The organism is Chitinophaga filiformis, from assembly GCF_021646545.1.
In the GTDB taxonomy this organism is placed as follows: Bacteria; Bacteroidota; Bacteroidia; order Chitinophagales; family Chitinophagaceae; genus Chitinophaga; species Chitinophaga filiformis_A.
The window spans coordinates 1-57,671 of record NZ_JAKIRP010000008.1 but is presented as its reverse complement, the minus strand read 5'-3'; the positions used below and the strand labels follow the sequence as shown (position 1 = coordinate 57,671).

45 protein-coding genes (1 of these 45 running past the window's edge) are annotated in these 57,671 nt (G+C 45.9%); 16 read left to right on the top strand and 29 right to left on the bottom strand.

Annotation, left to right across the window (positions count from 1 at the left end):
- Both L3C95_RS19515 and L3C95_RS19510 read right to left on the bottom strand, forming a co-directional pair.
- On the bottom strand, window positions 1–2,105 hold the 5' portion of the coding sequence (locus tag L3C95_RS19515) for a SusC/RagA family TonB-linked outer membrane protein (RefSeq protein ID WP_236390228.1). Its footprint begins 889 nt before the window's first position; the window shows 2,105 of its 2,994 coding nt (coding positions 1–2,105); the start codon lies at window positions 2,103–2,105; the stop codon falls past the left edge of the window.
- Window positions 2,106–2,510: 405 nt separating this feature from the next.
- On the bottom strand, window positions 2,511–2,876 hold the full coding sequence (locus tag L3C95_RS19510) for a hypothetical protein (protein WP_236390226.1): 366 nt from the start codon (window positions 2,874–2,876) through the stop codon (window positions 2,511–2,513).
- Window positions 2,877–3,418: 542 nt separating this feature from the next.
- Here L3C95_RS19510 and L3C95_RS19505 point away from each other — a divergent pair.
- The gene (locus L3C95_RS19505) at window positions 3,419–4,501 is read left to right on the top strand and encodes a TlpA disulfide reductase family protein (RefSeq protein WP_236390218.1); all 1,083 of its coding nucleotides are present in this window, start codon (window positions 3,419–3,421) and stop codon (window positions 4,499–4,501) included.
- Between the two features lie 89 nt (window positions 4,502–4,590).
- Here the strand turns inward: L3C95_RS19505 and L3C95_RS19500 are convergent, their stop codons facing one another.
- The 6 genes from L3C95_RS19500 to L3C95_RS19475 are packed head-to-tail and all read right to left on the bottom strand — an operon-like array spanning window position 4,591 to window position 14,226.
- A complete protein-coding gene (locus L3C95_RS19500; protein WP_236390213.1) occupies window positions 4,591–6,528 on the bottom strand; it encodes a heparinase II/III family protein in 1,938 nt (645 codons plus the stop codon).
- Between the two features lie 15 nt (window positions 6,529–6,543).
- A complete protein-coding gene (locus L3C95_RS19495; RefSeq protein ID WP_236390212.1) occupies window positions 6,544–7,758 on the bottom strand; it encodes an alginate lyase family protein in 1,215 nt (404 codons plus the stop codon).
- A gap of 13 nt (window positions 7,759–7,771) precedes the next feature.
- On the bottom strand, window positions 7,772–8,761 hold the full coding sequence (locus tag L3C95_RS19490) for a DUF4466 family protein (RefSeq protein ID WP_236390211.1): 990 nt from the start codon (window positions 8,759–8,761) through the stop codon (window positions 7,772–7,774).
- A gap of 24 nt (window positions 8,762–8,785) precedes the next feature.
- Window positions 8,786–9,193 (bottom strand): hypothetical protein, encoded by a 408-nt coding sequence (locus L3C95_RS19485; protein WP_236390209.1) that lies wholly within the window; start codon window positions 9,191–9,193, stop codon window positions 8,786–8,788.
- A gap of 27 nt (window positions 9,194–9,220) precedes the next feature.
- The gene (locus L3C95_RS19480) at window positions 9,221–11,062 is read right to left on the bottom strand and encodes a RagB/SusD family nutrient uptake outer membrane protein (protein ID WP_236390207.1); all 1,842 of its coding nucleotides are present in this window, start codon (window positions 11,060–11,062) and stop codon (window positions 9,221–9,223) included.
- 11 nt (window positions 11,063–11,073) lie between these two features.
- Window positions 11,074–14,226, bottom strand: coding sequence for a SusC/RagA family TonB-linked outer membrane protein (locus L3C95_RS19475; protein WP_236390206.1), 3,153 nt, complete (start codon window positions 14,224–14,226; stop codon window positions 11,074–11,076).
- 1,041 nt (window positions 14,227–15,267) lie between these two features.
- Here L3C95_RS19475 and L3C95_RS19470 point away from each other — a divergent pair.
- Window positions 15,268–16,752 carry a carboxylesterase/lipase family protein gene (locus L3C95_RS19470; RefSeq protein ID WP_236390205.1) on the top strand — a complete coding sequence of 495 codons (1,485 nt, stop codon included), beginning with the start codon at window positions 15,268–15,270 and terminating at the stop codon, window positions 16,750–16,752.
- Window positions 16,753–17,011: 259 nt separating this feature from the next.
- On the opposite strand, the gene L3C95_RS19465 is transcribed toward L3C95_RS19470, so the two are convergent.
- Window positions 17,012–17,914, bottom strand: a complete 903-nt coding sequence (locus tag L3C95_RS19465) for an SDR family oxidoreductase (protein ID WP_236390204.1) — start codon at window positions 17,912–17,914, stop codon at window positions 17,012–17,014.
- A gap of 338 nt (window positions 17,915–18,252) precedes the next feature.
- On the opposite strand from L3C95_RS19465, the gene L3C95_RS19460 reads away from it, so the two are divergent.
- Window positions 18,253–19,038: an alpha/beta fold hydrolase gene (locus L3C95_RS19460; RefSeq protein ID WP_236390203.1), complete on the top strand. Its 786-nt coding sequence runs from the start codon at window positions 18,253–18,255 to the stop codon at window positions 19,036–19,038.
- Window positions 19,039–19,430: 392 nt separating this feature from the next.
- Here the strand turns inward: L3C95_RS19460 and L3C95_RS19455 are convergent, their stop codons facing one another.
- Window positions 19,431–20,558 carry a FecR family protein gene (locus L3C95_RS19455; protein WP_236390201.1) on the bottom strand — a complete coding sequence of 376 codons (1,128 nt, stop codon included), beginning with the start codon at window positions 20,556–20,558 and terminating at the stop codon, window positions 19,431–19,433.
- Window positions 20,559–20,568: 10 nt separating this feature from the next.
- Complete coding sequence (locus L3C95_RS19450) at window positions 20,569–21,180, bottom strand: RNA polymerase sigma factor (RefSeq protein ID WP_236390199.1); 612 nt, start codon at window positions 21,178–21,180, stop codon at window positions 20,569–20,571.
- Window positions 21,181–21,555: 375 nt separating this feature from the next.
- Here L3C95_RS19450 and L3C95_RS19445 point away from each other — a divergent pair, with 375 nt between their 5' ends.
- Both L3C95_RS19445 and L3C95_RS19440 read left to right on the top strand, forming a co-directional pair.
- Window positions 21,556–24,900, top strand: coding sequence for a SusC/RagA family TonB-linked outer membrane protein (locus tag L3C95_RS19445; RefSeq protein ID WP_236390197.1), 3,345 nt, complete (start codon window positions 21,556–21,558; stop codon window positions 24,898–24,900).
- 49 nt (window positions 24,901–24,949) lie between these two features.
- Window positions 24,950–26,326: a RagB/SusD family nutrient uptake outer membrane protein gene (locus L3C95_RS19440; protein ID WP_236390194.1), complete on the top strand. Its 1,377-nt coding sequence runs from the start codon at window positions 24,950–24,952 to the stop codon at window positions 26,324–26,326.
- A gap of 89 nt (window positions 26,327–26,415) precedes the next feature.
- On the opposite strand, the gene L3C95_RS19435 is transcribed toward L3C95_RS19440, so the two are convergent.
- The 4 genes from L3C95_RS19435 to L3C95_RS19420 all read right to left on the bottom strand — a co-directional run bounded on the left by L3C95_RS19435 (window position 26,416) and on the right by L3C95_RS19420 (window position 29,969).
- Entirely contained in the window at window positions 26,416–26,667 is a 252-nt protein-coding gene (locus tag L3C95_RS19435) for a hypothetical protein (RefSeq protein WP_236390193.1), read from the bottom strand.
- Between the two features lie 905 nt (window positions 26,668–27,572).
- Entirely contained in the window at window positions 27,573–28,010 is a 438-nt protein-coding gene (locus L3C95_RS19430; protein WP_236390192.1) for a MauE/DoxX family redox-associated membrane protein, read from the bottom strand.
- Window positions 28,011–28,301: 291 nt separating this feature from the next.
- A complete protein-coding gene (locus L3C95_RS19425) occupies window positions 28,302–28,625 on the bottom strand; it encodes a S24 family peptidase (RefSeq protein ID WP_236390191.1) in 324 nt (107 codons plus the stop codon).
- 435 nt (window positions 28,626–29,060) lie between these two features.
- Window positions 29,061–29,969, bottom strand: coding sequence for an AraC family transcriptional regulator (locus L3C95_RS19420; RefSeq protein WP_236390189.1), 909 nt, complete (start codon window positions 29,967–29,969; stop codon window positions 29,061–29,063).
- Window positions 29,970–30,258: 289 nt separating this feature from the next.
- On the opposite strand from L3C95_RS19420, the gene L3C95_RS19415 reads away from it, so the two are divergent.
- Genes L3C95_RS19415 through L3C95_RS19395 form a run of 5 tightly spaced genes read left to right on the top strand, consistent with a single transcriptional unit; the run spans window position 30,259 to window position 40,348 of the window.
- The gene (locus L3C95_RS19415) at window positions 30,259–33,501 is read left to right on the top strand and encodes a SusC/RagA family TonB-linked outer membrane protein (protein WP_236390187.1); all 3,243 of its coding nucleotides are present in this window, start codon (window positions 30,259–30,261) and stop codon (window positions 33,499–33,501) included.
- Window positions 33,502–33,525: 24 nt separating this feature from the next.
- On the top strand, window positions 33,526–35,448 hold the full coding sequence (locus L3C95_RS19410) for a RagB/SusD family nutrient uptake outer membrane protein (RefSeq protein WP_236390185.1): 1,923 nt from the start codon (window positions 33,526–33,528) through the stop codon (window positions 35,446–35,448).
- A 33-nt stretch (window positions 35,449–35,481) separates the two neighbouring features.
- Complete coding sequence (locus L3C95_RS19405; RefSeq protein WP_236390184.1) at window positions 35,482–36,744, top strand: DUF4959 domain-containing protein; 1,263 nt, start codon at window positions 35,482–35,484, stop codon at window positions 36,742–36,744.
- 21 nt (window positions 36,745–36,765) lie between these two features.
- Complete coding sequence (locus tag L3C95_RS19400; RefSeq protein ID WP_236390178.1) at window positions 36,766–37,986, top strand: DUF4998 domain-containing protein; 1,221 nt, start codon at window positions 36,766–36,768, stop codon at window positions 37,984–37,986.
- A 25-nt stretch (window positions 37,987–38,011) separates the two neighbouring features.
- Window positions 38,012–40,348 (top strand): glycosyl hydrolase family 95 catalytic domain-containing protein, encoded by a 2,337-nt coding sequence (locus tag L3C95_RS19395; RefSeq protein ID WP_236390177.1) that lies wholly within the window; start codon window positions 38,012–38,014, stop codon window positions 40,346–40,348.
- Window positions 40,349–40,622: 274 nt separating this feature from the next.
- Here the strand turns inward: L3C95_RS19395 and L3C95_RS19390 are convergent, their stop codons facing one another.
- Entirely contained in the window at window positions 40,623–40,904 is a 282-nt protein-coding gene (locus L3C95_RS19390) for a DUF427 domain-containing protein (RefSeq protein ID WP_236390175.1), read from the bottom strand.
- 305 nt (window positions 40,905–41,209) lie between these two features.
- Between L3C95_RS19390 and L3C95_RS19385 the strand changes: the two genes are divergently transcribed.
- Window positions 41,210–41,800 (top strand): Crp/Fnr family transcriptional regulator, encoded by a 591-nt coding sequence (locus L3C95_RS19385; RefSeq protein WP_236390174.1) that lies wholly within the window; start codon window positions 41,210–41,212, stop codon window positions 41,798–41,800.
- Window positions 41,801–41,886: 86 nt separating this feature from the next.
- Here the strand turns inward: L3C95_RS19385 and L3C95_RS19380 are convergent, their stop codons facing one another.
- From L3C95_RS19380 to L3C95_RS19370, 3 genes are all read right to left on the bottom strand, one after another.
- Window positions 41,887–42,759, bottom strand: coding sequence for a helix-turn-helix domain-containing protein (locus L3C95_RS19380; RefSeq protein ID WP_236390172.1), 873 nt, complete (start codon window positions 42,757–42,759; stop codon window positions 41,887–41,889).
- A gap of 156 nt (window positions 42,760–42,915) precedes the next feature.
- Window positions 42,916–43,224 carry a zinc-binding dehydrogenase gene (locus tag L3C95_RS19375; RefSeq protein ID WP_317207699.1) on the bottom strand — a complete coding sequence of 103 codons (309 nt, stop codon included), beginning with the start codon at window positions 43,222–43,224 and terminating at the stop codon, window positions 42,916–42,918.
- A gap of 30 nt (window positions 43,225–43,254) precedes the next feature.
- Entirely contained in the window at window positions 43,255–43,833 is a 579-nt protein-coding gene (locus tag L3C95_RS19370) for an NADP-dependent oxidoreductase (RefSeq protein ID WP_236390168.1), read from the bottom strand.
- A 153-nt stretch (window positions 43,834–43,986) separates the two neighbouring features.
- Here L3C95_RS19370 and L3C95_RS19365 point away from each other — a divergent pair, with 153 nt between their 5' ends.
- Window positions 43,987–45,510: a PLP-dependent aminotransferase family protein gene (locus tag L3C95_RS19365; protein WP_236390165.1), complete on the top strand. Its 1,524-nt coding sequence runs from the start codon at window positions 43,987–43,989 to the stop codon at window positions 45,508–45,510.
- 130 nt (window positions 45,511–45,640) lie between these two features.
- On the opposite strand, the gene L3C95_RS19360 is transcribed toward L3C95_RS19365, so the two are convergent.
- Both L3C95_RS19360 and L3C95_RS19355 read right to left on the bottom strand, forming a co-directional pair.
- Window positions 45,641–46,054 carry a YybH family protein gene (locus tag L3C95_RS19360; RefSeq protein ID WP_236390163.1) on the bottom strand — a complete coding sequence of 138 codons (414 nt, stop codon included), beginning with the start codon at window positions 46,052–46,054 and terminating at the stop codon, window positions 45,641–45,643.
- A gap of 26 nt (window positions 46,055–46,080) precedes the next feature.
- Window positions 46,081–46,536, bottom strand: coding sequence for a DoxX family membrane protein (locus L3C95_RS19355; RefSeq protein WP_236390162.1), 456 nt, complete (start codon window positions 46,534–46,536; stop codon window positions 46,081–46,083).
- 288 nt (window positions 46,537–46,824) lie between these two features.
- Here L3C95_RS19355 and L3C95_RS19350 point away from each other — a divergent pair, with 288 nt between their 5' ends.
- The 3 genes from L3C95_RS19350 (at window position 46,825) to L3C95_RS19340 (ending at window position 48,400) form a co-directional block, all read left to right on the top strand.
- Window positions 46,825–47,118 (top strand): GNAT family N-acetyltransferase, encoded by a 294-nt coding sequence (locus tag L3C95_RS19350; protein WP_236390158.1) that lies wholly within the window; start codon window positions 46,825–46,827, stop codon window positions 47,116–47,118.
- 96 nt (window positions 47,119–47,214) lie between these two features.
- The gene (locus tag L3C95_RS19345; RefSeq protein ID WP_236390156.1) at window positions 47,215–47,745 is read left to right on the top strand and encodes a carboxymuconolactone decarboxylase family protein; all 531 of its coding nucleotides are present in this window, start codon (window positions 47,215–47,217) and stop codon (window positions 47,743–47,745) included.
- 142 nt (window positions 47,746–47,887) lie between these two features.
- Window positions 47,888–48,400: an OsmC family protein gene (locus L3C95_RS19340; RefSeq protein ID WP_236390155.1), complete on the top strand. Its 513-nt coding sequence runs from the start codon at window positions 47,888–47,890 to the stop codon at window positions 48,398–48,400.
- Window positions 48,401–48,652: 252 nt separating this feature from the next.
- On the opposite strand, the gene L3C95_RS19335 is transcribed toward L3C95_RS19340, so the two are convergent.
- The 5 genes from L3C95_RS19335 to L3C95_RS19315 form a co-directional block, all read right to left on the bottom strand.
- Window positions 48,653–49,588, bottom strand: coding sequence for an NADP-dependent oxidoreductase (locus L3C95_RS19335; protein ID WP_236390149.1), 936 nt, complete (start codon window positions 49,586–49,588; stop codon window positions 48,653–48,655).
- 72 nt (window positions 49,589–49,660) lie between these two features.
- Window positions 49,661–50,464 (bottom strand): enoyl-CoA hydratase/isomerase family protein, encoded by an 804-nt coding sequence (locus tag L3C95_RS19330; protein WP_236390147.1) that lies wholly within the window; start codon window positions 50,462–50,464, stop codon window positions 49,661–49,663.
- Between the two features lie 64 nt (window positions 50,465–50,528).
- Window positions 50,529–51,359 carry an alpha/beta fold hydrolase gene (locus tag L3C95_RS19325; RefSeq protein WP_236390145.1) on the bottom strand — a complete coding sequence of 277 codons (831 nt, stop codon included), beginning with the start codon at window positions 51,357–51,359 and terminating at the stop codon, window positions 50,529–50,531.
- A gap of 50 nt (window positions 51,360–51,409) precedes the next feature.
- Window positions 51,410–52,246, bottom strand: a complete 837-nt coding sequence (locus L3C95_RS19320; protein ID WP_236390144.1) for a hypothetical protein — start codon at window positions 52,244–52,246, stop codon at window positions 51,410–51,412.
- Window positions 52,239–53,135 carry a helix-turn-helix domain-containing protein gene (locus tag L3C95_RS19315; RefSeq protein ID WP_236390143.1) on the bottom strand — a complete coding sequence of 299 codons (897 nt, stop codon included), beginning with the start codon at window positions 53,133–53,135 and terminating at the stop codon, window positions 52,239–52,241. The genes L3C95_RS19320 and L3C95_RS19315 overlap by 8 nt, the downstream gene beginning before the upstream one ends.
- A gap of 497 nt (window positions 53,136–53,632) precedes the next feature.
- Here L3C95_RS19315 and L3C95_RS19310 point away from each other — a divergent pair, with 497 nt between their 5' ends.
- Window positions 53,633–54,886 carry an alpha/beta hydrolase-fold protein gene (locus tag L3C95_RS19310; protein WP_236390142.1) on the top strand — a complete coding sequence of 418 codons (1,254 nt, stop codon included), beginning with the start codon at window positions 53,633–53,635 and terminating at the stop codon, window positions 54,884–54,886.
- Between the two features lie 147 nt (window positions 54,887–55,033).
- Here L3C95_RS19310 and L3C95_RS19305 read toward each other — a convergent pair whose 3' ends face one another.
- The 3 genes from L3C95_RS19305 to L3C95_RS19295 form a co-directional block, all read right to left on the bottom strand.
- Window positions 55,034–55,696, bottom strand: a complete 663-nt coding sequence (locus tag L3C95_RS19305; protein ID WP_236390141.1) for a hypothetical protein — start codon at window positions 55,694–55,696, stop codon at window positions 55,034–55,036.
- 201 nt (window positions 55,697–55,897) lie between these two features.
- Window positions 55,898–56,692 (bottom strand): SDR family NAD(P)-dependent oxidoreductase, encoded by a 795-nt coding sequence (locus tag L3C95_RS19300; protein ID WP_236390140.1) that lies wholly within the window; start codon window positions 56,690–56,692, stop codon window positions 55,898–55,900.
- An 86-nt stretch (window positions 56,693–56,778) separates the two neighbouring features.
- Entirely contained in the window at window positions 56,779–57,360 is a 582-nt protein-coding gene (locus L3C95_RS19295) for a TetR/AcrR family transcriptional regulator (protein ID WP_236390131.1), read from the bottom strand.
- Window positions 57,361–57,671 lie beyond the last annotated feature (311 nt).

Here is a 57,671-nt window from a genome sequence, read left to right as displayed (position 1 = left end):
TGTCTTTCCGGTTTGATGTCGGGATTACCCAGCAGGTTGTCTACCAGGATACCGGGATATCCGCCGATATTACTTCCCAGCATACCGGTGAATTTACTGCTGTATGGGGGTACGTTACCAGACTGTCCATAGGCTGCACGTATCTTCAGGTTCTGAACATTTTTCGTGTTCCAGAATTTCATTTTCGCAATGTTCCAGGAAACGGCACCTTTAGGGAATACATAATATTTCTTGTAGTCACCGTTGTTGGTAGACCGGTCAAAACGTACGCCACCACTCAGCGTAACAGCATCGATCAGTGAGAGGTCTTCCTGTATGAAGATACCATTGTCACGGTACTTCTGCCTGAACTGGCGGGTAGCGGTATTGGCGCTCGCGTCGAGATTGCTCTGGCCTGCCACAAGGTTGGTGGCCACTGTTACGATGTTGTCCATGAAACCAGTTTCCAATGTAGCACCTACAGTACTGGTCAGGGTAATGTTTTCGTTTGGCGTGAAAGTATTGGCCAGAAAACCGCCTAAGTTCGTGTTTGTATTATTGGTATTACCCTGGATGGAATGTCCCTGTAAGGCATTCTCCTCAAACTGCAGATCGCGTGGGAACAGTGCAGCTGTTTTATAGTTAAAATAATCCACACCGCCACGGCCGATGAATTTAGTAGACGAACGGTCGTTCTGCTGAATGCGGATCTCCAGGTTAGCGCCACCTACGAAACGGTTGGTCAGCTCATTGTTTTTCATTTTATCACGCGTCTCCAGCGGATTGGATGCTGCAAACGGGTTGCGCGGATACTCACCCAACGCATTCGGGAACAGGTCCACAAAATCGGGGGTAGATGATAAAGCTACCCCGTAGGTCACACCGTTGTTATCATTGTTCGTCAGCCCTCTGTCAGCATCGGAGTGAATATAACTGGTAGTGACACCCAGGGATATATAATCGCTTATCCTGTGATCGATATTCACGCGGACAGAGTTATTGAAATAACCGGTATTCTTAACGATACCCTGTTCCTGCCTGCGGTTGCCGGAGATATAGAATGTGGTTCTGTCTCCACCTCCACTCAGGGACAGGCCGGTATTCAATATCAGACCTGTTTCTCCGTACATTTCCTTCTCATAGTCGAAGATCTTACCAGCGCTTTTAGCGGCGTTGTATTGCGCCGCGTATTGCGCACGTCTGGCTATTACGGTAGGGTCAGGACTGGAAGCCGGACCAGCCAGATCTGCAGCTGTTTCGGCGGTAAAAGTACGCACGCCCATCAGGTGCCTTACTTTAGCAAACCCTGTTTCCTGGTTTACACTGATCCTTGTTTTACCGGCCCTTCCTTTTTTAGTAGTGATGATCACCACGCCGGCTGCAGCTTTCGCGCCATACAGGGCGGCAGCAGAGGCACCTTTCAGGATCTCGATGTTCTCGATATCCTGTGGGTTCAGGTCAGCGATACGGCTGGAGGGGTTATCCTGGTTGTTGGGGTTACCTGCAGTAGCAGCACCGGTTACGTCATTCAGTCCTGCCGGGATACTGCTGTTATTGAAGAAGATACCATCTACGATATACAGTGGCTGCGAGTTACCGAATACGGAAGTGATACCTCTCATTTTCACGGAAATACCACCACCGGGAGCGCCGGAGTTGGCCGTGATCAATGCGCCGGGAACCTTGCCGCTCAACGCAGCGTCGAAGGTCTGCGCAGGTGCAGTACCAGACAGCTGGTTCGCATTGATGGTGACCACGGTATTGGCCAGGTTACTTCTTTTGACAGTAGTGGCCAGACCGGTTACCACGATTTCGTCCAGTTTAGCGAAGTCTTCTTCCATCGTAATGTCCAGGGACGAACTGCCTGGCGATACTTTGATAGTCTGTGTTTTGTACCCGGTGAAAGAGACAAGAAGAGAAGCGTTGGAGGGAACGGATAAATTATAAGCACCGCTTGCATCAGAGATCGTTCCCCTGTTGGTGCCCTGTATTCTGATAGTCACACCGGGAATAGGCCTGCCATTCACGGCGTCCTTAACTTTACCTGAAATGTTTTGCTGCGCAAATAGTGCCAGTGTGCTACATAGAAATAGCAACACAAGCAAGCTGGATTTGGGTAGAAGCATAGCTTGTTCGATTTAGATATGATGATGATTGATAAAAAATGCTACAGTTTCCTTTACTGATCTTGTGATCCGCGATTTTCAGATTTTGGTGGTAAACGTGCTATTGGTCATGTCTGCTTATTTAACAGTTAACAGTGCGTCGTGGTTCCCTGCCGGCTCATTCCTTCAGCTGCGGGGTTTCCGGTACATCGGCAGGCGGACTCTCATAAGCGGTCTTTATAACGTCGAATAAGTTCGGCAGATTACGAAAAACTCAAAGCATTTCGTTTTTTTTGTTTGGGCGATTTATACTATATTTTCTGATGGCCTCCTTCCTTCTGCAATAGTTTAGCATTAAGCAATAAATTCCCGTAACCGGATTACTATGTAACCGGTTACGGGACATTTATATTTATATAGCAATGATCAGGGCTTTACACTACCCTCAAGAGCGCCTTTGAGATCTTTGGAAATTAGTTTGTTCCCATCATAGAATGATACAGTGGCCTTATCTTTAATACTGAATTTCACAGGATTCAGCAACATCACCTTGCCACTGAAATTATCCAGTTTCAGTACCTCTCCCGTGGAATTTTTCTGCACCTGTATATAAGCGATAGCGTTAGGCCCATCTTTAGACAGGTCAACGTAAAAGGTATAATAATAATTGCCGTCAGTCTGGTATCCGATTTCGGTGAAAGGAGGTCTGTCATTACTTGCTTTAGCTACTGAAATGAAGGAAGACAGTGCCATAATAACAATAAGAAATAGGTTCAATGCGCGCTTCGTCATAGGGATAGTTTTCGTTTAAATAATAATAAAGGTTCAAGGTTCTACTACAATTTAACAATTTTTTATATTTAAAAACAACTTTTATTCGTTATGAGGACAAAATAATTTGGGCGGCTTTCTGAAAATATTTTCTAAAATTTTTTCTCTACTGAATATCAATTACTTAATAACCTAAACGGGTATCCGTGGCAAAATATTTTTCTTTGAGTGTTTTGACTCCATTAACCCGGTTACCAGCCTCATAACTTCCATATAATAAATCAATTATGTATTTCTCCAACCCACATTGAGCTTACTCATAATATCTACGACTTCACTTTTCCTGTCCATATACTTTAATTTTTTTTTTAACCCTTGTACGCATATCGGGTATTAAATGTTGTCTTATATGCAAAGGGTTCATTCAATACAATGCGCGTTTAAATTTTGAATCTGGGTTAATAATTCGTGTAACCATAATTATAAGGTACATAATAATAAAGGTAAAATAGATGAACAGAAGCTTAATGGTTCTTGCAGCCTGCTGCATAACTATGCCCGCAATGGCGCAATCCTTTCAGATTAAAGGAAAGCTCGGACGATTACAGGCGCCAGCCAAGGTGTATATTGGTTACACTTACGATGGCAAAAGCGTATACGATTCTGCAGATGTTGATAATGGTAACTTTTCGTTCGACAAACCTGTCGACTATCCTACCAACATCCTGCTGACTGTAAGCAGGGACGGAGAACCACAGACTTTCTTTAATGCAAAGGATATTGCTCATCTCTACGTAGAACCAGGTTCAATCGTGTGGTTAACATCCGATGAAAGCATTTCTAACTTTGATTCTAACGGATCTGCTTCACAGGATGATTACAAAACTTATCAGAAGTTCATGGCAGATGCAGAAGAAAAACTGACACTGCTGACCACCGAATCATCCAACACATTGCAGAATGATGTATCGGAAAAAGCACTTGCTGCTAAAAGCACATATATGGAGCATTTCCGGGCTGCAATGGACTTCAGGAAACAAAAAATGAAAGAGTTTATCCAGCAGCATCCTGAGATGTATATCAGCCTGGATATCCTTGAAGAATACGCAGGTGCATTTATCGACTACCGTGATGTTGAACCTCTGTTCAAATCACTGGCCGATCATACAAAATCATCTGCAAAAGGTAAGGCATACCTGAAAAAGATCGAGGTAGCAAAACAGACTGCCGTTGGCGCTCCAGCTCCCGACTTCTCTCACAAAGATCCTAATGGTAACAGGGTAACACTTTCCTCCTTCAAAGGAAAAGTAGTGCTCCTGAACTTCTGGGCCAGCTGGTCTGCCGCTTCCAGACTGGAAAATCAGCAGCTGAAACAGATCCTGAAAGCGTACACTGCGAAAGACGTGATCGTGATCAACGTGGCACTGGAAGAACGCAAGGAGCCATGGATCCAGGCGATGAATGAAGACAGAATGCCCGGTTACAATGTATCCGATCTGAAATTCTTAAGAAACGAAGTTGCTGAACTTTATAACGTTACTGCAGTTCCGCAGAACGTGCTGATAGACGGCGCCGGAAATATTATTGCCAGAAATCTGAAGGGGAGTCAACTGTCAGAAAAATTAGCTGGTATAGTTGGTAAATAAGTAAAAGAGTGTAATCATAACAGGTAGTCATAGTGAATTAATGCAAACCCGGCAGGTGAAAACCTGCCGGTTCTTTTTTTATTAAAATTCTACATAGCTTCCACGAGAAATTTCAGTTTGCCCTTTGTCTTCACCGCTCCCTCCAGATTGATCCTGTAAATGTTATCGCCCCACTTTTGACGCACGCCTCTATCCTCCTCTGTTTGTAGCGGTACTTTCTCTACACGCGCCACAAGCTCCTTTGCCGGGTAATGCAGATAAAAATCCTTTGATCCGCTTCCCTCCTTCCGGTGTATTACCAATACACCCGGTTTCACCACTTCTACGGGGTAACAGGTCATCAGATGTTCCGTTACCTGTCCATCTCCCGCCAGCTGTATCACGTCTTCTATCTGTACGTTCTTCCCTTTGTTGAGGCGGATGCTCCGCTGCCATTGTTTGATACCTGCCTTCTCCGGATAGGAAGCGCTGATATCCATTGCCAGGGTACTGGCAGCCGGGCTGCTGCTGTACACCACCTTTTCCGCCCTGAACCTGCTACCGGCTGATTGCGGATAACCGTTCACCGTAGGGACATTATGGTAGTCTGAACGGTTGTACCAGATGTCATATCGCTTGCTGCTGAAAGTCTTGGCCGTGTATGTACCGCGTCCCACATCTATCAGCACCGGCAATCCGTTATGATATACAACATAATTCCCAACATCATTATGGTTATGGCTCTCGTCATTGTGCCCTCCCTGGGCAGCCACAAAAAATCCATCCGTGCTTCCTTTTTTATCCCGGGCTATCATCACCTGCAGGTCCGGCCACCACACATCACCCGGTAATACCAGCCCTTTATCCGCATGTTGCAATTCATCCTGCATGAACAATACGAACAGGTGTCTGAAATAATGATACCCTCTCACAGAGGCCGGGTTCTCGTTCTTCAGGTAATAAGCCCCGAAACGCATCATAGCCGTATCGTTTATGTCCTTACCAAAGCGGTAGATCATACTCGCGGCCATCCCCGGTTGAGGGTCCGCATCCGCAAAGTTCAGGAAGTACCGTTCACTGATCTGTGCTTTGTAGATGAACCGGCCCATCTCTGCCACTTTCTTATCAGCATATACATATGCAAAGGCATTGTTGGTAGCCAGGTTCAGTAAAGAGATGTTATCATATAACGAAGCTGCCGCTGCGCCCCAGTAGCCCGGGCCCTCATCACAGCCGCCATCGGCTGGATACGGATTCAGGAATGCATCCAGTACACCCAGCAGCTTTGATACTGCCGCTACCCGCTTGCTGTCATCTTTCTCCAGCAGCAACACAGAATTCAGCCAGTTGGAACAGATCCAGGGATTCCAGTTGTTGGGGCGCCTGCCACTACCACTCGATCCCATCCACCCATGAGGTTTCGTCATCAGTGGCTCGAAGATGCGCTTGTTTGTTTCATAATAGATACGCTTTCTCACCTGGGGAGATACCTTATCCAGTTCCTGTCCCAGGAAGTAGTCCACCCATGCCAGTAATGTGGCCGTCTCCGCTGAAAACAGCTCTACAAAAGGTGCGGATACATCCATCAACCCGTCGAAAGACCTGGGCAGATGCGCAGGGGCGCCCCAGAAAGATTCTTCGCAGATAGACCATACGCCATTCACCACCTGGTCAGTGAACCGGCCTTTATGTTCATACACCTCCGCCAGTAATAGCGTACCTAATACTTCTCTTTTTTTACTGCTGATGTCCTGGTACTCTGTACGGTTCCCGTTGCGGATAATGAGTAATGATTTCACAGCGGGAATGCCCGGCCATTCATAGTTCAAGAAGCCTTCTGCCTTTTTTATAATAGCCGCCCCAATAGCAGGATCAGCCTTCTCCCATCCCACCCGGTTTTCCAGGTGTGGGAAGGGCTCCCATTTTGCCTGAGGTATCAGCTTGTCTGCCAGTTGCGCGGAGGTATACCGGCCGCTTAACAGGTTCTGTGCCAATAACTCACTCCCCAGCAATAACAGCATGCAGGTTAAAACGGTATATGTTTTCATGAGACCTTTGTTTTGTTAATATGCCCAATCTGTGAGCAACAATAAATTATTCCGGAAGTCCTTGTGCAACGCTCTCAATGCAGCCAGATCTATATCCCTGTATTTTTTGGCAGCCACCTCCGACAACTCAAGAAACTCTTCATCATGCTTCGGTTTGATCTGCTGGTATTGCCAGTCTTTCTTTCCCGTTGCATAAGGCAGCAACCAGGTATATGCTTTCTTCAGGCTTTTCTTGTCCGGACTTTCATAATGCCAGAGATCTACATCCACGTTCTCGGCCAGTAAAGCCAGTTCAAAGAAGGCCCGCAAATTAAACAGGGAATAGTTCCAGGAAAGTGTTCTGGCCAGTTCTTTCGGCTGACGCCCATCTGCCTCCAGCTGGAGGTCTATCCGTTTCCTGGTCTGCTCTTCCAGCATCCGCCGGGCCAATTCCCGCTGACCGGTAAACAGTGCAATCACGACCTGCTGCACATCATACCAGGTACCATGATTATTCATTTCATCCGCCTCATCCTTCCCTATGGGGCTGGTACGCATCCACAGGAGGAATTCTCTGTACCACTCCTGGATGCCCTTGTACTCGGCAGCAGATAAAGATTTCGAATGTTTCAGCAACTGTACACCATCTATCAGCATGGTGACATTGTGGGTATCAATAAGCCCAATTCCCCTGCCTTCTGTAATACCAGGAATTGCCTGTCCGTAATTCAGGTTCGGGTTCATCCTGGTGGCAGGGTCGAGAAACCACGTCCGCAGCAGGCCAGCAGCATGAGCTGCATACCTTTCGTCGCCAGTGTAGAACCAGGCCAATCCCAGGAAATATACATCCCGGGATATGGCATTCTGGTACTCATCATCTTTGATGGCATAGCGTTCGGGGTTGACCTGTCCGTCCTTACGGATATACGGCAAGCCGTTCGCTTTGCTGGAGTCGGGCCACCAATATGGCCCGACGCTCATATAATCATGCTTGTCACCACTGGGTGGCACCTTATCTTTATATACTACAGAATAAGGCCCGTTCTTCAGTGACCGGTCAGCTATGGAAAGCAGTTCTGCCAGCGCCTGCTGCATAGCCGGCTCCTGCCGGGCAATCCTCCGTTTTGCTTCCAGCAGCTTTCCCGCTTTGATCAGGAAAGTCTCCGGCGGCGATTGCGCCTTCAAAGTGCTGACACATACCAGCAGGGCCAGGATCAACAGTATACAAACCTCTATTGCAGGCGTTCTCATAAAAAACATCTATTTATTTAAGCGTGTAACGTTTTATACTGATGGTGGCGCTTTTTTTGCCATCATCCACCTTATTCATAAAAATATAAGCACGGTATTTCCCGTCAGCTGTCTCAATCCAGGCGCCCGCTTCTGTCTTAAGATTGATCGCATAATCAGGCGCGCCCGTCATATCCAGCTGCTGGAAATCCAGGTCGTCAATATAAACACCATACTGCAGACGTGCAAGATGGAAGTCGCGCAGGTTCCACGTCTTACGGATCTTCGTATCCCTGTTCACACCCGCAGGCAATACCACACCGGGCAGATAAGCGGTATCAGCCGCCGGCGCCACCAATGCATGATTAAAGGAAACACCGGAGATAGACCTGTATAAGTATACAAGATCTACTTTGCCTGCATTCGTAGCAGCATCCGTTGTGTTATAGACAGCCATATCTGCAATGGAGATATAACAGGCTTCCCCGTTCTTCACTGGCAGATCGAGCACCATATCCATATTGGAAATGGTATACGGCCCCATTACATACGACACCGTTTCCCCATTACTACTCTTAGCCGAGAAAGTGAACTTCACCTCTTTTCCCCGCGCAGCTTTGGGGATCACATAATAATACCTCAGCGTCACCGCATTGGTGTCTTTCGTAAATGCCACCCTGGTAACAGGGCCTTCATTTACAGATGGGTCACCGATAGGAATGCCCACATCCTCACCACTGCCGTTTGTATAATAAGACTTATTCTCCAGGTAAGTGGCAGTATCTCCTGCAATGGAGGCTTCTACCTGTGCCGATACGATCTTCCCCCTGGCAGCAGGAAGCGCTATTGCATAAGCAAACTCAATCTTCAGACCTGCCACATTAGGTCCGAGCGTTCTTTTGATACAGTCATTCTGCAGCTCGTTCTTAGGCTCAGGAATAGCGTATTTGTCGTCCTTACACGCTACCATTGAAAGGCAGAGCGAGAACAACCATAGTGTATATCTAAAATATCCAGCGTTCATAAAAAACATGTTTAACTGTAAATACTACCTTGGCTGCACCGTTACGATCACCTTATAGGTCTTTCTCACCTTCCTGTTGCCCGAAATAACCGTATAGGTCCTGGGATTAGCCAGATCAGAAAAATCAGTAAAGCCGGTGATCTTCGGGTCCAGCTTCGCATCCGTTACCAGCGTAAACTGCGGATACAGGTTTTTGAGGTCCGTGCCAAAAAAAACAGTGACATTGACAGTACAGGCCACTGTATCTATTACAGCATTCTTAGTGCGCACTGTCTGGAAATCGGCACCCAGCAACTCAAAATTGCTGACATAACATTCCGCCCGGGTAGTGATCAGCAGACCATCTTCATCGATAGGGTCTTCCTTGCTGCAGCCCATCCAGCCGAAAGCGCCGAGGAGCAGTAATAATATGATAGAGGAATATCTTTTCATTTGTCTTGATTTTAACAGGTTAGGTAATTATAACCAGGGCGTATTCTGTGTCAGGTTAGGGTTCCTGTTACGTTCGCCCGGTGGGATCCTGAAAATGTAACATTGCTGGTACTCCCGCTCAGACATGTTCTGGAAATAACGGGACGCCTGTGCGCCATAAGTATCGATACGCCATACGCCATTACCGTAAGGTGGGTTCCATACCCTTTCAATGGCTCTCCACCTGCGGAGGTCAAATGCACGTTGCCCCTCTCCGAACAGCTCCACAATGCGCTCCTGTTCAATAGCGCTGAAGAATGCCTCCTTACTGGCTGTTTTATCTGCAGCCAGCGGTGGCAGGTTTCCGCGGTGGCGTATCCTGTTCACCAGTGCAATGGCATCCGCCTGTGGACCATTCACCGCGTTCGTAGCCTCCGCATACATCAGGTAAACGTCTGCCAGACGCATAACAGGATAGTTATAGGTACCATCGCTGCGGCCCAGACCAGCAGTATTCCGGAGGAATTTACGCAGCACATAACCCGAGTTACAGCCATCCGTATTGTAGCTGGTGTACTGAACGCCGTTGATGGTCACAGGCTGATTCCAGGTCTTGTAAATGAACGGCACCCATCCGGTCGATTTCAGGGAGATCATTCCCACACTCACCTCGTAATCCCACATAATGGAAGACTTCATCCTGTAGTCCCGGTTAGCATAGCTTTGGGGGTTTATAGCCGAATTAGGGGCTGTTCTTGCACCAGGAGTGGTTGCGTTCATGGGAATCAGTTTGTCCGCAAAATCGCCTGTAATAGTCGATTGGTACCTGTCTGCAATCTCATACCGGGGAGACACCCAGCATTGTGAACCTTCATGGGACCGGCCGGCTACGTCGCGCATCAGTTCTTCCCCCTGGTTTGTGCCTGTACCGCCATGTGTAAAGGCCATGATCATTTCAGCATCGCCGTTAGCAACGGGCGTGAACAAGTAATAATAGTTCGGTAGTTTGTCTGCTTTCCCCAGCTCATCGCATTCACCGGGTTCGCCACCCCTGAAAAGCGTGAGTCCATAGTCATTGATCACTTTACTAAAGTCATCAGCAGCGGCCTTGTAAGCTTCATTACCTGCACCTTCATCCGGGGTGAATGTATCCAGTTCCGGCCAGCCGAATTTGTTCCAGCAGGCCCAGTACAATTGTACCTTACCGCGAAATGCCAGTGCTGCCGGTTTCGAAGCACGTCCCAGCTCCGGTGCTTTCGCCGGCAGTTTCTCAAAAGCATAGGTGAGGTCTTCGAGAATAGAATCTTTCACCTGTGCCAGCGGCGTACGGGCCTGGTTAGCTACCTCCGCATTGTTATAGATTACATGATCGATATAGGGCACATCTCCCCACATGGTGATCAGTCGGAAGTACACCATTGCTCTGAGCAAACGGGCTTCTCCCACTATTCTTTCCAGTTGCGGCAAGGAAGATTCACTGGCAGTTGGCAGCATCTTCCTGACGTTCTCAATCACATAGTTGGCACGGTGCACGCCGCCATACAGACGTTCATACATTTTGTCGAAGTTGTCGCCATAACCCGAAGGACTATAATCACCGCCATTATAGGCATCACCTCTCTGCAGGTTGCCGCTGGCAGTACTGGTGCCACGGGTCCTGATATATTCTCCCTGTCCGTCGAAATAGTAATCACGGTCAAAGAGCGGTCTGATATCGGCATAGGCGCCCATCAGCGCAAAGGTTGCATCTGCCTCTGTTTTCCAGAAGGAAGCAGTTCCCAACTCAGTGGTCGGTTCCCTGTTCAGCAGGTCTTTCATACAGCTGCTGGCAAAGAAAGCGCTAAGGCATAACACACCAGCGAAATATATTTTAACAGTTGCTTGTTTCATGATCATTACATTTATAAACCCATGTTTAAACCTACCGCATAAGATCTGTTCAGCGGGTAAGCATTACTTCTGTTTCCCGTCAGCTCCGGGTCAAGTCCGCGGAAAGAGGTGATCGTTGCAATATTCTCCGTGGCACAATAAATGCGGAAGTTGGCGATACCGATCCTGTCCAATAACTTCTTCGGAAAACTGTAGCTCAGCATGATATTCTTAAAGCGGATATAACTGAGATTATCCAGCCAGAAACTGGTCTCCACCCTGTTGTTACTACCTCCCAGGCGGGGCCATTCACCGTCCCGGTTCTCCACCGACCACGGATTATTCCAGTGGTTCCAGCTCGAAGCATAGCGCTGTAAACCGAAGTTGATATTGTTGTAGTTGTTGATCCAGAAATCCTTGCGTCCCGTAGCTCCCGTGATGAGGAAAGACAGGTCAATGCCCTTCCATGAAAAGTTGGTATTCAGTGCCGCCATAGTAGTAGGTCTGTCACGCTGCACATTGGGGTACGCCCGCATGTCATTACCGTCTATACGTCCGTCGCCATTCAGGTCTTTACGGATAATATCTCCGGGAGATGCGCCCTGTGGCGTGTGACTATACACATCCTGCCAGGTCTGGGCAATGCCCACATCCTCATAAGTATACAGGAAATGATAAGGCATATCCAGGAATACCCATCCCCGGCCTAAGAACTCATTCCACTTCTCAAGCCTGGTAGTATTGTATGATGCATTCAGGTTCAACCCATACTTCAGCTCTCCTACCTGGTCCGACCAAAGGAGATTGAGTTCAAAACCCTGGTTACGCAGATTACCAATGTTTCTGCGTGGTGCACTATATGCGCCCGTCAAAAGAATAGACATTTCCGACGGACGGTTCATGCCACTTGTGAGACGGTTATAGTATTCCAGCTCAGTGGTCAGACGGTTGTCAAAGAAGCCGAGGTCCAGACCGATGTTCAGCACTTTGGTAGTTTCCCATGACAAGTCCCTGTTCACCATCTTCTGGTTCACAAAACCTTTCACGATCGTACCATCTATCATGTAATTGCTGGCGGCCAGCGTACCCTGTTGTTCATAACGGCCTACACCACTATTGTTACCCAGGGCGCCATAAGTAACACGGAGTTTACCGTTACTCAGGAAACGCTTTGTGAAAGGATTGATGAACGGCTCTTCCGTAAAGCGCCAGCCCAGCGCACCGGAGGGAAAAAAGCCATACTGGTGTCCAGGCAGGAAACGCGAAGAACCATCGTAACGGAAACTCGCTTCAAGCAGGTACCTGCCAAAAGCGGTGTAGTTCGCACGACCGATATAAGAGCGCAAGCCTTCCGTACTGGAGTTTCCACCGGTCGACTGTATGTCTGTCAATGCGGCGTCCACTTCATGTAAGGTGGGATACAACCTGTCATTACGCCCGGCGCCCTGGTAGCGGTCATACCAGAATTCCTCGCTATATACGCCCAACAGGCTGATGTCATGGTTGCTACCAAAGCTGTGCTGATAGGTCAGGCGTCCGTTCAGCATTGTTTTATAACCGGTATTGGTATAGTTACCCACGCCGGCGTTCTCGCCCACATATACGCGACTGCCGAAGGTGCCCGTCTGGAAGTTGAATGAACGGTTGGGAATATTGGCGTTCCAGCGGAACTGGTTATAGTAATTCAGCGTGTAATCCACCCGTCCTGTCAGTCCTTTTATGGGTTCCCAGTCCCAGTAGGCCATCGCGTTCGCCTCCTGCCTGTTCTGGCGGTTCAGCATATTCTGGTACACGGTGTAGGGATTATATGCCTGTGGATCCTCATTATAAGCCATTACACCTCCGTAATATCCCGTTAGCGGATCATAAGGCGTAATACCGGCAATAGCATATTGCAGATCGAAACCTGCCGTATTGGAAGCGTCATCATCGGTATAGCCATCTGCCAGCGCATATGTATACTTGGACCAGTTGCCGTTGAAGCGCAGACCGGCATTCATATTTTTACGCAGTTTATTGTCGTAGTTGAAACGGGCATTGTATCGTTTGTAGTCGTTGTTGATCTGCAAACCCTTTTCATTCATAATACCTGCGGAGATGAAGAAGTTGGAGTTCTCTGTTCCACCTGATGCCGAGAGATTATAATTCTGCAGACTACCATTACGCATGATCACTTCCCACCAGTCTGTATTGGGAAAGCGTAATGGGTCTACCATGCCCATAGCCATCCATTGATCGATAGTACCGTCTTTAAAATTATAGTACTCTCTGAGGGTGTTCACTGCGGCTGCACGCTGATGTAAAGTCAGTGCCCGTGCGTAATCAGCCATGAAATCGTATGAGCGGGTGGGTACTTCAACACCATAGCCGCCAGAGAAATTGATGGCTGTTTTCTTTTGTCCTTTCCCAGATTTGGTGGTGATGAGAATGACCCCGTTCGCCGCCCTCGAGCCATAAACAGCAGCAGACGTAGCGTCTTTCAATATAGAGATGGTCTCTATATCGTTCATGTTGATACGGTTGATATCAACATCAGGCATACCGTCTACTACTACCAGCGGACTGGCATTATTAACGGTACCCAATCCACGGATGATCAGGCTTGCGGCATTGTTGCCCGCCATGCCCGAAGATTGTGTTACCGCCAGTCCCGGCGCAAGTCCAGACAAGGCGGAAGATGTATTGGGCAATGCCCTGTTGGTAACCTTCTCATCCATCTTTACGACAGAAACGGAACCTACAAGGTTCACTTTCTTTTGTGTGCCGTATCCTACTACGACCACTTCCCCCAAAGCTTTCTGATCTGGTTCCAGTATCATGTCAAGTTTAGCCTGACCGGAAAAGGGAATTTCTTTTTTCTGAAATCCCATAGAGGAAAAGACAAGTATACCTTTGCTCTTAGTTGCACGCAGGGTATAGTAACCGCCTTCATTCGTAGCGGTACCAGTGGAAGTACCTTGCAATGATACGTTGACACCCGGTAATGGTTGTTGATTCACATCTGTAACGCGCCCGTTAATGATCCGTTGTTGTGTAGTGTCCTGAAAAAAAATCGTGGCTGGCACTGGTAAGGTAGTTGCTGCAGCATGTGTAAATGATCCTGCTGAAAGGAGGAGAACAGGCAGAATACTTCTGGCATAGAGCCATCGTACCCCCAGTCCCATTGGGAGTAAATGATTAGTCATAACGTTGGTATTTAAAGACAATAAAAGGCTTGTGCCGTGTGCTACGGCATAAAAGACAATAAAAGGCTTAGGCCCTATCTACCGGCATTTAAGACAATAAAAGGCCTTGCCGGCTTTCACCGGCATGTCATCATAACAGCCCTTTTTCAGCATACAAACGTTTGTATGCTAGGAGCTGCTCATAACTGTTTTGCTGATTGAACTTTTCATACGTGGAATGATTTTAAATAACGATAAGACAATAAAAGGATTGCGCGATATTCTTCCGACCATTAAGACAAAAGAAGGCCCTTGCCGGCTTTTACCGACGCGTCATCATGATAGTCTGTCTCTAGAGTGCAAACGTTTGCATTCTATGAGCTGCTGATAACAGTTTTGTTAAGTGAATTAGTCATGCGTGGAATGATTTTAAATGTTCGATTTAGATTTGGTTCGAAAGGGAATAACTCTTCTACAGAAATATAGTTCGTCAATACAAATGTAGTAAAAAGGCAATCGATTGCAACAAAAATATTAAAATGCTTTTATAATAATTAATAATCCGGTTCCATCATCCTTTCGGCATGCATAAGCCACTATATTACAATCAATTCGAAACATCCTACTCAGCAGCTTCCACGTTGCCGGTCACCCGCCCCGCCAGTATCGTTGTTTCGCCACGGTAATCCCCGTCTACAAACACTGGCACCTGCGCGAAGCCGATTACAGCGAATGACGAAGCTGGTTTATGTGAACACAGAAAACGTGTGTACAACGATTGCCCCTGCGCGAAGCCAGGCTTGTAACCCAAAGCGAAACCGTCTACCCGAGCGCGGACGTCATATAGTATCAACTGTATCAATTTCCGCACTTGAAAGTTTGCAACCTTCTGCAAGGGATACACTCTTATATAAGTGCTTCTATTCAGTACGCAGGAACAACTACATTTATTATTACCGCAAGATAAAAAAATGCCCCTCTTCTGCCGCACACTTCCGTCAGAAGTCTGTGAAAAAGAAGTCAGCCCAAATCCTTATCTTGACGCGTTCAATTATTATTGTTATGAATTGCTTCGCTGCCATAAGAGTTGCACTCACAATCACCAGTTCCTGCTTTCTATTGTTGCTGTGTGGTACTGCGTCCGCACAGGAACAGCCAGTTGTCAGAACGCCACGTGGATACATCCGCGGCATACAGGAGAAAGGCATCTTTGTTTTTAAAGGCGTGCCCTTTGCAACAGCGCCCGTAGGTGATCTGCGCTTCAAAGCACCAAAGCCAGTGCAAGCCTGGAAGGATACACTTTCCTGTACGCAGTTTGGGCCTGTAGCGGCCCAATATGCAGGAGACACCAGGACAGTAAGAGGTGAAGAAGATTGCCTCCAACTCAACATATACACGCCTGCTTTAAAACCTGCTAAAAGATTGCCCATACTGGTATGGGTACACGGCGGCGGTATGACCGGCGGGAGTGGTATCGGACAAAACGGCCATGCCTTTTCACATAATGACAGCATCATTACTATTACCATCAATTACCGGCTCGGCGTATTTGGTTTCTTATACCTGAATGATGTACCAGGCTATCAGACGGCGGGCAACAACGCATTGCTGGACTGTATCATGGCCCTTAAATGGATCAGGGAGAACATCAAAGCTTTTGGCGGAGATGCGTCCCGTGTAACAGTCATCGGGGAATCAGCAGGCGCCAAACTGATCTCCTGCTTACTTACGACTCCCGCTGCCAAAGGACATTTCAGTCAGCTTATCCTGGAAAGCGGCGCTGTCAACTGCATCCGCGATACGCTCACAGCGAAAACCATCCGTAAACGCCTGATGGATACACTCGGTATTAGCAATCCTGCGGAGCTCCTGCAATTACCAACCGCCACCCTGATAGAGGCACAGGCCAAAGTTCTCGGAGGCGCTAAAGGAACTAATTATTTCGGTCCTGTTCAGGATGGCATGCTGATCAAAGAGGATGCCTTGCAATACATCAGGCATCACCGGAATAAAAATGTCAGGGTGCTGCTAGGCACAAACAAAGCGGAAGCCCTACTATTCATGAATATAGACAAACGGCTGTATACCCCCGATTCAACGGTATTGAGCGACTGGTTTGGGGACAATTTTAAATACAGTTACAAAGCGTGGCAATCCATCCGGAACCTCCCCCGCGATACAGCTGCTGTGATCACCTTAAGCAGGTACATGTATCAGCTGCATACGTACCGTCTCGCAAAAGCACTGGTGGCGGGTGGCTATCCAACATGGATGTACTCTTTTGAACAGCCCAACAAAGGCACTCCTGCCACCCACGCAGAAGAATTACAATACGTCTGGTATGAACCTGGTCACGGTGCACCGACTAATATTCCACTGGCCGCGCTGATACATCAATATTGGGTAGATTTCATAAAAGGCCGTCCGCTCTGGCATAAATATGATAACAACCGCTCAGGGATGATCTTCGCCGAAGAAAGCCGTGAAGGGGTAATGAATGATTATGAAGATCCTAACCACCCAACGATGGGATTTATCTTACACTAATACAAAAACAGACTGACTAAAAAGGTATCTTCTCTCTTTTCTGATAGACGTTTCCTTTTTAGTCAGTCTGCGTACTATTGATTCTATACTACCTGAGTATTCGGGCCCATAGAAGCCCCAATCACCTAATGATTCTCTATTAGGTTCATTCGGATCAGCGCTGGTTACTATCGCCCTACAAATGCTCCGCTCACATATCTGTTTCCATGCGCAGCAGGTCACGCTTACCCCGTCACCTGGTAGACATGCAGATACCCGTTTAGATAGTCGGCATACCTCCAGTAACCGGTACAGTAGCGCCCGACATATAACTTGCCTCCTGGGATGCCAGTAAAACATACACTGCCGCAAGTTCCGCCGGCTGACCGGGACGTTTCATCGGTGTGTTTGCGCCAAACTTCGCTGTCTGCTCTGCTGAAAAGCTGGCAGGTATCAATGGCGTCCAGATTGGTCCCGGCGCTACGCAATTCACCCGGATGCCTTTCTCGCCCCATAGCTGGGCCAGCGTAGCGGTAAAGTTCTGGATAGCCGCCTTGGTCACCGTGTAAGGAATGAGCGTGGGCCTGGGAGTGTATGCATTAACAGAAGTTGTATTGATGACAGCGCTGCCTGGTTTCAGATGAGGCTCTGCCGCCTTACATAGATAGAACATGGAAGTCACGTTCACCCGCATCGTTTGATCCCATTCTTCGCTGGAGATCTCCTGCAGCGATTCGTGCGCTACCTGAAAGGCCGCATTGTTTACCAGGATGTCCAGTCCGCCGAACTCGCGTACCGCCCTGTCGATCATCTCCTTGCAATGTGCCTCACTGCTGATGTCGCCGGGGAAAAGAATTGCCTTTCTGCCTTCTTTTTCTACATAAGCAGCGGTTTCTTTTGCATCTTCTTCTTCATTTAGATAGGAGATCAGTACATCAGCTCCTTCCCTGGCGTAAGCAATAGCTACCGCCTTTCCTATTCCGGAGTCTGCGCCTGTAATGATGGCCTTTCGTCCGGTAAGTTTACCACTTCCTTTATAGGTGTTCTCACCATGATCCGGCTTGGGCGTCATTTTCTGCTCTGAACCTGGCAGCTCCTGCTCCTGCTCGATAAATTCAGGTTGAGGATATTGTTCAACCGGGTTAACGATGACAGTATTTTTCCCTTTTACTTCAGTTGCCATGACATGACTGTTTAAATGGTTTATAATACATTCACTGTTGTCAGACACTTAAGCCGTAAATTCAATGCCAGAATATCCGCTTCCATTATCCGGCCAAAAGAGAGCCGGATTGTTGCCCGGAATCGTCATCCGTGTAACAATTTGTACACAATAAGCGAAGAGATGGCCTTTCTCTGCTGTTCGCCAGGACAGCTCAGTTTGACCCGTCCCGCCCTCAGAATTGGCCCGTTTGCCACCCTTCTGATCGGATATAGCGCTGTAAGTTTGCGGCAAATAACTCATCAATGCGACTGAAGTCACTGATAATCACTTTCCTCCTTATTGTAATACACTTACAAATGAATGCACAACACGAACAGACAGGACATTACGCGGCAATAAATGGCCTGAACATGTACTATGAGATCCATGGCAAGGGTATGCCCCTTGTATTAATTCATGGCGGAGGTTCCACCATAGCCTCCAACTATGGACGTATTCTACCGGAACTGGCCAGGACACACCAGGTCATCGCCGTAGAGTTACAGGCACATGGACATACGAAAGACATTGATCGCCCTTTAAGTTTCGAACAGGACGCAGACGATGTGGCTGCATTATTGAAACAGCTACATATTGAGAAAGCAGATATCATGGGTTTCAGCAACGGAGGCACCACTACACTGCAGATCGCTATCCGTCATCCGCAACTGGTGAACAAAATTATACTTGCCTCCGCCCTGTATAAAAGGGAGGGCATGATGGACGGTTTCTTTCAGGGCATGGAACATGCCACCTTCGATCAGATGCCACAGCCGCTAAAGGATGCCTACCTGAAAGCGAATCCTGATCCCAAAGGGCTGGACGCTATGTTCCACCGCGACGTAGCCAGAATGGTAGGTTTCAAAGACATCCCTGATGAGCTGATCAAAAAAATCCAGGCGCCTGCACTGGTAATAAATGGCGATGCTGAGGCAATAAAAGCCGAACATGCTTTCACACTGTCACGTACCTTACCTCACGCGCAGCTGGCAATATTACCTGGCGGGCATGGAGATTATATCGGAGAGATCTGTGCGCCGGACCGGAACAGTAAAATACCGGATCTCGTAGTGGCAATGATAGAAAAATTCCTCAAAGGTTAGCAGATAAGCTGATAGCTAAGCATAAAAAAAGCCGGTAAGAAATTACCGGCTTACTACTTGACTAGCTAAAAAAGGTTAACAATTTCTGGATGGTGCAAATGATTGTCTATCTGGGAACATACCAATTAGTCATTTTGAGGGCAACTCTTGACTCATTAGTACCTGGGGTAATCATAGGACGATAAATAAAAACTAACCAACTTTAATAATGTATAGCACTTCAATTATTATCTAAGATCATTTATCATGAGTATTTAAGATTACATATACCAGTTATTTAAACAGCTATTATGAATACATACAGCCGTCCGTCGCATGTACTTTAAATGCCTTATCCTGAACACTTACCGCTACTCATTATCTCTGCCATAAATATCTTATCATGAGTAGCATCACTTATCGCCTGGTAGTGATAAACGATGTACGCCGTTCTCATTCGAATAGTTAAGATCATTTACCAGCGCATACTGCTTCAAAAAGACCTCTACTGGCAAATCGCGATCAATGGAAACTCTTGCCCGCCGGTCACCAATGGCAGGATCAAATTCAACATTTTCTCCATAGATCCTAATCACGGCCTTCTTTATATCAGCTATCCCGGCATCCGGCAGGTCGGTTACACGTTCCCGCCATTTCTCCACCTGCAGCGCGTTAAATGATTGTACCTGCAGATGTTCCTCCTTATATACAACCTCCTGTCCGGGTTTAAGATTTACGCTTCCACCCTTCCCTTTGACATGTACACTACCCGTGAAGAGCGAGACCTGTAAACCCTGTTCATTATATGCCTTCACGTTAAAACTGGTACCCAATACTTCTACCACTTCCTCATTCTGCAAGTGAACGATGAACGGCATCTGCGGATTTTCTGCTACCTTCAGGAATGCTTCTCCGCGCAACGATACCTCTCTCTTCGCTTTTCCGAAGCCTGTCTTCCAGCTGAGCACCGAACCTGAATTCATGTGTACAAGCGTACCGTCATTCAGTTTTATTGTATACTCCCTTCCCCATGGCACGATCAGCTTAATGCTGTCATTTCCACTAACAACCTCAGCCAGTGATAATGTTTCATTTTTATTATATACAAATGATCCGCTGGGGTCTATTTCTCCCCCCTGACCGTTCAGCGCTATCACTTTTCTATTAAGATCTAACCATACACTCTGCCCCTTCGCGAACAATGTCTCCGTTTTGCTTTTTTGTCCGAAATAATACAGCGCCGTAGCAAGCATCCCCACAAAACAGGCTGCTGCCAGTGCTGTGAACACCATCCGCCGTATCCTGCCTCTTTTATGCAGCTGGGCATTGCCCATGTCAATGATCTTCTCGGCAGAAGTCGTCCTTATCTGCCGGATCTCACTGATCTGCGGGTCCAGGATCTTGTGCATGTGCTCCGATAATTCTCTCACTTCCGAAGAGGTTCTCATCAACTCCTGCAACTCCGCTCGTTCTTCGCTGGTGATAGATCCGGTTATCTCGGCAATTATGAGGGCTTCAGTTTTCAAGTTTATATTTTTCATGGTTATATTATTATAGACAAGATTGGGATAAGAAATAGATGAAAAGAATTAAAATTTTTTTTGAGCCCCCTCTTTTCTTCCTGGAACCGAGGAGTTCGTTCCGGATATGATTTTCTGCATTCTGAACATGGCTCTTTATGGTAGCCTCTGTTACGCCGGTCTTCGCCGCCGCCTCTTTAAAGCTCAGTTGATGTAAACGGATCATTTCGAACGCTTCCCGGCTTTTCTTAGGTACCCTTTTGAGGACTTCCCTGATCTGTTCCATCCTTTCACTTTCCCTGTCAAAAGGTATCAGGTCCACCCCAAACGGGTCTACGTCCTCCGCATACCGCTGTTTCTTCCTGGCCTGGCGCTGGTTTCTTTCTGATTTGGTGATACTTCTATTATACGTAGCAGAAATCAGGTAAGTCCTCAGGTCTCCCCGGATCCTCAAACGGCCCTTCCTTTTCCATAATTCCATAAACAGTTCCTGTACAATATCCTCTGCATCTTCGGAATTTCTGAGAATATAAAATGCGTAAGATTTAACATCGCTGGCATATAGGTCAAAGAGCTGCTTAAAGGCGCGTTCACTGCCTTCATTGATCTGTATGATCAGCAATTCATTATCTGATAGTTCCATATGTTGAATTTCTGTTTTTGGTCATCTTCGTGGACTAATATTTGCGTTACAAATTATTGACAGCGCAATTCCTGCATAATCTGGTCATGAGTTAAATTGTCTTGGGATTATCATAAGATTGATATGAAAGAGTCGAGTCAGGAGAAAGTGTACTAAATTAGCTATTATCGTTATGATAATAAAATTATCCGGTTTCTAGCGCCCGGTCTATATGTTATGAAAGGCTTTACCACAACTATTCTGGACTAATTTACTTTTTTTCAGGCATAAGTAACAACCCAAAAGCATAACTAATCGTTTATCATTTGGCATATAAAAATTGTCTACCCGACAGGAACATTACTGATAGTCTTACAAAAACTTTATACCAGAGATATGCAACTTTCCCGGAGGCATGCCAGCACGCTATACCCCATGCTGTTATTTCATTTCTCACTATACTTATCCACTGCAGTGATTGCGCAGGACAAACCGTCTCCCGCAGCCATGAAAGTAAGTTTGTCTGTGCACAAGACTACTTTACATGATATATTCGACAGCATCAGTGTACAAACAGGTCTGCATTTCACATATTCCCTCAACGATCTGGATGAGAAGGAGAGATATACCTTTCACGCCGCCAATGAACCGGTACTGGCTGTTGTCAACCGTTTAATTAATAAAAATGGATTGTCAGGCAAGGTGGTAGGAAAGACTATCTTCATATCCAGGCTACCACCGGACGCAGACACCAAAGAGCGGGAATCCGTTAAGGCTACGTCCGATAAAAAGTCATACCGTTTCCATGGGCATGTATACGATAGCACCGGTACGCCGCTGCCCGGGGCCACCATCCTGATAAAAGATACCAAAAAAGGCTATACAGCGAAGGAAGACGGGCAGTTCTTCTTCTCAGACACGGCAGCCTATCGCGTCCTGCAGATCAGCTATACCGGTTTCTATACAGAGGAATATTCCGTAACTAATCCTGACAAGGATATCAACGTAGTGCTTCGCCACAATACCAGTCCTCTCGACGAAACAGTTGTCATTGCTTATGGCACCACTTCGAAACGGCTGAACACAGGAAATATAACGAAGGTTTCTTCCGGTGACATCGAAAAATATCCGGCAAGTAATCCACTCCTGGCGCTTCAGGGCCGTGTGCCCGGTTTGACTATCTACCAGGCCAGTGGTGTACCTGGCACTCCACTGGATATCCGTCTCAGGGTACAGAACTCCTTTCTGAGTAACAATACGCCCCTGATCGTCGTAGACGGCATTCCGTTACCCGTCGGCAATCAAAATGTCAACCTGCTCACCAACCACCCTAACAGTAATGTGGGCCTCTTTTCCATCTTCAATGCCATAGACATTGCCAGCATTGAAGTACTGAAGGATGCTGACGCTACCGCCATTTACGGCAGTCGCGGTGGGAATGGGGTTATTCATATTACGACCAAAAGAGGCACTGCCGGTAAACTAAAGCTTACGGCCGATTATACGATGGGCTACAGTCAGGTTAGCAGAAAACTCAGGCTGCTTAACACACAACAGTACCTGAGCCTCCGGCATGAAGCGTTCAGGAACGACGAACTTGTACCCTCCAATACGCCGGGTAGTTCCGGCTATGCACCCGATATCCTGTCCTGGGATACTACACGATATACCGACTGGCAGGATTGGCAGATAGGAGGCAGCGCTCCCACCAGTCGCGCTAACCTGTTCCTGTCTGGCGGCAATGCAACTACCCAGCTGATGATGAGCCTCGGCTTCTCCCGGGAAGGCACCGTATTCCCCTCCGATATGGCCTACCTCAGGGGAACGAGCAGCTTCTCCCTCAACCACATGTCTGCAGACGGCAGGTTCAGGCTCGGACTATACATGAATTACGGAAAAGACAGGAATGATATGTTCAACAATTCTCTGTCGGCATCCATACTGCCTCCCAATGCGCCGAAACTATACGATACAAACAATCAGATCATATGGACCGAGGGTAACGAACCGTTCAAGAATCCGGCGGCGGAATTTTTGAAAACCTATACGCATGAAAAAGAAAACCAGATTGTCAATCTCAACGCCGAGTATTCAATCATCCAGGATCTAAAGGTAAAATTCAACCTGGGCTACAACAGCACAACGGCAAATGAAAATCTACAGATTCCTAAAGCTTCCCAAAACCCTCATCTGTCCGATAACGACGTCATTACCGGTACATCCTCTTTTGGGAACAATAACTTCAAAAGCTATCTTGCAGAGCCGCAGGCAGAATACTATCGCCGCATTAAAAACGGAGAACTGACCATACTCGCCGGAGCATCCTTTCAATATACGAGCAATTATACCTCCACAATCGTGGGAACAGGTTATAACAATGATGCGCTGCTGTCCTCTATCGATGGGGCCAATGCCATATCCAGCAAACTCACCAACCGGCTCGAGTATAAATATGGCGCCATCTTTGGCAGGGTTACCTATAAACTGAAAAACAGGTATATAATAAATCTTTCAGGCCGAAGGGACGGAAGTTCCAAATTCAGTCCTGAACACCGGTTCAGCAACTTCGGCTCAGTAGGTACTGCATGGATCTTCTCAGAAGAAACTTTCACAAAGAAAACATTTCCATTCCTCAGCTTTGGAAAACTCAGATCGAGCTACGGCGTTACGGGCAATGACCAGATAGCTGATTACAAGTACCTGGATACCTGGTCGCTTTATCCCGGTAATCCCTACCAGAATATAACGACCATGTTTCCCGACGCGCTCTATAACCCGGCCTATAACTGGGAAAGGAGCCGAAAGATTGAAGCAGCGTTGGAGCTGGGCTTCCTCAAAGATCGGCTGCTCACTTCATTTGCCTACTTCCGGAACAGAAGTGACAACCAGTTGTTAAACTATGCACTGCCCTCACAAACCGGCTTTGGCGGTATACTTAAAAATTTTGACGCGCTGGTACAGAGCAGCGGCTGGGAATTTACTATCAACGGAGACATCATAAAAAGTAAGTCCTTTATATTCAATGCAGCATTCAATCTCAGCATCCCCAGGAACAAACTGCTCCGTTTTGACAACCTGGCTAACTCGTCCTATGCCACTACATATGTAATCGGAGAATCCTTGAATGTGCTCAATAAACTGCAATCTCAGGGCGTTTCTTCAGATAGTGGCATCTTCAGAATGGTAGATGCAGATGGTAACGGTCATTATACACCCTCGGACTACAAAGTTATTGGCAATCTTGATCCGCTATATCATGGAGGCATCCAGTTGAATCTACAATACAGACATTTTAGTTTTTCCTTATCAGGTGAATTCAGAAAGCAACTGGTACCTAACTATCTTTATCGGACCTATATCAACAACTTCTTTCCAGGGACGATGGTCAACCAGTCCGACCTGGTCCTGGATCACTGGCGACAAAAGGGAGACAATGCCAGGTATCCAAAATATTCCACGAAACCGACAGGTACAGTCTATATTTCCAAGAACAACGTCCTTAATTCTGAAGAGGCTTATGCTGATGGCAGTTTTCTGAAATGCCGGAATGTTGCTGTCTCCTATACACTGGATATGCGTAAGCGTAAAGACAAAACACTTGTGCAGCTTACGATCTTCTGCAATGCACAGAACCTTTTCACAATCAGCAAGTATAAGGAAGGCGACCCGGAAACGGCGAATATCCTTAGTTTACCTACACTTAGAACTATTGCAGGAGGAATGCGGTTCTCTTTAAAATAAATGTGACTGAAACAAATACTATATGCGTAATACGTTTATTAACCACAAAATGAAAAGACCGTTCTTATTAACAACAATTATCTGTTGCCTTTCTTTCAGTTGTAACTTATTGAACGTCGACAATCCAGCTAACAAAGCAGTGGGAGACGATCTGTTTAAGAATAAAGAAACAGCTGAAGCGGCCGTTTTGGGTATTTACTCGGCCATTGCCGGCACATCAAATATATTCATGGCTGCCATCACCTACTATTCTTCAATATATGCTGATGAAGCATTCTATACCGCATCAACTGCTTCGATCCAGGAATTTTACAATGGTGCTGTCTCAACTACAAATACAGTTATAGAAACCAACTTCTGGAATAATTCTTATCGTTATGTATACCAGATCAACACCTGCCTGGAAAAACTGGAAAAGAGCACGGGTATTTCCGATGCTACCAGAAACCAGCTGAGCGGAGAATGCCATTTTTTGAGAGCTTTCATTTATTTTCATATGCTCCAGCTGTTTGGAGAAGTGCCACTCATTACGGTAACAGACTATCGGGTCAATGAAAATATGCCGAGAACAACAACAACCACTATCCGGAACAGCATCCTTTCAGATCTTGAGCGTGCAAAGAAACTGCTTTCAGATGCCTATCCTACAAATGAAAGAGTCAGACCGAATAAGAGTACGGCATCTGCTCTGCTGGCCAGATATTACCTACACCAGCAACAATGGCAGGCCGCTGAACAAGAAGCCAGCGAAATTGTCAATACAGGCCGTTACCAGTTAACGGCTGTGGATGATGTCTTCCTTGCCAATAGTGCCGAGGCCATATTTCAGATACAACCCGTTCTCGTAGGTTATAATACGATGGAAGGAAATACATTTATTCCATCAGACCTTGCCCGTCCGAATTTTGCTTTGACAACATACCTCAGGAATGCATTTGAAGTAAACGACAAACGCTGGAAATCATGGGTAGCAAGTAAGGTGGTCAACGCAATCACCTACTATTATCCTTTTAAGTATAAGAAAAAAGCAGACTTTATCGCTAACCCCAAACCTGTAGAATATAACATGATATTCCGTCTCGCCGAGATACTACTAATACGGGCGGAGTGCCGCGTACATCTAAACTCATTACCAGGCGCCATTGCGGACCTGGATGCTATTCGGCTACGTGCGGGTTTGCCTTTAATTCAGACCAGCAATCCCGGCATCTCAGCAGCTGAATTGTCCGAAAAGATAGCGCAGGAAAGAAGAATTGAACTCTTCATGGAATGCGGACACAGATGGTCGGATCTAAAGCGGACCGGCAAAGCATCAGAGACTTTGCAGCCGATAAAATCAGACTGGAAATCAACCCGGGAGCTGTGGCCTATTCCGCAAGTACAAAGAGCTTTAAATCCGGCGCTTACTCAAAATGACGGATACTAACTGAAACAGTCAAACGTAGCGCCGCATACGTTACAGTAAAAGACAGCACCAGGATATATAGCCCTGGTGCTGTTGTCATTTTTTATTACTTAGAACGTGACGTCTCCAACTGTAAAGATACTGGTATTGTCCTGTGCACGCAGGCAGATGTTCATTTGCCCGGAACAAAGTGTTTGCGCTTGTGATTGTGTGGCATTCACAAGCACCAGTTCATCATCCCAGTTAATCCAGTTATGCAGGACTTCCTGAGAAGAAGAGGAAGAAGGAAGATTGGATGCGATAGCGCCGCTAGTTCCTGCTACAGCGGCGAAGACTGCAAATAATAGTTTGATCTTTTTCATACGAATGCGAATTAGTAATTGAGGTAATTGAGTTGATTGTACGTTATTTTGAAATTGTCATATACACGATATTGGCATCACTTCCGTGAAGTATACTCCCTTCTTGTCCTCTTCAGACTTAATTCCCTCTTCAGGCATGAATCCCCCTTCATGCCCACGGCATGTTCATTTCCAGCAGTATTATCCTTATAACATGAATCACCCCGGATCCCCACGGCACGTCCATTTCCAGCAGTGTTGTCCTCATGACATGAATCCCCCTTCATGCCCCACGGCACGTCCCATTTTAAGCAGTGTTGTCATTATGACATTAATCGCCCATCATGCCCCACGACATGCTCATTTTTCAGCAGTATTATCCTTATGACATGATTTCCCCCTTCATGCCCACGACATGTTAGTCTCCAGCAGTATTGTCCTTATGACATGAATCACCCTTCATGCCCACGGCACGTCCCATTTAAGCAGTGTTGTCCTTAATACATTAAGATCAGGGGAATGCTTTATCAGCCACCCTGCCAGGTAGTAAGCGTTTTACTTTCAATGCAAATAAACTATCCCTAATTTCACCTATTCAGGTAATCATTTCGTTTATCATCCTTGTTATGTAAGCGCGATTGCTGTTTTGTGATATGTTGTCCCCCAATCGCCCATTCAGGTAATAATCTGTGCTCTTATTCCCGTTACTTAAGCGATTCCCGTTGTGTGATATGCTTGCCCCTATTTCGCCATTCAGATAATAATTTAGCGCTATTATCCCCTGTTACGCAGGCGATTATTTACTGCTCCCTAAGTCGCCATTCAGGTAATATTTAGTGCTATATCCCTTTTACGTAAGCGATTACTGTTTTGCTGTATGTTATGTATAACCAATAGTAATACAAAAATGTTTCGTGTGATGGTGACTATGCTCTCTTCCTTCTGAATTGCTGCTCCAGGTAAATACCTACAATGCCGATACCGATAAAGAAGAGATTAAAAAGCAGATGTTGCGTCCATGTGAAACTTGCAATCACCCCGCCGCAACTACAGGGTATTACACCATAGTAGTTCAGTTTAACAAGGATGATATACACAGTAAAACATATCATCATTGCCGTAGCAAATAACAATCCTGCCCTTCTCAGAGAAAGGGACATCATCATGATTGCCGCCAGGATCTCAGATGAAAGTACCCCCCATACCAATAAGTTCGTATACTTATCCGGAAATGGCTGACGATCCATCTGAAGAATAAATATCCGGTAATTCATCAGTTTGGACACAGCGGCATAGATAAACATACTTGTAAACAAAAAATAGCAGATCAGGAGAACAGTGTCCCTGGATTTTATGCGTCCCATTTGCATAAACTTTTTTTTAGTACCCCCGTTTTGTGAGACTTCAACAGATACAACCAAGGTAATTTTTTTTCATTACAACTTAGTTAATCGCATGTTAAATAGGAACATAATTTTCGTGTGATTGTCCGTTATACCATTAACTGATAAGATAGGTGTGAAGCGGGTTTAGCGGGTTTAAGTGTAGGCGCTGGAGATGGGTTTGACTTCTCTTTTTTGGGGAAACCCGGGGCCTTATTGTTACTTCGTGCAAACAACACGAATCAGCCCGGGGCAATTGCGGAACACCTCAAATCAACCTCTCTGATAAATGATCCTGTTCTCAAATTCACCGGTCACTACCCGGCCGTAAATGATCTTCGTCCATCCATTCTCAAAACCATGATTGTTCGCTATCAGAAATCCCTTATTCGCATCCTTCTTCACGATCTTATGCGCATCAATGTAACGGCCTCTCACTTTACAGAACACAATATCGCCAATCTCATATTCAGCTGCCTTCATGAACGTAAGCAGGCTTCCACTTTTTAAAATCGGTAACATCGAGCTCCCGAAGGCCTTCATTCTTCCTGTACCAGCTGTCTGCAGCTCGGTTTTCAATCTTTCGTATTTATTCATCTTGTTAAAAATTTGAATGCAAAAATAACGAAATATAAGGTTCCGCCCGGTTGTACCCATGTGCCGGGAGTTATATACCCGAAAAATCGTCATAAAGGGCGTTTTTCCAGGCCAGGAACGCCGCCGCACTCCACCCTACACTCCATCCATTTCATGGCTTTAATCACGCTTTAAATGCCGTTTCTGAGGCATTTAAAAAGCAAGGTCGCCATCTGCCCATGGCAGTTGCCCATATACAGGTTTCAAACTGTCAAATCCAGGACATGACTAGCATGTAACTTGCATATGACCAGCATTAACCTCCGATTATCCTCCGATTTGATCGGAAGATTATCGGAAGTTAATCCTGGTCATATGCAAGTTACATGCAAGTTACATCCACCTCATACCGCCATTCCAGGCAATTACTAAAGCTACTTTACAATCTCTTGCAATTCATTCATCAACCGATCCCTCCTTCCTCCTCAGCCCCCGATACTGCTCCGGTGAAACATGCATCGTCTTCTTAAACAAACGGGAAAAATGATACGGATCATCATAACCTATAGCTGCTGCCACATCTTTAATTTTCATATCAGTAGTGTACAACAACAAACAAGCCTTCTGCAGCTTCAGATGAATGAAGTAATTCAAAGGCGACATACCCGTTGCCTTCTTAAACAGATTTGAAAAGTGAGAGGGAGAAAGATCACATTGCTGCGCAAGAACTTCTACGGTCAGGATGGCTGACAAATGCTGCTGCATATACTTCACCGTACCATCAATCCGGTTCTTCGCCTCATCCTCCTCTCTGCGTTCACCCTCGGGGTACAGGAATGAAGAGATAAAATGATACAGGCATAAATTCGCCTTCCCCAGGTTGTCCTTACCGAATCCCATCTTCAGACTGCGGTACATCACATCCCATAGCTGAATACCTGTCTCATTGGAATGAATGTGCCGCGGCCCATCCAGCAGACCGATGTTAAATCCGCGGTTGAAGCTGTCTATATTCTTTCCGCCGAAATGTACCCAGTAAATGGTCCATGGATTTTCGTCGTCCGACCCATAACGCAAACGGGCCTTCGTAGCCGGTACGATCACAAACTGGTTTACACCCATCTCAAAATGTTTGTCGTTCACAGCATACCAGCCCTTCCCTTTTACACAGTACAACAGAATATTGTCAGGACATCCATACTTTCTTTCGCGGTAGTGATAAACCGCTCTTGGGAAATAACCGATATGGGTGATGTACAACTGACCGATAACCGGGTTGGCTTTAATGGCGTTTTTCCAGACAGTTTCGGGAAGACTGATCATGCGTTCCCCTTCGAAACCGTCCTTTCGTTTGACTTTTCTCATAACGTGATACATATTAAATTACCATAGTCCAATACTATCTTAATGTAATGGAGGTTGGACTATTTTACGGGACCAATAACGTGATTCATAGTAAATTACCTCAGCCCAATACTATCTTAACTTCACTAAAATCCGGCTGCATCCAAAATTAGTATTTTGTCCAAAATCGTAGAATAATCCATCAAAATAAAAGAATCTTCCATTTCCCTTACATCTCTCATAAGATACTTTTGCCCGCAATTCCATGTTGAAATAGTTTTATTCACACTATCTTCCTAAATCTTGGTTTATGCCAGAATACCTCTCCACGTACAGGCTAAGGGCCTTAAAATCCGCGTGCCTGCTTTTTCTGTTATCCACGTTCCTTACCTACAATGCTGCCGCACAACAGGCTGAAAAACTAACCGTCACCGGTACTGTAGCAGATACCTCCGGTGCTAAACTTGAAGGTGTAAACATTGTAGCTGAAAACAAAAAGAACGTCGCAACATCCACTAACGCAAACGGAAAGTTCGTACTCGATGTAGAGCCGGGCACCCTGCTCAGGTTTTCGTTTGTAGGTTTTGAGCAACAGTTTATTTCCGTAACGCCCAACACAAAGGTGATCAACCTCGTATTAAGACCAGCTACCTTCAGCGCCGAAGAAGTGGTGGTAGTGGCCTATGGGAGAAAACAAAGAAAGGAAGCCGTAGTCGGCTCGGTTACAAGCATTGATCCTGCTGCCCTGAAGGTCCCTTCCAGCAACCTTACCAACGCCATGGCCGGACAGATTGCCGGTATGATATCATTTCAGCGTGGTGGCCAGCCGGGACTGGACAATTCATCCTTCTTCATCCGCGGTGTCACCACCTTCGGTTACAGTGCCAGTCCGCTGATACTGGTAGACAACGTTGAGCTAAGTACCAACGATCTGGCCCGCCTGCAGGTAGATGATATTGCCAGTTTCTCCATTCTGAAAGACGCCAGCGCTGCTGCCCTTTATGGTGCCCGTGGCGCTAACGGCGTTATACTGGTTACCACCAAGGAAGGCAAGACCGGTAAAGCACGTATGAACTTCCGTTACGAACGCTCTATCTCCAGGCCCACACAAACAGTGAAACTCGCCGATCCCGTTACGTATATGAAGCTGTACAACGAGGCGCTGACCACACGCAATCCGCTGGCAACGCCACAGTATACGCCAAATGATATCATCAACACACAGGCAACCATGGATAAGGCCCCCGGCAGCAATCCTTACGTATACCCTGCGGTTGACTGGATGTCTACCCTGTTTAAAGACCAGACCACCACACAACGCGCTAACTTCAGCGTGCAGGGTGGTACAGAAGCGGCGAGATATTACATAGCAGGCTCTTACGACAGGGACAATGGTATCTTACAGGTAAACCCGGTTAATAACTTCAACTCTTCCATGAAGTTTGAGAACTACCAGTTGCGTTCTAACGTCAATGTTAAACTGACCAAAACAACGGAAGCAGTTGTTCGTCTCTGGGGTAATTTCAATGAATATACCGGACCTATCACCGACGACCAGTCAGGCTTTGCCAGCGATATGTATGACAGAGCGTTGCATACCAGCCCGGTTGCCTTTCCTGCATATTTCCCGGCAGACAGTGCCAACCTGCTGACTAAACATATACTTTTCGGCAATTCACTCAGTACTACCGGCGGACTGCAAAGCAATCCGTATGCAGCCCTGATGTATGGGTATAAATCATTCTCAGAATCAAAGTTATCGGCCCAGTTTGAGGTGAATCAGAACCTGAACTTCGTTACCGAAGGACTGGCATTTCATGGTTTGTTCAGTACGAACCGCTACGCCTATTTCGATCTCAGAAGGGCATACAAACCTTTCTTTTATGACGTAGCAAGTTACGACCAGCCCAGCAACACCTATAGCCTTACCTGGCTGAATAGCCAGCCGGGCAGCGCGCAGGAATTCCTCAGCTACTATCCGGGCAATAAGAATGTGAACACATTCCTTTACCTGCAGGGAAGCCTGGACTATGCCAGGACCTTTGGTAAACACAATATCAGTGCTGCGCTCATAGGCACACGCCAGCAGAAGCTGAACGCTGATGCGAATGATCCGAATACCAACCTGCCCTCCTTACAGTATTCATTGCCTTACCGTAACCTCGGACTGGCAGGTAGAGCTACGTATTCATTCGCCAGCAAATACTTCCTCGAATTCAACTTCGGATACAATGGATCCGAACGTTTCTCCACCCAATACCGCTGGGGCTTCTTCCCCACTATCGGTGCAGGCTGGGTGATCTCTAACGAGAAATTCTGGAAAGGCGATATCTCTGAAATTGTTACAAGACTTAAACTGAGAGGTAGCTACGGTCTGGTAGGAAATGACAACATCGACAATACCCGTTTCTATTATTTATCCAACGTAACACCGGATGACGTGAATGGCCCGTCTGCAGTATTTGGCACCAACAACAGTGTGAAGATGTACGGCACCACCATTCAGAACTACCCTAATCCCGGCGTAACATGGGAGACTGCACGTAAATCCAACCTCGCGGCAGAGATCACCTTACTGCACCAGCTGAATATCACCGCAGAGATCTATCATGAATACAGGTACAACATCCTGCAGCGACGCGGATATATTCCTGTTACAAATGGTCTCGAAGCTGCGGTTAAATCTAACGTGGGTACAGCCTATGCTAAGGGACTGGATCTGAATATCAACTATAAACAAAATATCTCCAAAGACGTATGGGCCTCAGTACTGGGTAACCTCACCGTTACAACCAACCGCTATGGCCGTTACGAGGAACCGGAATATAAATACAACTACCGCTTCCAGAAAGGCCGGCCTATCAATCAGCCGTTTGGTTATATCGCAGAAAGATTGTTTGTAGATGATAAGGAAGCTGCCAACTCTCCTACTCAGTTGTTCGGCTCTTCTCCATTACCAATCGGCGGCGATATCAAATACAGGGACGTCAATAAAGATGGTATCATCAACCAGGACGACCAGGTCCCTATCGGCCTTCCAACCACACCACAGATCATCTATGGCTTTGGCTTTTCAATGGGATATAAAAACTTCGACCTGAATGCTTTCTTCCAGGGACTGGCCAGGGAATCATTCTTCATCAATGCAACTTCAGAAGACGACAGATACTGGGGGAAATATGGTACCGCACCATTTGTAAACAATGCGCAGATCTTACAGGCTTATGCCGACGACCATTGGTCTGAAGAGAACCAGCACCTGTATGCATTATGGCCTCGTTTATCTACCACTGACATCCTGAACAACCAGCAGCAAAGCACCTGGTGGCTGAGAGATGGTAGCTTCATGCGATTGAAATCAGTTGAATTAGGTTATACACTGCCGAAGTCTCTTGCAAAACGCCTGTATATCTCCAGTATGCGTGTGTATTTCAGTGGATTGAACCTGTTTACCTTCAGCAGCTTCAAGCTCTGGGATCCTGAGCAAGCCGGCCAGGGATTCAGCTATCCTATTCAAAAGGTGCTCAATTTCGGCGCTAACGTCAATTTTTAACGAAAGTAACGTAAACGATTACTTATGAGATCCATTACAAAACAATTACTCTGTGCAGTCACCTGCCTCTCTATATTAATACAACCTTCCTGTAGCAAATACCTGGACGTTGTGCCCGACGACGTTGCCACGCTGGAAAGCGCTTTTGCCAACGCCAACGAAACACAAGCTTATTTATTTGGGTGTTATGCCACATTACAGGCATTATCAGATATACGCAGGAACGCTGGTTTTGCCACATCAGGCGAAGTGCTGTTCCCTTATCCCTTACAGGATCAGACCACATTGGGCGGCGCGGGCGGCGATGCAGGCTTCAGCATCATGCGTGGTTTACAGAACAGCGCTAACCCATTGCTGAACTACTGGGATGGTTACAACATGGGCATCAACATGTGGCAGGCTATCAGGAAATGTAACATCTTCCTGGAGAACTCTCACATAGCTCCTGACTTACCGGAGTTTCAGCGCAAAAGATGGAATGCGGAGGCTAAATTCCTGAAAGCCTATTTTCACTACTGGCTGATCAGAATGTATGGTCCTATTCCTATCGTGGATGTCAATCTTCCGGTGAATGCTTCTATTGATGAAGTAAGGATCAAACAGCAACCTGTCGACTCATGCTTTAACTATGTGGTACGCTTGCTGGATGAAGCCATCGTAGATCTGCCACCGGTTATTCAGAACCTGGCTGCAGAACAGGGACGTATCAGCGGTACTATCGCAAAGGCCGTAAAGGCGGAGGTACTCGTTACACAGGCCAGTCCTTTGTTCAACGGTAATCCTGATTATGCCTCCATGAAGCGGGGCGATGGTACAAGACTTTTCCCGGCAGAATACGATGATGCAAAATGGCAACGCGCTATGATTGCCAGTAAGGAGGCCATTGATGCAGCCACCACTGCAGGCGCTGACTTGTATCAACTAAGGATATCGGGAGGTGTGGTACACATGTCAGACGCTACCCGCAGACTGCTCACTATACAGGGCGCCTTTGTAGACAGCTGGAATACAGAACAGGTATGGACACTCAATCCGCAGTTCGGATGGCAGTATATGGCCTCTCCACGTGTGACGGCAGAAGCAGCGGCCAATGTGTTTGCCGTGTATTCTAATTTCTCTGTGCCTATCGGCCAGTCAGAATTGTTCTATAGCAGCAATGGCGTACCCATTAATGAAGACAGGTTCTGGGATTATAAGAACCGTTATAAACTGCAGGAGGGCGACGATACACATGCCTATTACATCAAGAAAGGATACACCACGGTGAAGGGCAACTTTAACAGAGAACCGCGTTATTATGCCGATGTTGCTTTTGATGGCAGTGTGTGGTTCGGATCGGGTAACCTGGACGATAACAACCCTAACTATGTGAATGCCGTGAATGGCTTCGCTGCTCCGCCCGATCAGCTGCGTTATAATGCAACCGGTTACTGGGCAAAGAAGCTGGTGCCTTATCAGACCACCTTCGGACAAAACAGCGTTCAACAGAATTATTCCTGGCCTTTTATGCGCCTGACCAGTCTATGGTTGCTCTATGCAGAGTGTCTGAATGAAGTGAATGGTCCGGGTGCGGAAGTGTATCAATGGATCGACAAAGTAAGAGCAAGAGCTGGTCTTCAGGGCGTACAAGCTTCCTGGTCACAGTACTCCAACAATCCGAATAAATGTAATTCCAAAGACGGATTACGTGCCATCATCCACCAGGAAAGAAGGATTGAAACAGCTTTCGAAGGACAGGCGGGCTGGGACCTGCGGAGATGGAAAGAGCTCCAGAATGTATTAAGCACTCCCCTGCTGGGCTGGAACGTATTTAACAGAACAACAGAGGGGTACTACCAGATAAGGATCGCGCAGCAGACAGCCTTTGGCTTAAGGAACTATCTGTACCCGATACAGGATTATGATCTGTTAACCAATCCAAACCTGGTGCAAACGCTTTACTGGTAAGCAGCATATCCATCTACTTATTAATTATCACGTATGAAATACAGCAAGCATCCTATATATCAAGTTTTATCACTGCTGATCGCTATGGCCGCAGTACCGCTGTCCTGCAAAAGAATGGACGGTTATAATGAAATAGTGTCTACCGATATGACGAAACCGGGGCCGGTTACTGATGTGAAAGTAGTGAATTTCAACGGTGGGGCATACATCACTTATGATTTGCCTAACTCGCCCAATATCCTGTATGTACAGGCAGAGTATAAGATCAATGATAAGACCAGCAGACAGGCAAAGTCCTCCTATTATTCCGATAGCATCACAGTAAGCGGTTTTGCGAAAAGCCAGGACTATGAGGTGGTGCTGCGTACCGTAAGCCGTGCGCAGGTATCTTCTGACCCGGTAACCGTAACAGTACATCCGGATACGCCTCCTTACCTGCTCACACGTCCAACGGTGACTATGCAGCAGGATTTCGGTGGCGTGAACATCACCTGTCTCAATAAGACCAATGCTAATCTTGGTATCATTACTGTCGCACCCGACGAGACAAACAAGTACCAGATCATCTCACAGAATTATACCAACGAGGATACGGTTTCATTCAGTCTCAGAGGCTATGATACGATCCCTCATCAATTCGGGGTATATATCACAGACCAGTGGGGCAATATCTCTGATACTTTGTTCTCTACTATTACACCTGTTTTTGAAGCCCAGATGGACAAGTCATTGTTCCAGGCCTATCCGCTGGGAACGGACGCGAGGACCGGCTTTGGATGGGTGATCCAGTATCTGTGGAACGGCACCGCACAATCGCCCGGTTATCATACAGAGCAACCGATCCAGCCATTGGTATGGCCGGCAGTGATCACATACGATATGGGCAAGGCAGCCAGGTTAAGTCGCTACACTATCTGGAACAGGGGAATAGACGGCAGTGGCAACTGGTTATGGCAGGCAGGAGCACCACAAAGATGGGTATTGTGGGGAAGAGAAGATCAACCTGTGGATGAGACGATGCCCGATGAAAATAACCTGCCTCCTGTAGGTGGCCAGACGCCTGGTGGATGGATCAACCTGGGCGTATTCGATGCACCGGGCAAGCCGTCCAAATTGCCTAATCCACAATACACCAATGCGGATCTCGCGTTCTGGAATGCAGGTTTCAGCTACAATTTCCCCCTGAACCTGCCGAAGGTAAGGTATATGCGCTTTGAATGCCTTTCGAATATGGCGCAGACAAACAACTTTTTCAACGTGACAGAACTGACCTTCTGGGGAGATCCGAGACAATAACACCTTATAAACGGCAGAAAAATGAAACACTATCATACAAACAGCATATATGTGCTGGCCTGCTTACTCTTATTGCTGGCCTGCAGTAAAAAACCGACTGATTACCGCGACTTCCTCGGTGGTGAAGAACTGGTCTATCCCGGCGCAATAGCCAATGCAAAAGTATTGCCCGGCAATAACCGTCTGCAGCTGATCTGGCAACCCAGCCCTGATCCCAGTGTTGTTAAGTACAGAGTGTACTGGAATAACAAAGCCGATTCACTCGAGGTCACTTCCACTACACACAATACCAGTGATACCGTAAGGTGTACCATATCCGGACTGTCGGAGTATGTATATTCTTTCGTGATATATTCCTATGATGCTAAAGGCAACAGGTCTGTGGCCACAGAGATCAGCAATGCAAGGGTATATGGTACTGTATACACGGCAACGCTCAATAACAGGTTGAGCAATCCGGAGGCACCTTATGCTATTCAGGAAGATAGCTCCGTCATCATCCGGTTTGCCACGCCTGATACGATCAACATCAATACTGCATTGCAGTACACTAAAAAGAGTGGTGAGGTAGCGCAGGTATCTTTGTCTCCCGACGAAGACTCCCTTACACTGACAGACTATAAATTCGGTACGCCTGTGGTGTACAAGTCTTCCTATATTCCTGTCAGGGGTGCATTGGATACATTCTACACTTTGCAGAATGATACTTTTCCTACTATCTTCAGGCAGGTAGTATGCGATAAGAGCCTCTTCAGTGAATTGAACCTTTATGGAGATATGGGTATTTACCAGTCTGATACCCGGGTGAGTAAGTTGTGGGATGGATCTGTTGGTCCGCAGGGTTACCCGAACATCTTCCATAGTGACGGCAATAGCGGCATGCCACGGGTGCTCAGCTTTGATATGGGAAAGGTTTACAACAACCTGGGCAGCATAGAAGAAACAGGCAGGGACTGTTGTAACAATCCTGACCAGTTTGAGGTATGGGGCATTGCGGATATAACCAATGCGGTACCTGAACTGGACTCCCGTGACGGCGGATGGAAGGCTGCCATGCAGGCAAAGGGCTGGACATTGCTGAAAGAGGTGATCAGGACAGACAATGGTAATGCGCCTTATAAAACGACGCTGATGAGCGATCCTCCACCGGTACGTTATATCCGTATCAGGGTGCTGCACAATGCCAATGGAGAGAACAGTTATGTAAACATGTCGGAACTCACGTTCTGGAATAAAGAATAGTTAGTTATCAAAAGTTACAGGTCTAATGATGTTTTTAAACAGAAGTATTATCACGTTTATCATTGCGGCCCTGCCGGTAGCATATAGCACCGCGCAAAGCCATGCACAGGAATTGAAGTATGACAAACCGGCAAAGGTATGGGAGGAAACCCTGCCCCTTGGTAATGGCCGTTTAGGCATGATGCCTGACGGTGGTATTGCCACAGAGAAGATCGTGCTGAACGATATCACCCTCTGGTCAGGCGCTCCGCAGGATGCCAACAATTATGAAGCTTATAAGCAACTGCCCCGTATCCGGCAGTTGCTGAAAGAAGGCAGGAATGATGAGGCACAGGCATTGATGGATAAAGACTTTATCTGCACCGGCAAAGGTTCAGGTAGCGTGCCCTTTGGCTGTTACCAGGTATTGGGGGAATTGCAGATACAGTTTGAAGGCGCATCGAACAATACGCCTGAACAGTATGAAAGAACACTATCGCTGGAACAGGCTATGGCCACCTGTAGCTACAAAGTGGATGGCGTTACTTACAAACGCGAATACTTTACCAGTTATGGAGATGACCTGGGCATGATCCGCCTAACGGCAGATCAGCCGGGGAAACTCAACTGCCGTGTGACAATGAGCCGGCAGGAAAGATCATCCAGCCGTACCAGCGGTAATGCACTGGAACTGTATGGTCAGCTGGACAATGGCACAGATGGCAAAGGCATGCAATACCAGGCCACTGTAAAGGCCAGCTCCAAAGATGGCGTTATCAGTACGGAAGGCAATGCCCTGGTGATCAGGAATGCGACCGAGATTATTTTGTATGTAGCTGCCGGTACGGATTTCAGGAATCCTGGCTTCAAAGAGCAGATCGGTCAGACATTGGTAGCGGCTATGAAAAAAAGCTATGCTGTACAGCGGAAACTGCATGTCAACAACTATGGTAAACTGTTTAACAGGGTGCAGTTAAGCCTGGGAAAAGGCAGTGCCGGTAATTTAACAACAGACAAACGCCTGGCAGCCTTTTACAACAACGCAGCGGCCGACAATGAACTGCCGGTGCTCTTTTACCAGTTTGGCCGTTACCTGCTGATATCCAGTACAAGACCGGGTTTGCTGCCACCGAATTTACAGGGGCTCTGGGCCAACCAGATACAGACACCATGGAATGGGGATTACCACCTCGACGTGAATGTACAGATGAACCACTGGCCGGTAGAGGTGTCGAACCTCTCAGAACTGAATCTGCCGCTGGCTGACCTGGTAAAGGGACTGGTGGAACCGGGTAAAAGAAGCGCACGCGCCTATTACAATGCACCAGGCTGGGTAGCGCATGTCATCACCAATGTATGGGGCTTTACGGAACCCGGCGAAAGCGCTTCATGGGGAGCTACCAAGTCGGGCTCCGGATGGTTGTGTAACAACCTGTGGGAACACTATGCGTTTACCAACGACAGGCAGTACCTGGCGGATATCTATCCTGTGATAAAAGAATCTGCAGTGTTTTATAACAGTCTGCTGATCAAAGATGAAAAAACAGGCTGGCTGGTGATGTCGCCGTCCTCTTCTCCGGAGAATGCATTCTATTTATCCAATGGTAAACATGCGAGTATCTGCATCGGCGCTACGATTGACAACCAGATCGTACGCGACCTGTTCAATAATGTTATTACAGCATCTGTTACATTAGGTAAGGACAGTGTATTCAGAAAAGAATTGCAGCAAAAGATCGCCCTGCTCCCTCCTCCCGGTGTCATCTCCAAAGACGGTCGCATCATGGAATGGCTGGAAGATTACAAAGAGACCGAGCCACAGCACAGGCATATCTCCCATCTCTGGGGGTTATATCCTGCCTCACTGATCACTGCTGAAAACACACCTGATCTTGCAGCAGCAGCAAAGAAGACACTGGAAGTGAGAGGAGATGATGGTCCCAGTTGGACGATTGCTTACAAGCTCTTATTCTGGGCAAGACTGCAGGATGGCAACCGCTCATTCAAACTGTTCCGTGAACTGCTGAAACCAACTGCCAGAACTGATATCAATTATGGAGCGGGTGGAGGTGTGTACCCGAATATGTTATCCGCAGGCCCTCCGTTCCAGATAGATGGAAACTTCGGCGCTACTGCTGGTATTGCAGAAATGCTATTACAGAGCCATGCAGGCTTTATTAACCTGCTGCCGGCGGTACCAGATCAATGGAAGGCCGAAGGGGCCGTAAAGGGGCTAAAAGCACGCGGGAACTTCACTGTGGACTTTGCGTGGAAAGATGGTAAGGTGACCAGTTACAAGATCTCCTCTCCTACAGCACGTAAGGTGAAAGTAAAGATCAATGGTGTGATGGAGGAGGTCGTTGCCACGAAAACGGGTCATTAGTTCTTTACTCAGTGCTATCAGCTTTTACTGGCAATGTAAAAAAATAAGAAGAGGGTGTCCCAAAAAAATGAAGAGGCTCCCTCTTCTATTCCCATAAAAACAATCTTCTCGAAGCAAACCTTGCCACACAGGCTGTTCTAATTGCCTTCCATTCCGATATAAACACAAGCGGATAACTGTTATGTAAGTTAAAACATGAAAACACATTCCGGATATCCAAAGTCAACGCAGCGCTCTCCGAATTTGTCCGTATAGGTCAAAAAAAACGGCATTCCTAATCGGTCACTTTGACGCCATTCCAGAATGCAATATATCCTTTGATGTTTTTAGCCAAAGCTTTAGGATCTGGGTAATACCAAGCCGCATCTTCTGCCTTTTCTCCGTTCACAACTACATGATAATAGGAGGCCACACCTTTCCAAGGGCAAACCGTATGCATACCAGACACTGCCAGGAATTCCTTTTTCACTGAATCCAGAGGAAAATAGCGGTTGCCTTCAACTATTATTGTATCATCACTTTCTGCAATCACCTGATCATTATAAATGGCTCTCATTAGTATCAATTTTTATAATGAAGTTCAGAACGCAAAATAAATGTTTTAACTATTGCCCAAATTGACAAATGTCACAGCAGCTAAGCGTCGCTGGCGGAGCTACCGATCCAGACGCATATCACAACAGAATGTCCCTTTTGTCCATTTCCCAGCCTTGTCATATTAGTTAACTTCACCGTCACAAATGCAACCATGTACAACTTTATGCAAATAAGAAATGAGCAAGACATCAACAGCGACTTTGGATATGACGATACAGTAACCATAGGACTCTTTTATTTAAGCTAGTCAGATATCCCCCATTAATGCCTGAGAGAATATTTGAGTATTTCGAAAATCACATCAGAAGCTACGGCTTATTTTCAGATAAGGAGATTGCAATTATTAAATCACTGGCAATACCCAGGCAACTTAATAAGAAGCAATACCTATTACGTGAAGGAAGTATATGCAGGTTCCATACACTAGTATGCAGCGGATGCCTCCGATCATATCGGATCGACAACAATGGCAATGAACACATCTTTAATCTTTCACCGGCCGGTCATTGGGTAAGCGATTGCGTAAGTCTTGTGACTGGCAGCACTTCAAACGAATTTATCGATGCTTTAGAGGATAGTACTGTAATACAGCTTTCAGCGGATAGCTTTAAAACACTTTGGAAAGAGATCCCTAATTTCGATGCACTACACACTAAGATCATCATCAATGAATGCCGTACAAGCAGAGACAGGATATATATGATGCTCAGCCACCAGGCAGAAGAAAGATACCGGCAATTTATCCGGTGTTTTCCGCAGTTGCATCATCGCCTTCCAATGTTTGTGATCGCCTCCTATCTCGGCATAAAAAGGGAAACGCTGGCCAGAATACGCAGTAATATGATCGATGTATAATGTATGCTGCATTTTGAGTTTCGGGAATGCAGTTACATCCAAAATGTGCGGGGGCCTATTGTCCCGAAAATTGTGCGGGTGACTGATTATAACTTAGAGCCGACCCTCAATGATTTACGATATACTTCAGGGGACACAGTAGTCTGTGTCTTAAAGAATCGGCTGAAATAGGCTACGTCATGAAACCCCAGATCAAACGCAATTTGTTTGATTGGTTTGTCACTTAAATACAGCTCATGCTTCGCTTGTGTTATTATGCGCTCAGAAATTATGTCCCCAACAGTCTTACCCAGATGCTGTTTAGCCATACGATTCAACGTTTTGATATTTACGTTCAGCAATTTTGCATAGTCTGCAGGCCGGTGCTTGTAGTGAAAGTGTGCTTCAACTGCATTGATCAACTCCCTGGTGAGATGATGAACTTCAGAAAGCACATTCGAATAAATCGCGCCTCTTGCCGTCTTTATCCGTGAGGCATAAATCATAAATATTTTCACCCACGAAACGCCAATGTCATAACGGCCTAGGCGGTCATCTCTGAGCTCTAAAAGAAGATTATCCAGCGGGCACAGAAGTTGTGCCATTTCCTCATTCGTGATTTTTATCAATGGAATTTCACCGATACTCTTAAACAGTACCTGCTTGCTCGTCAATTCCATATCGTATTTATGGTTCCAAAAGAAATCTGGATGGAACTGAAGTAATATTCCATCAATGGGACCATCCGCTTCAATTTGAAAAGGCTGATAGATTGGAAATCTTATTAAACAATTTTCTGAGAAATCATACTTCGCCGTATCAAAGGTTAATTGACCTTTCCCTTTCTTAATTAAAATGATTTTATAGCAGTTAAAGCTTTTCAGACTTCTAAAATACTCATCAGTATGAAGCTGTATCAGCTTAAACGCCAGCACGTTTGTTTGAGGATTTATTAGTTCTATTTTCAATTGCTCATTCATCATTCAACAATTTCATTCCCATTCAATGGCTTTATAAATACTGAAAGATGGAATATGTCCATCTCAAACCGAGTGTACATACTCCATCGTCTTTTGACTTGTTTAAACGAGATAGTAATGATGACCGCAAAGAGGTGTGTACTGCGGCGTCAGGGTTTAAGGACGAATGCGGATGATCGTCTTTCCGTTGACCCGGTTTGTCGAATTAAAGGTTGCAACAGCGTCGTTCAGGCTGGATATTCTGCCGATATGTGTCCGCAGGCGTCCTTCGCGCAGTCGCTGAACGATCTCAGTCAGTTGGCTTGGATTCGGTTCGACAACAAAGTCGATAGTCGATCCGTTTGCAGGCCGGGCCTCGGTCGGCCCTGCTATGGTCACCAGCGTTCCACCGGACCTGATCAGGCTTGCAGACTTGTTGGCGATATCCCCACCGAAGACATCGAACACCAGATCGACTTCGCCGATGTCCTGGAGCTTTTCGTTTTCAAGATCGAGTTACTCGTGTGCACCGAAATCGATCGCTCTCTGGCGGCTGTCAGCGCGCCCTGTGCCAATGACATAAGCACCAGCTGCACGTGCAAGTTGAGCTGCCATTGAACCCACTACACCGGCAGCACCGTGTACAAGAACGGTCTGTCCTACGCGTAGGCGTCCGTGATCAAACAGGCCCTGCCATGCGGTCAGCCCCGACATCACAAGAGCGGCACCATCTGCGAAGTCCACATCAGCGGGAAGTGGTGCGAGGTTGCGTGCCTCAACGGCCACATACTCTGCCAGTGTACCATTCCGCGTCCAGTCCGTGAGGCCGAACACCCGTTGTCCTATAGACAGTCCCGTCGTTCCATAGCCCAGTGCGGTAACTACACCAGCCAGCTCGTGGCCGGGAATCGACGGTGTCCGGTCTTTACCCAACCGATCGGTCCAGGTGGGGCCCCAGGTCAGTTCATCGTTGGTGAACCCAGATGCATGGACCCGAACGATGACGTCATTCAATGATGGTTGCGGTTCCGGTTGTTCCATCAGTTTCATTCCGGCCATCCCTGCAGCCTGGTCAGTTACAATAATTGCCTTCATAACATGCCTCCTTTTTTTTGTTGCTGTACAGTACTATTTGCAGCATGATTTAATTCTTAAAATTGTCTCAATGATATTGTTAATGTGGCTTAAAATTAGAGCTATATTTAGTTACTTTACTGGGCCAATTTCCAAATACATACGGGTCCAATTATGATCAAAAAATTGCTTGAAATTTCATTTAAAAAATGCGATGAGCATAGTCCTCTATACCGGCAATTAGAATCTCAAATCATCCAGTTGATATGTCATGGCATTTTGAAACCTGGGCAGGCACTCCCACCCTCTCGCGAACTTGCGCTGAGTCTGCAACTCAACCGTAAAACAGTGGTCGCCACTTATGAAGAATTGGATGCACAGGGTTGGGTGGAAACAAGAGACAGAAGCGGAGTTTATGTATCGAGGAACCTGCCCGATACTTCAGCGCATACAATTAAACAACATAGCCCAGATTTGACGCGAAACCTGCAACCGGCTTATGCAATAATCAATCGATCTTCTGATGTAGTAACAAGAACAGATTCAGGTGTGCAAATAAATGCTCCAGAAATGCCAACGCCGCTGTATAAAATTGACGACGGCTTTCCTGATCCCAGAATTGCACCCATAGAGGAGCTGGTGCGAGAGTACAGAAGATTTGGTAAGGGCCGTTTAGCAAACCAATTTCTCACGTATGGCCCGGAACATGGTTCTTATCGCCTCAGGGTCGAGCTTGCAAATTTCCTGAGCAAGACCAGAGGACTCCAGATCACTGAAAAGGAAATATTGATTACTAAGGGGACGCAGATGGCTATTTATTTAACCACACAGTTACTCATCAGCCCCGGAGATAGTGTGTTCGTACCGGAACCAGGTTATAGAGATGCGAATCAAACCTTTAAGCTGGCAGGAGCAAATCTGACATTTATTCCGGTAGATAAAGACGGTATAGATGTAGACAGGATTGAGCAGTTGTGTAAGACGCAGGTCCCTAAGATGATCTATATTATCCCTCATCATCACCGGCCTACAACAGTCACTTTAAGTGCGGAACGGCGTATGCGGCTTTTACGCCTGGCCGATAAATACGGATTTGCATTGCTTGAAGACGACTATGATTTTGATTATCATTTTTCCAGCAGTCCTCTTCTACCTCTGGCAACGCTGGATACTGGCGGACATATTATTTATGTGGGCTCTTTTTGCAAAAGCATCGCGCCAGGTGTCCGAATCGGGTTTATAGTGGCCCCGGAAGTGGTAATAAACGAAGCGGCGGCCATTCGTAAATTAATAGACAGACAGGGCGAACAGTTGCTGGAAGAAGCAACTGCCGAATTGTTGAAAGCCGGTGATATTTCCCGGCACATCAAAAAGTCACACAAAGTCTATCAAGAACGCCTGGAACATACTTGCATGTTGCTTCGTGAGCAACTGGGAGAATATTTAACGTTCGACAAGCCGAATGGCGGATTGGCCATCTGGGCAACTTACAGAGAGAACATAAGTGGCAAAGCAGTTGCCCTGAATGCTGGAAAGTTGGGATTAAAGATCAGTGATGGCACTAATTATTTCTTTGAGCCTGATACCACCAGGCCAAACGACTACATACGCATTGGCTACAGTTCGTTAAATGAAACCGAAATGGCAGGTGCAATTGATATATGGAAACAAGCACTCACGTTATTCAAAGCAAAATGATAGGGCCAAATTAAAAATATGCCATACACCAAATGCATGTTTAAGCAAGTCCACTGCATCATTCTTCGCTGTAACACCGAAGAGCGGCTCCCATCGCCTGGAGCCGCCCCGCTTTATGTAGTCAGGCTGACTATCGCACCGCCGTTCCCTGGTTATTGTCGATAAGGTACCGCCAGAATCCATCCTCGCCTCGTCGCACAATATCGCATGCCGAACCTGCGAGGTGGACCAGGCTGCCGTCGGGGCCTACGCCGTCAATGGACCAATCCACCACTATCTGGGCGATATTGTCTGCGACGAATATGTGGCGCACAGTCGCCGCCAGCGGCAGGCCGAGTTTGAGATCGCGCTCAAGTCGGGCAGCGATTGCCGCCCGGTCAGTTAGGATTCGGCCGTCATTTTCCACGAACACGGACTGCGGATCATGCAATTCCATTTGTGTGCTGACATTCCTGGAGTTAAACCGCTCAATAAGCGAGGGTATAACACCTTCGGGTGCTGTAGGAAGTGGAAATGATTTCTTGTCTTCAGTTTCTGATTTCATCTTTTTGGTATTTAGCGTTATAGAAGTTATGAGCCCTGCTTGTGCGTTTGCTGTAACACCGCTTCAGATTGCAGGCTGGCTAAAAGCAGGCTGGCAAAGCTGACAGAGAACACGGAATAATCAAATGGGGATCGGTATCCAGTAAAGAAAAGCATACTGAGAGCAAATACCAATGTAAGTAGGAAGCTACCGTAGGCAGCGAGTCTGATTTTGTAACCGATAATAAGCAGTATTCCTAATACAGCTTCACCAATAGTGGCTACAAGGCCAAAGAAAGACGCCATTTTGAAAGAAAAGTAAGGCATCAATTTATTCGCATAGGCGACAAAATTGGTCCAATTCCCCCATGACACATTAGTACTGCCTGGTGCGCCCAAAACACCAATGCGATCCAATACTGGTAGAATAAAGCCCACACCTATTGCAAGACGTAATAGTATTTGTGCAGTAGGAAAAATCTTTTTCAACATGGCTTCTGTCATTAATTGATATTACGATATATGGAGGATGCCTGATTGCCCAGTGATAGAAAACGACAATCACTTCCACTACAAAAGACGCCTGTAATTCGTGGTATTTAATTGACATAAGTCACAAAAAAGAAAAAGTTAAAATTACAAGTGCAGCATCCTGACACATAAATTGCCTGGCCTTACGAAGTATTAGCATGCTATTCTGTGACAAATGTCAATTTCTATCAATCGGCCATTTCCAACTTTTGTTACTTCAACAGCATCACATCGCATTATTCGCATTAAAACAATACCATAATGGAAAAGATTGAAAAACACCAAGGAGAAAAAGGCATCTCCTTTTTTTCGCTAAGTGTAGATGGAAAAGAAGTCGGAAGAATGACGGTTCACATTACCCCTGGTCTGCTAAAAGCAGGATACACAAGCGTTGGTCTTACCCAACGAAAAAATGGATATGGAACGAAATTAGTAAATGCGGTGGTCGATTATGCCCGTGAAAATAGTTTAAAAGTAATTCCAGAATGTGGTTTTGTAGCTATGATGTTTAACAAATTCCCGGAGACTTATGGAGACATTCGGACTATGCCATAATTAAATCATCGGTTTTATTGATAGTCTTAAAACGAAGTCTATTCTAACGACCGGGAAAGCTATTGCAGGAAAACACGTTTTTAACCAATAATTTTTATGAACAAGTTTTTAATGCCGAACGAACAAAACGTTTCGGAAAAGAACAAAAGGATCTTTGAAGCGCTGAAAGGAAAATTTGGTCAGGTTCCAAATATTTTCGTGGCCTTTACCAGCAGTGAAAATGGTCTTGAAAACTACTTCAATTACCTCACAAAGGATAACTCGTTGAACTATCGCGAACGCGAAGTGGTAAACTTAGTTGTGAGCCAGGTAAATCAATGTGCATATTGCCTCAGCCTTCATAGTGCCGTAGCTGAACGTCTTGGTTTTAATAAAGAGCAAATATTGGATATACGCGCCAACAACATTCAGTTCTCTAACAGTCTGAAAGCCATCGCAGCATTGGCACATGACATTGCGTTCACTAAAGGATATATTTCCGGAGCCGTTCTTTTGGACTTCTACGAGGCGGGATATGATCAGGGGCACCTGGTCGATGTGGTCCTTGCAGTCGGCAACATCACTACCCTCAACTTATTGTATGCAATTACAAATGTCCCTATTGATTTCCCACACATAACACTGTAAAATTCCGAAAGGACTGCCAATTCTATAAGCCAGTGTGGGCTAAGTCATTATTGACTGGCACGCGGTATGCCAGCAGAGAGGAAGAGTCCCGAACTTTTTTGAAGACATAACAATTTTATACACAAGATAAAATGTGAAGATTATGATACGTAAAAAACAAACACTACGTCTGTTTCCAAAAGACATTACGGGTGATGTCATTAAAGACCGTCAGGAAGTTACCATTAATTGGCGGGCAGGTCAACTTATCCTCGATGAACCTACGTTCAATGGCGGTAAAGATCTTGGCCCCGATCCTTTTTCAACTGTTCTTTCCGGACTGGTAGCTTGTACATTGACTACACTGCGCATGTACATTAAAAAGAAGGAATGGAACATTACGGACATACATTGCGCAGTGAATATGGTTCAACAAACAGAACCATTCAGGACTTCGATTTTCAGGACACTCTCTTTCGGTCAGCCCGTGACCGATGCGCAAAAGGAACGGCTTCTCTGGATTGCAAAAAATTGTCCGGTTGCAAGGTTGCTGGAAGGAGAAATCAATATAGATACACGGTTGTCTGACGATCCCACTGTATCAGCAGGCATGGGAAATTATCCCCCATCGGATGAGGCGTCTGCAGATGCCGCTGAAAAATATACAGCTCAGTAACAAAACTGGCTATGACGGGAAGTATAAAACCATTATTGAGAAAGAATGCCGGTAAATTGCTGTCCATCCAATGCAAGCAAGTGGTCAGCAATCCGCGTTTAGGTCATTAAAAACCTGAAAGCTATTTTGATAATACTGTAAACGCCCTATTTTTTGGCAGCGGGTTATTCCCTTTGAAAACCTATGGGCGACTTAATCACATTAACGCGGCCCATCAAATAGGGCGTTACCAACATTGATGTATCATCATACTTATAGTACAATCACAATTTTGCCCACAGTACGGCCGCTTTCCATCTGCAGATGAGCTTCACGCATCTGGTCAAATGTAAACGTCCGGGAAACGTAAGGATCAATAATCCCTTTCTCCAGAAGCGACGCGATCTGTTCCATATCTTTTCCGTTGGATTTCACCAACATGAAACTGCCATTTATTCCCTTAGCTTTCGCTTTTTCCGTTACCTGCTCATCCAAACTGGTAGGAATACTAATAATGGTGCCCCCTGCTTTGGTCACATCGATAGATCGATGAAAGTTGTCACCCCCGATAGTATCCAACACAAAATCATATTTATGCGGATGTGAGGCCCAGTCATAACCTTGATAATCAAAATGGCTGTCTGCCCCAAGTCCCAGCACAAAGTCGCGATTTTTAGCGGAAGAGGTGCCTGTCACTTCTGCTCCCAGATATTTTGCAATTTGTATAGCAATATGTCCGACGCCACCCGACGCCGCATGTACCAGCACCTTTTGTCCCTTCTGAACATCTGCCCTGGCCTTCATGGCCTGCCAGACGGTTAACGCCACCAGTGTGGCCGCCGCTGCCTGTTCAAAAGAAACATTCGATGGCTTCAGTGCCAGCTGGCTTGCCGGCGCTGCCACGTATTCGGCATAGGCTTTTCCGTGTCCGGGAAAATTAACCATCCCAAAGACGTTATCGCCGGGCCTGAACAGATCGCTTTCGCTCTGTTCCACCGTACCTGCAATATCCCAACCCAGGATTAGCGGTTTTTGGGTGTTTATCATGCCATACATTCCCTTACCTTCGCGGGTCTTTACGTCGACAGGATTAATGCTGATAGCTTTTACTTTCACCAATACTTCACCCGCCCCGATATGTGGTTTTTCAATATCACTGTATTCCAATTGTTCCACACTCCCGGGAGCTTTCAATATAATCGCTTTCATTGTCTCGTGTTTATGATAAGCTGTAATTACAGGCTTCGGATAGCACGTGGATCATCCGAAGCCTATTCTTAGTTAAAGGTATTCCCCAAGGTTCAACTCAACGTCGCCGTATTGCTGCAAGCCTTTGTCCAGTAAGTGTTTTACCCTTCTTCTGCTTCCCTCCCACTGCAACGACTCAAAGAAGAGGGTTTGAGTTTCCATTATATGCTCATTTTTGGGAAGTGTAGCCCTCTCATTCATGATAGATTTAATGGCAACAATGGCAGGTTTGTCAAATGAAGCAATCCTGCCTGCCAGCCTATCAACGAAACTGTCGAGTTGTGCATCAGGGATAGCCCGGTTTACCCAACCGTACAAAGCCGCCGTTTCTGCGTCGTAATCATCGCCGCTTAATATTATTTCTAACGCTCTTGCCTTGCCTGTAAGCAGGTGCAGACGTTCCAGTCCACCACCTCCGGGAAACGATCCGATGCCGATTTCCGGTTGTGCAAAAAAGGCTTTTTCCTTGCTCGCAAAGCGAAGGTCGAACGCCTGTACAAACTCACTGCCCAGACCTCTTGCCCGTCCGCGAATAGATGCAATACTAACGAAGGCGGCCTGTTCGAAACGTTTTGCGATATCAGGCCAGGAAATAGAAAGTCCGGTTTTACCCAATCCTTTCGGGAAACCTCCGATGTTCACTAACTCTACGTGGGCTACAAAGAAATCGGGGTTGGCGCTTTCAAAAACGACTACTTTCAGTTCGTCATTAGCTTCCAGCTGATCTATCAGTGACATGAGCTGTCTCGAAAACTCAGGATCGAAAACATTCACTGGTGGATTATCAATCGTTACTTTCCAATATGCCGTGCTTAATTCCTGTACTGTAAAAATCATCGTGAAAATTTAATTTGTCTTAAAGATTATTCCTGGATGTTATCTGTGTATGATACAGACACAGTTAATAACTGTTGAGAAAGAAACTGGCTTCACTGACAAACAGATCCGGGTGCTGAAAGAACGAACCGTGTGCAGCATCGGGATAGTAGCTCAATATTGCATTGGGCAATTGTTTAAAAAGCAGGTATGACGTTTCACTATCCATCATCTCATCATTGCTGCCCTGAACGATCAATACAGGATGCTGAATTTTGCTGATGTCAAGTGTCACCGGATCTGTACCCCAGGAAGTGATCGCTTTCAATTGCGCAAACACCGCCTCCTCACTTGTTTCCTGATCGCGGTCTTCCTTACGTTCATTCAAACGGTTTAATGCTGCCAATCCCTTGGCCCGGCTTTGTTCAGACTTTGTAAAGAAGATGAACAGAAACCTTTCCACAGGGGTCAGCTTCATCGCTCTTTCTATCAGTTGAGGAAACGAATGCAGCACCTTCACACCCTGCGGCGCCGTTCCAACAAGAATTATCTTACGCAGTAAGGCCGGTCGTTGCACTGCCATTTGTTGCGCAATAAATCCCCCTAAAGAAAACCCAAGAACATCGATCTGGGTAAAGCCCATGGCGTCAATAAAGGCGATGGCATCGTCTGCCATATCGGCGACTTTCTCCGGTGTAGCGCCTTTCGAATTTCCAACACCGCGATTGTCAAATACAATCACTTCCCGGTCGCGGGCCAGGCCATTCATGATAACAGGGTCCCAGTTATCCATTGTGCCTGTGAAATGTTGCAGGCCGATGAGCGGCGTGGCTGACGGATTACCGAAACGGCGATACGCAAACGGTACTCCCGCCACCTCAATATATTGTGTGGGAGCTTTTGAAAAAAAGTCCATATTGTTGTAATAGTTTAAATAAACGGGTTTACAGTGTTTGAAGAAAAATGTTATTGAAACTGTACATCAATGACATCTATTGAAACCAACAGGGGGTCTGGCAGATAACTATTATCTTTTTCATCGAGGATGTAAATCCTTCTTTTGGTTCCCATTTTAATACCAGAAAAATCTTTATAGTCCTCAATGATCTGAGTTGCAGGACTGTTTCCCAGCACTCTCGGCCAATAATCATGGCGCCTTAATTCACCGTCTTGTGAAAAGTAATAGAGTTGTCGTTTGCTGTGTGTCGCAAAATGGTCAGGATAGATTACTTCCAGTCTTCTCCAGACCTCACCATCTTGTTGCCAGGGATCAATTTCGTTGATTGTAATATCCGGCAACAGGAAGTTAAATGGAGCGGTCAGGTAATTCCAGGTAGCATAGCTACTGAAGTATACGAGTTGAGGACGTGTCCATGGCGTCTCTACGGTGTGACCGGCAAACGACTCTAACGGATGTAATAGTTCCTCTATCACCTGTCTCTTTTCATCCAATAATGCAACCCGGTCAGGGCTAAATGCTGAACTCAGCTGTCCAAAGAGCCCTTGCCACCTGGCCTCCTGTGCATGATAATTACCGGTGAAGTGAACATCGGCGGTAGCACCCTCATGACCTTTTATACTCCATGTGATCCCGCCCATTTTAACATGAGCTTTAATCGTTTTAAACTGTTTCCACTTCTCAACACCATGGAAAGAGAGAATTTCATTAAGCAGCTGTTCTTTTCCTGTCATACTATTTACCTTTTGCGTTCGAAAAAACATTGTGAATGTGATCTCAGCTTTCACAAAGGTACTCCCGGCTTCTGCTGCCTGATAATACAAAACGCGGAATATCTTATACATTTCCCTGATTTCTTATTTCTCCGGGAGATACTCCTCTGATTTTTTTGAACAGTTTCGAAAAATAAGGAGCATTTTGAAATCCCAGATGATACGCAATATCAGCTACCGTCATATCGGTTTGGAGCAATAATATTTCTGCCTGTTCGGTGACATATTCATGTATAATGTTGATCGTGCTTTTCCCTGTTTCCGCCCGTATCAGATCAGTAAGATAGTTGGGTGACAGATGCAGCTCATTGGCAATCGAAGAAACACTGGGAACATCTTTTACAGGCTTCGAAAAATCATTGTAATGATGCTGCAGAAACGTTTTTATTTTTGACGCAATAGAAACTTGTTGTTGTGCTCTATCTGTAAACTGTCGCTCATAAAATAATTCCGAATAGGTAAGAATAACATTTAACAAAGAAAGGATTACTTCTTCATTAGCCTTGCTTTTACGGTTAAGCAGCTCAAAATGAATTTTTGTAAACAGCCAGGTAATAGTTTCTTCTTCCTCTGGTGTCATAAAAAGGGCATCATTGACTTCGTAGCCGAAATATTTGTAGAGCTTAACCTTCCTGGCAATTGAATGTTTTTTGATAAGGTCGGGATGAAAAACAAATGCATATCCGTCCCAATAAGTCAGCGCATCCCATGACACCACCTGCCCTGGCTCACTAAAGAGCATCAAACCGTTTTGGGTATTGTATTGACTTTTACCGTAGTTTATATCACCTGTGAAATTTTTCTTTAATGCGATCTTGAAAAAATTAACCTGGATTTCCTCGCTGGATTTCGGAAAGCCCGGAATGGCCTCTTTACAAACCCTGCTGTCCATTAAAGGATGCAGGGGATTTGAAAGGTTAAGGTATTTGTTATAAGCAGCAAGGTTGTTAAATACTTTCATTATTCTTCGTTCTTTGCTTTAAAATCTGGCGGGACCTTTACACCGCTCCTATATTTTTATTGTCCTCTAAAAACTTCCTGCGGGCCGGTGAGTTGCATAAGTTACTGGTCGCCCGGATATAGATCGAAGGTAAATATACAAAAGATATCCAGCGTTAATGAACCGCAATTGCTAAAAAAGCTTCAGAGCATCACCACTTTTTGATTGTAACGTCAAATCGTTCCTTATATTTTATGCGGCAATATCATTTCTTGTGACCAACGGTATTCAGCCGATCAAATCTCAATGTGATAGTATATAGAATAGTATAACTCCAGGAATACCTGGCATGGAAGGATTAATAAAGCGCTCACATAAATTTCCATAAATAATTGTCAAAAAAAATATCTTTGTACTTACACTAAATCCTGATTGCTCCTCAAAAGGAGGCGGGATGAGCCATCAGGCACCGGAACCCATGAAATATATACCTGCTTAAATAAATCCGAGAATACCATATGAGACACTACATGCTCAGCTGCAGCGCCAACGTTTATCTCAAGTTACTACTATGTTCTGTCATCTTTCTATCCACCTCATTCTGTGTCAATGCTCAGGAAAACAGCCCTTTTACTACGGGGTTCGAGGAATCTGTTCATTCAAAGATCCTGGCACAGGAGCGTAAAATCTGGATACATATTCCTAATAGCAATGGCGGGAATAAAATTAAAGACAAAGGCAACTATCCTGTGATTTATTTATTGGATGGAAGAGACAACTTCAATACTGTTGTGAGTATTATAGAACATATGACCGTATCAGGTCTCTGTCCGCCAACAATTGTGGTGGGGATCCTGCAATCAAACAGATTGAACGAATTAACAACTGGCACTGATAAAGAATTTCCCGGATCCGTAGGAAATGGCGAAAAGTTCATTTCTTTTATTGAAAAAGAACTTATCCCTTATATAGATGCGACTTATCCAACCACCTCTTATAAAATATTTATTGGTCATTCCCTTGGAGGTCTCGCAGTAACAAACACTTTCCTCCATAAACCGTATTTATTTAATTCATATGTTTCTCTTGATGGCTCGCTGTGGTGGGATAACCAAAGAGTTGTAAAAGAAGCAAAGACGATATTACCGACTCAAAACTATAAGGGAAAGACACTGTATATAGCCCTGGCCAACCGTCTGGAAAAAGGAGAAGATACATTGTCTGTTCAAAAAGACACCAGTTCCCGTTCCGAACTTATTCGTAGCAACCTTACGTTCATTAAATACCTTTCTGACAACTCGCGGAACCAGTTACGTTTCAGATACAGGTATTATGAAGATGATAATCATCCTTCCGTGAGATTGATCGGCGAATATGATGCACTTCGATTTGTTTTCAACTTTTATAAACTGAAAATTTACGATAGCGAATTAAACAATCCGGGCTTTAAATTAGATTCGGTATTGCTTGCTCATTATAAGAATGTGTCTGAACAAATGGGATATACTGTTAAACCAGATGAAAATCAGGTAAACAACCTTGGCTACCAAATGTTACGCAACCAACAATTTGTCAAAGCAGAAACTTTATTTAAGCTCAATACAACTAACTATCCTAATAGTGCTAATTGTTATGATTCCCTTGGTGACCTATACCTTGAAACCGGCAATAAGACGAAAGCTATTGAGAATTTCAAAAAAGCGTTAACACTGAAAGCAATTCCAGAAACGAAAGAGAAACTGGAGCAATTGCAAAATGAGAAGTCCAGGTAAGGATATTTCGCTACCGGTCAGTATCCATCGGGGCAAGTACATCTAGCCCTATGCATACTGACCTTCAAACGCTAAAGAGCGGTCCAGGTGTATCAGTATGGGGGAAATTATCCTCCATCGGATGAGGCATCTACAGATGCCGACCGGTCACGCTGGCCGCAAATCACCAGGAAAATACCATTTCTTCCGTACCTCGCCATCCACCATCAGAAAATACAAATTAGTTCTCTTATTCTGATGGTAACCGCGGGATATAATATGTCCGGTACGTAGCGTTTTGACATTAGGTCCGATAATGGTCGATACTCGTTGACCGATTTCAAATTCCGCCGGAGGATCTATTTTCTCTCTGTACATCGATTCTGCATAAAAGATACTCATCTCGTCGGCATTTGCCATTGTGAGGATGCGCATTACAGTAAGGAAAAAGTCAGCGCCGTAGTCACGGACTCTGTAACGTGGCAGGTGCTTTTCCATCAATAATTCTTCTTCTCTGCCTCCGAAAGTGTTGCGCCAGGCATATACCTGTATGTGAGCGTTACCGTTTGGCGGCTGCTTCCATTTGACGGTTATTGATGAGTTGAAGATGAATGAACAGGGTGTTTCGTCCCAATTCCCCAATGACAGCTGTCGATAGAAGCTGATCATAGCGGTCAATTTGATAGGATTCTTATGCGTCCATCTGAGTATTGTGCCAAAGCCTATATCCAGGTCACAGGTACAATAGATTTTTACTTTAGGAGTCCAGTGCGGAGCGGGACCTGAGACGATATTATGCTGTTTGGAAAAAAGGGTAATGTTCTGAAACATAGTTGACCGGGTTTTCTGCTCGTATAAGGGATGGGCGAAGATACAAATGTCAAAGCAAAAATACTGGCGTAAAGATCAGGTTTCGGCTTGTTATTGGTTTGGATAACATTTTCGTAGGTCAGTTTAGTCGGACTTCCATATCCTAAAGACAGGCTGTCCGGTATTTCTGAAGAGACAGCCTGTCTTCTGTTCACTGATTTCTTATAGGATCGTATTCAACACACCTCCGTCTGCACGCAGAGCCGCACCATTGGTAGCAAGAGAAAGAGGACTGGAAAGATACACTGCCAAATGCGCAATCTCCTCCGGTTCTATAAATCGCTGTAATAACGAAGTAGGGTTTAATGCCATTATCAGGTCGGCTTTCACATCCTCGACATTCCGGCCCTGGGCGGCGGATAGCTGCTCCACAGCACCCGCCACACCTTCTGAATAGGTAGGCCCTCCGATGATTGTATTGACGGTAACGCCGGTGTTTTTCGTCAGTTGAGACAGCCCACGGCTCACGGAAATCATGGCTGTTTTAGTCATCCCATAGTGGATCATGTTTTCAGGAACGTTGATACCTGATTCACTACTGATGAAGATCACCCGTCCCCATTTCCGCTCCAGCATCTTAGGTAATAAGGCCCTTGACAGGCGCACCCCGCTCATTACATTCACCTCGAAGAACTTTGTCCAGTCACTGTCTTTTGTGTCAAAAAACGGCCTGAGATCAAAAATACCTACGTTATTCACGAGGATGTCAATAGCTGGTAATGCCTCCAGCAGATGATCCACTTCTTCCGGATCCGCAAAGTCGGCCGCTATCCCTGATACTTCTGCTCCGGGAATCTCCTGTTTCAGTTTTCTCAGGGCCAGATCGATCTTTTCCTGCGTCCTTCCATTGATGATCACCTTTGCACCTTCAGCCAGTAATTGTCTAGCAATAGCAAAGCCGATGCCTTGTGTCGAGCCACTGACAAAGGCAGTCTTTAATTTCAATTGTAAATCCATAAGTATTTATATTCCAGCGTTTAATATGCCATGATGAGTATCTTGATTATTTCTGTATTGATCACTACAAAAATGGTCAAAAAAAATCAGCTGATGATTTCCAGCTGCATTTCAATTTGTTTGGTGAGGATCTTTTGATCTGGGTACATACGCCTGGTAACGTTCATACCGTTCCAGAGGGTGATCAGGTAACGCCCAAGGATCTCAGGGCTGGTCTGGTTCTGCAGTGTACCATTCTTTTGTGCCTTTCTAATGGTTACGGTAAAGAATTGTTCTACTTCCTTCAGGATCGCGATGGCTTCTTCTTCCAGTTCATTATCCAGACAGGCCATTTCAACGACCGTATTCACGATGATACAGCCCAATAAATGGGTTTCCTTATCGTCTTTTGCCATGCCGCGGAAGAAGTCTTTGATCAGCTCAACTGGCGCTTTACTATGCTCAAGTTCTTCCCTAAACTGATTAAAAGCCTCCCTTCGCTGTTGAATGGCTTTCCGGAACAGTTCCTTTTTGCCCCCCTTAAAAGCATGATAAAAGCTACCACTACCAAGACCCGTGGCTTCGAGAATATCTTCCAGTGATGTGGCGGTAAAACCTTTGGCCCAGAATACTTTCTGCGCTTTTGATAGTACTTCTTTGTTGTCGTATATACTGGGCCTGCCTCTCATTTCTTTAGATTCTTCTCAGGGAGAAGTATTTTTGTATTGTTCACTACAAAAATAAGGGAATTTGAGAAATGAGGGTGACTTTTTTTGGGGAACGCTACCTGTCGGTGGTATTATTGGCTGCAGCGACAGTTAGTATAAACGTCAACGGTATCATTCGCTGCAATCAGCTCCGTTAGGAGCTGTGTGTTGTGCGCCCGGCATGTTCATAAACTAAGAGGTGTAAGTCCTCCGCGAGCCTTGATAGTAGGAATCGCTAGCTCAAGACAAGGGTGTCCACCGCGAGGTGGAATCTGAAGGAAGTCGGCGGCAAA

What these genes read in the sequence shown, in the direction of transcription:
- L3C95_RS19510 (WP_236390226.1), bottom strand. Translation starts at nt 2,876, where the DNA reads ATGACGAAGCGCGCATTGAACCTATTTCTTATTGTTATTATGGCACTG.
- L3C95_RS19505 (WP_236390218.1), top strand. Translation starts at nt 3,419, where the DNA reads ATGGCGCAATCCTTTCAGATTAAAGGAAAGCTCGGACGATTACAGGCG.
- L3C95_RS19500 (WP_236390213.1), bottom strand. Translation starts at nt 6,528, where the DNA reads ATGAAAACATATACCGTTTTAACCTGCATGCTGTTATTGCTGGGGAGT.
- L3C95_RS19495 (WP_236390212.1), bottom strand. Translation starts at nt 7,758, where the DNA reads ATGAGAACGCCTGCAATAGAGGTTTGTATACTGTTGATCCTGGCCCTG.
- L3C95_RS19490 (WP_236390211.1), bottom strand. Translation starts at nt 8,761, where the DNA reads ATGAACGCTGGATATTTTAGATATACACTATGGTTGTTCTCGCTCTGC.
- L3C95_RS19485 (WP_236390209.1), bottom strand. Translation starts at nt 9,193, where the DNA reads ATGAAAAGATATTCCTCTATCATATTATTACTGCTCCTCGGCGCTTTC.
- L3C95_RS19480 (WP_236390207.1), bottom strand. Translation starts at nt 11,062, where the DNA reads ATGAAACAAGCAACTGTTAAAATATATTTCGCTGGTGTGTTATGCCTT.
- L3C95_RS19475 (WP_236390206.1), bottom strand. Translation starts at nt 14,226, where the DNA reads ATGACTAATCATTTACTCCCAATGGGACTGGGGGTACGATGGCTCTAT.
- L3C95_RS19470 (WP_236390205.1), top strand. Translation starts at nt 15,268, where the DNA reads ATGAATTGCTTCGCTGCCATAAGAGTTGCACTCACAATCACCAGTTCC.
- L3C95_RS19465 (WP_236390204.1), bottom strand. Translation starts at nt 17,914, where the DNA reads ATGGCAACTGAAGTAAAAGGGAAAAATACTGTCATCGTTAACCCGGTT.
- L3C95_RS19460 (WP_236390203.1), top strand. Translation starts at nt 18,253, where the DNA reads ATGAATGCACAACACGAACAGACAGGACATTACGCGGCAATAAATGGC.
- L3C95_RS19455 (WP_236390201.1), bottom strand. Translation starts at nt 20,558, where the DNA reads ATGAAAAATATAAACTTGAAAACTGAAGCCCTCATAATTGCCGAGATA.
- L3C95_RS19450 (WP_236390199.1), bottom strand. Translation starts at nt 21,180, where the DNA reads ATGGAACTATCAGATAATGAATTGCTGATCATACAGATCAATGAAGGC.
- L3C95_RS19445 (WP_236390197.1), top strand. Translation starts at nt 21,556, where the DNA reads ATGCAACTTTCCCGGAGGCATGCCAGCACGCTATACCCCATGCTGTTA.
- L3C95_RS19440 (WP_236390194.1), top strand. Translation starts at nt 24,950, where the DNA reads ATGAAAAGACCGTTCTTATTAACAACAATTATCTGTTGCCTTTCTTTC.
- L3C95_RS19435 (WP_236390193.1), bottom strand. Translation starts at nt 26,667, where the DNA reads ATGAAAAAGATCAAACTATTATTTGCAGTCTTCGCCGCTGTAGCAGGA.
- L3C95_RS19430 (WP_236390192.1), bottom strand. Translation starts at nt 28,010, where the DNA reads ATGGGACGCATAAAATCCAGGGACACTGTTCTCCTGATCTGCTATTTT.
- L3C95_RS19425 (WP_236390191.1), bottom strand. Translation starts at nt 28,625, where the DNA reads ATGAATAAATACGAAAGATTGAAAACCGAGCTGCAGACAGCTGGTACA.
- L3C95_RS19420 (WP_236390189.1), bottom strand. Translation starts at nt 29,969, where the DNA reads ATGAGAAAAGTCAAACGAAAGGACGGTTTCGAAGGGGAACGCATGATC.
- L3C95_RS19415 (WP_236390187.1), top strand. Translation starts at nt 30,259, where the DNA reads ATGCCAGAATACCTCTCCACGTACAGGCTAAGGGCCTTAAAATCCGCG.
- L3C95_RS19410 (WP_236390185.1), top strand. Translation starts at nt 33,526, where the DNA reads ATGAGATCCATTACAAAACAATTACTCTGTGCAGTCACCTGCCTCTCT.
- L3C95_RS19405 (WP_236390184.1), top strand. Translation starts at nt 35,482, where the DNA reads ATGAAATACAGCAAGCATCCTATATATCAAGTTTTATCACTGCTGATC.
- L3C95_RS19400 (WP_236390178.1), top strand. Translation starts at nt 36,766, where the DNA reads ATGAAACACTATCATACAAACAGCATATATGTGCTGGCCTGCTTACTC.
- L3C95_RS19395 (WP_236390177.1), top strand. Translation starts at nt 38,012, where the DNA reads ATGATGTTTTTAAACAGAAGTATTATCACGTTTATCATTGCGGCCCTG.
- L3C95_RS19390 (WP_236390175.1), bottom strand. Translation starts at nt 40,904, where the DNA reads ATGAGAGCCATTTATAATGATCAGGTGATTGCAGAAAGTGATGATACA.
- L3C95_RS19385 (WP_236390174.1), top strand. Translation starts at nt 41,210, where the DNA reads ATGCCTGAGAGAATATTTGAGTATTTCGAAAATCACATCAGAAGCTAC.
- L3C95_RS19380 (WP_236390172.1), bottom strand. Translation starts at nt 42,759, where the DNA reads ATGAATGAGCAATTGAAAATAGAACTAATAAATCCTCAAACAAACGTG.
- L3C95_RS19370 (WP_236390168.1), bottom strand. Translation starts at nt 43,833, where the DNA reads ATGAAGGCAATTATTGTAACTGACCAGGCTGCAGGGATGGCCGGAATG.
- L3C95_RS19365 (WP_236390165.1), top strand. Translation starts at nt 43,987, where the DNA reads ATGATCAAAAAATTGCTTGAAATTTCATTTAAAAAATGCGATGAGCAT.
- L3C95_RS19360 (WP_236390163.1), bottom strand. Translation starts at nt 46,054, where the DNA reads ATGAAATCAGAAACTGAAGACAAGAAATCATTTCCACTTCCTACAGCA.
- L3C95_RS19355 (WP_236390162.1), bottom strand. Translation starts at nt 46,536, where the DNA reads ATGACAGAAGCCATGTTGAAAAAGATTTTTCCTACTGCACAAATACTA.
- L3C95_RS19350 (WP_236390158.1), top strand. Translation starts at nt 46,825, where the DNA reads ATGGAAAAGATTGAAAAACACCAAGGAGAAAAAGGCATCTCCTTTTTT.
- L3C95_RS19345 (WP_236390156.1), top strand. Translation starts at nt 47,215, where the DNA reads ATGAACAAGTTTTTAATGCCGAACGAACAAAACGTTTCGGAAAAGAAC.
- L3C95_RS19340 (WP_236390155.1), top strand. Translation starts at nt 47,888, where the DNA reads ATGATACGTAAAAAACAAACACTACGTCTGTTTCCAAAAGACATTACG.
- L3C95_RS19335 (WP_236390149.1), bottom strand. Translation starts at nt 49,588, where the DNA reads ATGAAAGCGATTATATTGAAAGCTCCCGGGAGTGTGGAACAATTGGAA.
- L3C95_RS19330 (WP_236390147.1), bottom strand. Translation starts at nt 50,464, where the DNA reads ATGATTTTTACAGTACAGGAATTAAGCACGGCATATTGGAAAGTAACG.
- L3C95_RS19325 (WP_236390145.1), bottom strand. Translation starts at nt 51,359, where the DNA reads ATGGACTTTTTTTCAAAAGCTCCCACACAATATATTGAGGTGGCGGGA.
- L3C95_RS19320 (WP_236390144.1), bottom strand. Translation starts at nt 52,246, where the DNA reads ATGTATAAGATATTCCGCGTTTTGTATTATCAGGCAGCAGAAGCCGGG.
- L3C95_RS19315 (WP_236390143.1), bottom strand. Translation starts at nt 53,135, where the DNA reads ATGAAAGTATTTAACAACCTTGCTGCTTATAACAAATACCTTAACCTT.
- L3C95_RS19310 (WP_236390142.1), top strand. Translation starts at nt 53,633, where the DNA reads ATGAGACACTACATGCTCAGCTGCAGCGCCAACGTTTATCTCAAGTTA.
- L3C95_RS19305 (WP_236390141.1), bottom strand. Translation starts at nt 55,696, where the DNA reads ATGTTTCAGAACATTACCCTTTTTTCCAAACAGCATAATATCGTCTCA.
- L3C95_RS19300 (WP_236390140.1), bottom strand. Translation starts at nt 56,692, where the DNA reads ATGGATTTACAATTGAAATTAAAGACTGCCTTTGTCAGTGGCTCGACA.
- L3C95_RS19295 (WP_236390131.1), bottom strand. Translation starts at nt 57,360, where the DNA reads ATGAGAGGCAGGCCCAGTATATACGACAACAAAGAAGTACTATCAAAA.